This is a genomic window from Cryobacterium sp. M25 (genome assembly GCF_002929635.1).
Taxonomy (GTDB): domain Bacteria; phylum Actinomycetota; class Actinomycetes; order Actinomycetales; family Microbacteriaceae; genus Cryobacterium; species Cryobacterium sandaracinum.
On the sequence record NZ_PJJU01000051.1, the window covers coordinates 54874 to 109089 of the forward strand.

General features: G+C 66.5%; 60 protein-coding genes, 3 tRNA genes and 2 pseudogenes (1 of these 65 only partly in view). 24 read left to right on the forward strand and 41 right to left on the reverse strand.

The genetic code is table 11. The features are described from left to right. Positions 1-184: 184 nt before the first annotated feature. From CXY81_RS08400 to CXY81_RS16660, 6 genes and pseudogenes are all read left to right on the forward strand, one after another. Positions 185-619 (forward strand): annotated as a pseudogene (locus CXY81_RS08400) (RNA polymerase sigma factor); the annotation flags it as partial. Positions 620-657: 38 nt separating this feature from the next. Beyond that, entirely contained in the window at positions 658-1257 is a 600-nt protein-coding gene (locus tag CXY81_RS08405; RefSeq protein ID WP_199183026.1) for a hypothetical protein, read from the forward strand. Continuing rightward, positions 1254-1583, forward strand: a complete 330-nt coding sequence (locus CXY81_RS08410; RefSeq protein ID WP_104194584.1) for a hypothetical protein — start codon at positions 1254-1256, stop codon at positions 1581-1583. The genes CXY81_RS08405 and CXY81_RS08410 overlap by 4 nt, the downstream gene beginning before the upstream one ends. Positions 1584-1708: 125 nt before the next feature. Beyond that, complete coding sequence (locus tag CXY81_RS16650) at positions 1709-1999, forward strand: hypothetical protein (protein ID WP_199183027.1); 291 nt, start codon at positions 1709-1711, stop codon at positions 1997-1999. 9 nt (positions 2000-2008) lie between these two features. Beyond that, positions 2009-2191, forward strand: a complete 183-nt coding sequence (locus CXY81_RS16655) for a hypothetical protein (protein ID WP_199180911.1) — start codon at positions 2009-2011, stop codon at positions 2189-2191. A 39-nt stretch (positions 2192-2230) separates the two neighbouring features. Continuing rightward, positions 2231-2410: a hypothetical protein gene (locus CXY81_RS16660; protein ID WP_199183028.1), complete on the forward strand. Its 180-nt coding sequence runs from the start codon at positions 2231-2233 to the stop codon at positions 2408-2410. Between the two features lie 172 nt (positions 2411-2582). Here the strand turns inward: CXY81_RS16660 and CXY81_RS17495 are convergent, their stop codons facing one another. From CXY81_RS17495 to CXY81_RS08430, 4 genes are all read right to left on the reverse strand, one after another. Continuing rightward, entirely contained in the window at positions 2583-2780 is a 198-nt protein-coding gene (locus tag CXY81_RS17495) for a PTS glucose transporter subunit IIA (RefSeq protein ID WP_158252034.1), read from the reverse strand. Then, positions 2777-2908, reverse strand: a complete 132-nt coding sequence (locus tag CXY81_RS16665) for a PTS glucose transporter subunit IIA (RefSeq protein ID WP_134401013.1) — start codon at positions 2906-2908, stop codon at positions 2777-2779. Before CXY81_RS16665 ends, CXY81_RS17495 begins: the two co-directional genes overlap by 4 nt. A gap of 120 nt (positions 2909-3028) precedes the next feature. Beyond that, positions 3029-3964 carry an N-acetylmuramic acid 6-phosphate etherase gene (murQ, locus tag CXY81_RS08425; RefSeq protein WP_199183029.1) on the reverse strand — a complete coding sequence of 312 codons (936 nt, stop codon included), beginning with the start codon at positions 3962-3964 and terminating at the stop codon, positions 3029-3031. Next, complete coding sequence (locus CXY81_RS08430; RefSeq protein ID WP_369828361.1) at positions 3961-4953, reverse strand: MurR/RpiR family transcriptional regulator; 993 nt, start codon at positions 4951-4953, stop codon at positions 3961-3963. The genes murQ and CXY81_RS08430 overlap by 4 nt, the downstream gene beginning before the upstream one ends. 509 nt (positions 4954-5462) lie before the next feature. Here CXY81_RS08430 and CXY81_RS08435 point away from each other — a divergent pair. Then, positions 5463-5699, forward strand: coding sequence for a hypothetical protein (locus CXY81_RS08435; protein WP_104170445.1), 237 nt, complete (start codon positions 5463-5465; stop codon positions 5697-5699). A 166-nt stretch (positions 5700-5865) separates the two neighbouring features. After that, the gene (locus CXY81_RS08440; RefSeq protein ID WP_146067658.1) at positions 5866-6105 is read left to right on the forward strand and encodes a hypothetical protein; all 240 of its coding nucleotides are present in this window, start codon (positions 5866-5868) and stop codon (positions 6103-6105) included. Positions 6106-6517: 412 nt separating this feature from the next. On the opposite strand, the gene CXY81_RS08445 is transcribed toward CXY81_RS08440, so the two are convergent. The 6 genes from CXY81_RS08445 to CXY81_RS08470 all read right to left on the reverse strand — a co-directional run bounded on the left by CXY81_RS08445 (position 6518) and on the right by CXY81_RS08470 (position 12506). Next, positions 6518-6591: transfer RNA gene (locus tag CXY81_RS08445), tRNA-Met, on the reverse strand. Between the two features lie 33 nt (positions 6592-6624). Beyond that, positions 6625-6696: transfer RNA gene (locus tag CXY81_RS08450), tRNA-Thr, on the reverse strand. A 54-nt stretch (positions 6697-6750) separates the two neighbouring features. Further along, a complete protein-coding gene (locus tag CXY81_RS08455) occupies positions 6751-8616 on the reverse strand; it encodes a glycoside hydrolase family 13 protein (RefSeq protein ID WP_104194587.1) in 1866 nt (621 codons plus the stop codon). A gap of 7 nt (positions 8617-8623) precedes the next feature. Further along, a complete protein-coding gene (locus CXY81_RS08460; RefSeq protein ID WP_104170448.1) occupies positions 8624-9532 on the reverse strand; it encodes a sugar ABC transporter permease in 909 nt (302 codons plus the stop codon). 1 nt (position 9533) lies between these two features. Beyond that, positions 9534-11171 (reverse strand): ABC transporter permease subunit, encoded by a 1638-nt coding sequence (locus CXY81_RS08465; RefSeq protein WP_104194588.1) that lies wholly within the window; start codon positions 11169-11171, stop codon positions 9534-9536. 96 nt (positions 11172-11267) lie between these two features. After that, a complete protein-coding gene (locus CXY81_RS08470) occupies positions 11268-12506 on the reverse strand; it encodes a maltose ABC transporter substrate-binding protein (protein ID WP_104194589.1) in 1239 nt (412 codons plus the stop codon). 173 nt (positions 12507-12679) lie between these two features. Here CXY81_RS08470 and CXY81_RS08475 point away from each other — a divergent pair, with 173 nt between their 5' ends. Both CXY81_RS08475 and CXY81_RS08480 read left to right on the forward strand, forming a co-directional pair. Next, positions 12680-14347, forward strand: a complete 1668-nt coding sequence (locus CXY81_RS08475) for a glycoside hydrolase family 13 protein (RefSeq protein WP_104170451.1) — start codon at positions 12680-12682, stop codon at positions 14345-14347. Between the two features lie 245 nt (positions 14348-14592). Further along, positions 14593-15498 carry a GTP pyrophosphokinase family protein gene (locus CXY81_RS08480; RefSeq protein ID WP_369828362.1) on the forward strand — a complete coding sequence of 302 codons (906 nt, stop codon included), beginning with the start codon at positions 14593-14595 and terminating at the stop codon, positions 15496-15498. Positions 15499-15525: 27 nt separating this feature from the next. Here CXY81_RS08480 and CXY81_RS08485 read toward each other — a convergent pair whose 3' ends face one another. From CXY81_RS08485 to CXY81_RS08495, 3 genes and pseudogenes are all read right to left on the reverse strand, one after another. Next, entirely contained in the window at positions 15526-16710 is a 1185-nt protein-coding gene (locus CXY81_RS08485) for a M23 family metallopeptidase (protein WP_146067659.1), read from the reverse strand. Between the two features lie 276 nt (positions 16711-16986). Next, positions 16987-17818: pseudogene (locus tag CXY81_RS08490) on the reverse strand (inositol monophosphatase family protein). A 31-nt stretch (positions 17819-17849) separates the two neighbouring features. Beyond that, a tRNA-Tyr gene (locus CXY81_RS08495) sits at positions 17850-17931 on the reverse strand. Between the two features lie 152 nt (positions 17932-18083). On the opposite strand from CXY81_RS08495, the gene CXY81_RS08500 reads away from it, so the two are divergent. Both CXY81_RS08500 and CXY81_RS08505 read left to right on the forward strand, forming a co-directional pair. Then, a complete protein-coding gene (locus CXY81_RS08500) occupies positions 18084-19100 on the forward strand; it encodes a LacI family DNA-binding transcriptional regulator (RefSeq protein WP_104170454.1) in 1017 nt (338 codons plus the stop codon). Between the two features lie 25 nt (positions 19101-19125). Further along, positions 19126-19614: a YajQ family cyclic di-GMP-binding protein gene (locus CXY81_RS08505; protein WP_104170455.1), complete on the forward strand. Its 489-nt coding sequence runs from the start codon at positions 19126-19128 to the stop codon at positions 19612-19614. A 126-nt stretch (positions 19615-19740) separates the two neighbouring features. On the opposite strand, the gene CXY81_RS08510 is transcribed toward CXY81_RS08505, so the two are convergent. The 12 genes from CXY81_RS08510 to ubiE all read right to left on the reverse strand — a co-directional run bounded on the left by CXY81_RS08510 (position 19741) and on the right by ubiE (position 30817). Next, positions 19741-20610 carry a type II secretion system F family protein gene (locus tag CXY81_RS08510; protein WP_104194591.1) on the reverse strand — a complete coding sequence of 290 codons (870 nt, stop codon included), beginning with the start codon at positions 20608-20610 and terminating at the stop codon, positions 19741-19743. 9 nt (positions 20611-20619) lie between these two features. Next, the gene (locus tag CXY81_RS08515; protein ID WP_104194592.1) at positions 20620-21576 is read right to left on the reverse strand and encodes a type II secretion system F family protein; all 957 of its coding nucleotides are present in this window, start codon (positions 21574-21576) and stop codon (positions 20620-20622) included. Next, a complete protein-coding gene (locus CXY81_RS08520) occupies positions 21573-23057 on the reverse strand; it encodes a CpaF family protein (RefSeq protein WP_104194593.1) in 1485 nt (494 codons plus the stop codon). Before CXY81_RS08520 ends, CXY81_RS08515 begins: the two co-directional genes overlap by 4 nt. After that, positions 23054-24061, reverse strand: coding sequence for an AAA family ATPase (locus CXY81_RS08525; RefSeq protein WP_104194594.1), 1008 nt, complete (start codon positions 24059-24061; stop codon positions 23054-23056). The genes CXY81_RS08520 and CXY81_RS08525 overlap by 4 nt, the downstream gene beginning before the upstream one ends. Beyond that, complete coding sequence (cpaB, locus tag CXY81_RS08530) at positions 24058-24795, reverse strand: Flp pilus assembly protein CpaB (protein ID WP_158252035.1); 738 nt, start codon at positions 24793-24795, stop codon at positions 24058-24060. Before cpaB ends, CXY81_RS08525 begins: the two co-directional genes overlap by 4 nt. Positions 24796-24803: 8 nt before the next feature. Beyond that, complete coding sequence (locus tag CXY81_RS08535) at positions 24804-25853, reverse strand: TadE/TadG family type IV pilus assembly protein (protein WP_104194595.1); 1050 nt, start codon at positions 25851-25853, stop codon at positions 24804-24806. Then, positions 25841-26230, reverse strand: coding sequence for a TadE/TadG family type IV pilus assembly protein (locus CXY81_RS08540; protein WP_233194071.1), 390 nt, complete (start codon positions 26228-26230; stop codon positions 25841-25843). Before CXY81_RS08540 ends, CXY81_RS08535 begins: the two co-directional genes overlap by 13 nt. Before the next feature lie 134 nt (positions 26231-26364). Continuing rightward, positions 26365-26559, reverse strand: coding sequence for a Flp family type IVb pilin (locus tag CXY81_RS08545; protein ID WP_104100708.1), 195 nt, complete (start codon positions 26557-26559; stop codon positions 26365-26367). 381 nt (positions 26560-26940) lie between these two features. Continuing rightward, positions 26941-27573, reverse strand: a complete 633-nt coding sequence (locus CXY81_RS08550; protein ID WP_104170462.1) for an A24 family peptidase — start codon at positions 27571-27573, stop codon at positions 26941-26943. 6 nt (positions 27574-27579) lie between these two features. Beyond that, the gene (locus tag CXY81_RS08555) at positions 27580-28965 is read right to left on the reverse strand and encodes an FAD-dependent oxidoreductase (RefSeq protein WP_104170463.1); all 1386 of its coding nucleotides are present in this window, start codon (positions 28963-28965) and stop codon (positions 27580-27582) included. A gap of 23 nt (positions 28966-28988) precedes the next feature. Continuing rightward, a complete protein-coding gene (locus CXY81_RS08560; RefSeq protein WP_369828363.1) occupies positions 28989-30059 on the reverse strand; it encodes a polyprenyl synthetase family protein in 1071 nt (356 codons plus the stop codon). A 32-nt stretch (positions 30060-30091) separates the two neighbouring features. Continuing rightward, positions 30092-30817 carry a bifunctional demethylmenaquinone methyltransferase/2-methoxy-6-polyprenyl-1,4-benzoquinol methylase UbiE gene (gene ubiE / locus CXY81_RS08565; protein WP_104194621.1) on the reverse strand — a complete coding sequence of 242 codons (726 nt, stop codon included), beginning with the start codon at positions 30815-30817 and terminating at the stop codon, positions 30092-30094. A 59-nt stretch (positions 30818-30876) separates the two neighbouring features. Between ubiE and CXY81_RS08570 the strand changes: the two genes are divergently transcribed. Then, on the forward strand, positions 30877-32115 hold the full coding sequence (locus tag CXY81_RS08570; protein WP_104170465.1) for an isochorismate synthase: 1239 nt from the start codon (positions 30877-30879) through the stop codon (positions 32113-32115). Between the two features lie 89 nt (positions 32116-32204). On the opposite strand, the gene CXY81_RS08575 is transcribed toward CXY81_RS08570, so the two are convergent. From CXY81_RS08575 to CXY81_RS08585, 3 genes are read right to left on the reverse strand one after another with little or no spacing between them, the layout of a single operon-like run. Next, a complete protein-coding gene (locus tag CXY81_RS08575) occupies positions 32205-33071 on the reverse strand; it encodes a PPK2 family polyphosphate kinase (protein ID WP_104194596.1) in 867 nt (288 codons plus the stop codon). A gap of 49 nt (positions 33072-33120) precedes the next feature. Beyond that, positions 33121-34857, reverse strand: a complete 1737-nt coding sequence (gene menD / locus CXY81_RS08580) for a 2-succinyl-5-enolpyruvyl-6-hydroxy-3-cyclohexene-1-carboxylic-acid synthase (protein ID WP_104170467.1) — start codon at positions 34855-34857, stop codon at positions 33121-33123. Further along, complete coding sequence (locus CXY81_RS08585; protein ID WP_104194597.1) at positions 34850-35326, reverse strand: PLD nuclease N-terminal domain-containing protein; 477 nt, start codon at positions 35324-35326, stop codon at positions 34850-34852. The genes menD and CXY81_RS08585 overlap by 8 nt, the downstream gene beginning before the upstream one ends. Before the next feature lie 71 nt (positions 35327-35397). Here CXY81_RS08585 and CXY81_RS08590 point away from each other — a divergent pair, with 71 nt between their 5' ends. After that, complete coding sequence (locus CXY81_RS08590; RefSeq protein ID WP_104194598.1) at positions 35398-35709, forward strand: DUF4229 domain-containing protein; 312 nt, start codon at positions 35398-35400, stop codon at positions 35707-35709. On the opposite strand, the gene CXY81_RS08595 is transcribed toward CXY81_RS08590, so the two are convergent. The 3 genes from CXY81_RS08595 to CXY81_RS08605 all read right to left on the reverse strand — a co-directional run bounded on the left by CXY81_RS08595 (position 35683) and on the right by CXY81_RS08605 (position 38858). Then, the gene (locus CXY81_RS08595; protein WP_104194599.1) at positions 35683-36663 is read right to left on the reverse strand and encodes a 1,4-dihydroxy-2-naphthoate polyprenyltransferase; all 981 of its coding nucleotides are present in this window, start codon (positions 36661-36663) and stop codon (positions 35683-35685) included. The genes CXY81_RS08590 and CXY81_RS08595 overlap by 27 nt on opposite strands. 98 nt (positions 36664-36761) lie before the next feature. Next, a complete protein-coding gene (locus tag CXY81_RS08600; protein ID WP_199183031.1) occupies positions 36762-37940 on the reverse strand; it encodes an AMP-binding protein in 1179 nt (392 codons plus the stop codon). 6 nt (positions 37941-37946) lie between these two features. After that, positions 37947-38858 (reverse strand): 1,4-dihydroxy-2-naphthoyl-CoA synthase, encoded by a 912-nt coding sequence (locus tag CXY81_RS08605; protein WP_104194600.1) that lies wholly within the window; start codon positions 38856-38858, stop codon positions 37947-37949. A 157-nt stretch (positions 38859-39015) separates the two neighbouring features. On the opposite strand from CXY81_RS08605, the gene CXY81_RS17290 reads away from it, so the two are divergent. From CXY81_RS17290 to CXY81_RS08625, 4 genes are all read left to right on the forward strand, one after another. Next, complete coding sequence (locus CXY81_RS17290) at positions 39016-40071, forward strand: sigma-70 family RNA polymerase sigma factor (protein ID WP_104194601.1); 1056 nt, start codon at positions 39016-39018, stop codon at positions 40069-40071. Between the two features lie 85 nt (positions 40072-40156). Beyond that, a complete protein-coding gene (locus tag CXY81_RS08615; protein WP_104100695.1) occupies positions 40157-40453 on the forward strand; it encodes an ATP-dependent DNA ligase in 297 nt (98 codons plus the stop codon). 29 nt (positions 40454-40482) lie between these two features. Continuing rightward, positions 40483-40746, forward strand: coding sequence for a hypothetical protein (locus CXY81_RS08620; RefSeq protein WP_146067660.1), 264 nt, complete (start codon positions 40483-40485; stop codon positions 40744-40746). Positions 40747-40811: 65 nt separating this feature from the next. After that, on the forward strand, positions 40812-41792 hold the full coding sequence (locus tag CXY81_RS08625; protein ID WP_104194603.1) for an o-succinylbenzoate synthase: 981 nt from the start codon (positions 40812-40814) through the stop codon (positions 41790-41792). Between the two features lie 103 nt (positions 41793-41895). Here CXY81_RS08625 and ccsB read toward each other — a convergent pair whose 3' ends face one another. From ccsB to CXY81_RS08650, 5 genes are read right to left on the reverse strand one after another with little or no spacing between them, the layout of a single operon-like run. Continuing rightward, a complete protein-coding gene (gene ccsB / locus CXY81_RS08630; RefSeq protein WP_104194623.1) occupies positions 41896-42858 on the reverse strand; it encodes a c-type cytochrome biogenesis protein CcsB in 963 nt (320 codons plus the stop codon). A gap of 51 nt (positions 42859-42909) precedes the next feature. After that, a complete protein-coding gene (locus tag CXY81_RS08635; RefSeq protein ID WP_104194604.1) occupies positions 42910-44574 on the reverse strand; it encodes a cytochrome c biogenesis protein ResB in 1665 nt (554 codons plus the stop codon). Continuing rightward, positions 44558-45319, reverse strand: a complete 762-nt coding sequence (locus CXY81_RS08640) for a cytochrome c biogenesis CcdA family protein (protein ID WP_104194605.1) — start codon at positions 45317-45319, stop codon at positions 44558-44560. The genes CXY81_RS08635 and CXY81_RS08640 overlap by 17 nt, the downstream gene beginning before the upstream one ends. 2 nt (positions 45320-45321) lie before the next feature. Beyond that, complete coding sequence (locus CXY81_RS08645; RefSeq protein ID WP_104170476.1) at positions 45322-45918, reverse strand: TlpA disulfide reductase family protein; 597 nt, start codon at positions 45916-45918, stop codon at positions 45322-45324. Further along, positions 45915-46559 carry a histidine phosphatase family protein gene (locus CXY81_RS08650; RefSeq protein WP_104194606.1) on the reverse strand — a complete coding sequence of 215 codons (645 nt, stop codon included), beginning with the start codon at positions 46557-46559 and terminating at the stop codon, positions 45915-45917. The genes CXY81_RS08645 and CXY81_RS08650 overlap by 4 nt, the downstream gene beginning before the upstream one ends. Positions 46560-46637: 78 nt before the next feature. Here CXY81_RS08650 and aspS point away from each other — a divergent pair, with 78 nt between their 5' ends. Continuing rightward, complete coding sequence (aspS, locus tag CXY81_RS08655) at positions 46638-47951, forward strand: aspartate--tRNA(Asn) ligase (protein ID WP_104194607.1); 1314 nt, start codon at positions 46638-46640, stop codon at positions 47949-47951. 23 nt (positions 47952-47974) lie between these two features. On the opposite strand, the gene CXY81_RS08660 is transcribed toward aspS, so the two are convergent. Together CXY81_RS08660 and CXY81_RS08665 are read right to left on the reverse strand one after the other, a co-directional pair. After that, on the reverse strand, positions 47975-48271 hold the full coding sequence (locus CXY81_RS08660; protein WP_104170478.1) for a Dabb family protein: 297 nt from the start codon (positions 48269-48271) through the stop codon (positions 47975-47977). After that, positions 48268-48537, reverse strand: coding sequence for a glutaredoxin family protein (locus tag CXY81_RS08665; protein ID WP_104170479.1), 270 nt, complete (start codon positions 48535-48537; stop codon positions 48268-48270). Before CXY81_RS08665 ends, CXY81_RS08660 begins: the two co-directional genes overlap by 4 nt. Before the next feature lie 56 nt (positions 48538-48593). Here CXY81_RS08665 and CXY81_RS08670 point away from each other — a divergent pair, with 56 nt between their 5' ends. Then, on the forward strand, positions 48594-49316 hold the full coding sequence (locus CXY81_RS08670; protein WP_104194608.1) for an HAD family phosphatase: 723 nt from the start codon (positions 48594-48596) through the stop codon (positions 49314-49316). A 54-nt stretch (positions 49317-49370) separates the two neighbouring features. On the opposite strand, the gene CXY81_RS08675 is transcribed toward CXY81_RS08670, so the two are convergent. Both CXY81_RS08675 and CXY81_RS08680 read right to left on the reverse strand, forming a co-directional pair. Beyond that, entirely contained in the window at positions 49371-49469 is a 99-nt protein-coding gene (locus CXY81_RS08675; RefSeq protein WP_003792170.1) for a 30S ribosomal protein bS22, read from the reverse strand. 123 nt (positions 49470-49592) lie between these two features. Next, entirely contained in the window at positions 49593-50039 is a 447-nt protein-coding gene (locus CXY81_RS08680) for a helix-turn-helix transcriptional regulator (protein ID WP_104170481.1), read from the reverse strand. 146 nt (positions 50040-50185) lie between these two features. Between CXY81_RS08680 and CXY81_RS08685 the strand changes: the two genes are divergently transcribed. Together CXY81_RS08685 and CXY81_RS08690 are read left to right on the forward strand one after the other, a co-directional pair. After that, a complete protein-coding gene (locus CXY81_RS08685) occupies positions 50186-51556 on the forward strand; it encodes a TrkH family potassium uptake protein (protein ID WP_233194073.1) in 1371 nt (456 codons plus the stop codon). Next, positions 51549-52220 (forward strand): TrkA family potassium uptake protein, encoded by a 672-nt coding sequence (locus CXY81_RS08690; protein WP_104194609.1) that lies wholly within the window; start codon positions 51549-51551, stop codon positions 52218-52220. The genes CXY81_RS08685 and CXY81_RS08690 overlap by 8 nt, the downstream gene beginning before the upstream one ends. A 28-nt stretch (positions 52221-52248) precedes the next feature. Here the strand turns inward: CXY81_RS08690 and proC are convergent, their stop codons facing one another. Next, positions 52249-53097, reverse strand: a complete 849-nt coding sequence (proC, locus tag CXY81_RS08695; protein ID WP_104100681.1) for a pyrroline-5-carboxylate reductase — start codon at positions 53095-53097, stop codon at positions 52249-52251. A 62-nt stretch (positions 53098-53159) separates the two neighbouring features. Here proC and CXY81_RS08700 point away from each other — a divergent pair, with 62 nt between their 5' ends. Beyond that, positions 53160-54122: a cation diffusion facilitator family transporter gene (locus CXY81_RS08700; RefSeq protein ID WP_104194610.1), complete on the forward strand. Its 963-nt coding sequence runs from the start codon at positions 53160-53162 to the stop codon at positions 54120-54122. Then, positions 54119-54216: the beginning of a glutamine amidotransferase gene (locus CXY81_RS08705; protein ID WP_104194611.1), read on the forward strand. 616 nt of this gene lie beyond the right edge of the window; the window shows 98 of its 714 coding nt (coding positions 1-98); its start codon is at positions 54119-54121; its stop codon lies off the right edge, out of view. The genes CXY81_RS08700 and CXY81_RS08705 overlap by 4 nt, the downstream gene beginning before the upstream one ends.

The window sequence follows — 54216 nt, forward strand, 5'->3', positions numbered from 1 at the left end:
GACGCGTTCGTCACACCCGGTGCTACAGTTCCCAGCGAATCGAGGGGCAACCATTCCAGATAGCAAGAGCAGGGCACTGCTGGCCCACGCCGACGACCGCACCTTGGTGGACCGCGCTGTTGACGGAGACGTTCGAGCATTCGAAGTGATTGTGCGACGGTACGGCCCGTAGGTACGCGCCTACGCGACCCGCATCCTGGGCTGCAGCCACGATGCAGACGATGTCGTACAGGACACGTTCATCACGGCATGGGCGAAGCTATCGACCTTGAAAGATTCTGCGCTGGTAAAAAGTTGGCTGATGCGCATCGCCAGCCACAAGAGCATTGATCGAATCCGCGCACGGCGGCAGAACTCCAACCTCGACGACGTCGGCGTGCCTGCATCGGAGGACCATTCACCGACGCAGATAAGGGAGGCGCGTTCGTGTAACGAGGCACTCTCCCAAGTCTTGTCCGCCCTTCCGGAGGATCAACGACGATGCTGGGAGCTGAGAGAGTTTGGGGACTACCGTTATTCCGAGATCGCTGAGGAACTCGACTTGCCCCTTTCTACCGTTCGCGGGCTGCTTGCTCGCGCCCGCAAAACTTTGATTCGCGAGATGGAGGCCTGGCGGTGACGACTCGGAAACGTCCGCCCCCCCCCCCGGCCTGGTACGTGTCAAATGATGAACCTGACCTCCTTGATGGCCACACCATTGACGAACTCAGCGACTACCTCGACCGAGGCAAGATGCCCACCGACCCGTCGATCGACACATCGGCTGCATGCCAGATGGCGATGGCCTCCGTTAAGCGCCTGCGCGGCGCAATGAGCACGCTGCTCCGGGATGAGGCAGAAGAGCAACCGGCTCGAGACGACAACTGGGTCACCGCCATCCTGGACAGGATCGTGCTCGACGTCCGGTCCGGGCGCGACATCCCCATCTCGCACCCGTCGCCGAACGCGCAACTTTTCGTCACCGAGGGAGCTGTCCGCGGACTCGTTCGCGCGGCAGGCGATACCGTCGACAACCTCATCGTGGGTCGATGCCGGCTTGACGGGGACCTCACTGCGCTGGGAGCTCCGATCACGGTCACGATCGATGCCAGCGTCTACAAGGGTGAGAACATTCCCGCCCTTGCCGACAAGTTGCGAGACACGCTCGTCGGCGCGCTACGCACCCACACCGAGCTCGCCATCGCGGGCATCGACGTGATCATTCGCGACATCTACCTCATTAAGCCAGAGCACGGCGAAGAAGAAGCAACACCATGACGAATGCCGCCGAGCTCGCAGAGAATCTCGAAGCTATCGTAAGGTCTGTCCCGGGGGTGACAGCCTTGTACCCGACCACGCCGATCGTCGTCACGATTGTCGGGTCTGTTGTCGATGCCCTTACGCAGCGGGAAAAGGCACCGAAACTAGTTACCGTGACGACGGGAATGGCCAGGCTGAGCGTGACCGCGAGAATCGGCGTCGCCGACGCAGCGTCATCCACCGAGGTGTGCCGACGCGTGCATGACACGATCGCCGCGAATCCCGCCATTTTGGCGCTTGCCCCCATCAACACCATCTCTGTGACGGTTGCCAGCATCGGCTAGAAGTACGGCCATTTTCCGCCGAGCGTGACGAAACGGCCGGTAGCTGCGTCTTTGAGGTGTGGCACTCTTGCGCTCGGTTCGTATCGTAACGCGCCCCTTAACTTAGGACAGGCGCAACACACGAAGTGACCCTGCCGACCAATCGGCGCGACCCAACCCTGGAGGTTGACATGCAAAACGAATTCACCAGCGCCCTCGCAGTCGGGCTGGCTACTCTCATGGACTTTGTCCCGAAGCTTCTGTTGTTCCTGGTCATTTTGATCGTCGGCTTGATCGTGGCGAAGCTGATCTCCAAGGCGCTGGCGAAGCTGCTCGAAAAGGTGGACTTTGACCGCGTTGTGGAGCGCGGCGGTGTGAAAAAGGCCTTGGCCAGCTCGTCCATGGACGCGTCGGACATCATCGCAAAGATTCTGTAGTACACGCTGGTGTTGTTCGTTTTACAGTTCGCATTCGGAGTATTCGGGCCCAACCCGGTCAGTGATCTGCTCGCCGGGATCATCGCTTTCCTGCCGAAGATCATCGTGGCAATCATCATCATCGTCATCGCCGCGGCCGTTGCCGCGGGCGTGAAGACCCTCATCCAGGGCACCCTCGGCGGGCTGTCCTAAGGCAAGGTCCTCGCCAACATCGCAGGCGTTATTATCATCTTGGGCGCTGACGGCGGCCTGATCAAGCCCATGCAGGCCCGCTGGGAGTCCTACCTCGTCAAAGCCGAGGAAGAAGCCCCGAAGATGAAAGAACAGGCCGAGCAGACGAAGAACAAGACGCAGAACAGCATGAATTCCGCCATCACCGGCAGCACCCGCCGCACGAACATCGGGCGCTAGCAGACCGGCCCCGCGTGAGTATTACTCGATGGGTGTCCGGTTTGGAATTGGCGGCGCTTAATTCTGAACTGGTCACCCGGGTGGCCGAGCACATCCTCAGCCATTGGAAAGATGGCCTATCCTCGCTCCATCCATCGCACTGGTGGATCCCTGCCCCACTGCGGCCACAGCGCTATAGGCAGGTCCAAACGCCACACCTCCCGCGAACGGTGGACCCTTCGGTGGCCAACACCTCGAAGCCCTCGCCATTCATGTGAACCGTGTCGATGCCAAGGTGGACCAGGATCCCGGTCCCCGACGTGGACTGGATGACGAAGGCGTGCGGCTCGACCCGGACGAGGTTGCCACTCACCGGCGCACGAGCCGTCACGGGGCCGATTTCCGGGGAGGGTTGAATGCCACTCCCCCGCCGACGATTTCCTGGGCGAACACGGGGTCGGGAACATCGCCGAGCGAAACCACGGTGCCGCGCAGGGGGCTGAGGATGTTTTCGGGCATGGCTGTATCTCCTGGAGTGTGACGTGCGGGGAACTGCAGACGAATCGAGAGTTGTTATGGTCGTCAGCGATGCACGCCCGTGCCACACGATGCGACCCGCGGCAGCGGGTGACGGTTCGCTCAGGGTGACGTGATGGCGGTGCGGACGTCGCCGTGAGCCTGTTCGAGGCGAGCGGTGGCCGTGGGGAAATCAGTGTCGGTGAGCAGCATGACCACGGCGGTCTTGGCATGTCCGCCGGCCTGATCGATTGCAGCGGCGGCGGTATCCGGATCCGCCCCGGTGGCGTCGCTGACGATGCGGCGGGCCCGGTCGACCAATTTGGCGTTCGTGGGTTGGACGTCGACCATCAGGTTGTGGAAGACCTTTCCGGTGCGGATCATGCTGGCGGTGGAGAGCATGTTGCACACCAGCTTTTGCGCCGACCCTGCCTTCAGCCGGGTAGAGCCGGTCAGGACCTCGGGTCCGGTGTCGACCTCGATGGCGACATCGGCGTGTCTGCTGATCTCCGCGCCGAGATTGCAGGCGACGGAGACGGTGGCCGCCCCAACGCTTCGGGCATGGTCCAGACCGCCGATGACATAGGGGGTTCGGCCGCTGGCGGCGATGCCGACGACCACGTCAGCGACGGTAAGTCCGACTGCCCGCAGGTCGTTCACCGCGAGGTCGGGATCATCTTCGGCACCTTCGACGGCCTGGAGGAACGCACGCTCCCCGCCGGCGATAAGCCCGAGGACTTCCCCGGGGTCGGTACCGAACGTCGGTGGGCATTCGACGGCGTCCAGCACCCCAAGTCGGCCGCTGGTGCCGGCACCTAGGTAGATCAGCCGTCCGCCGCGGCGGCGGGCGCCCACAATCGCATTTACTGCGTTCTCGATCGCCGGTAGTGCCGCCGCCACCGCAACCGGGACTGTGCGGTCCTCTTGGTTCATCACGGTGAGCAGGTCCGCGACGGACATCGTGTCCAAGTCAGTGGTGCGGTCATTCGCGGTCTCGGTGCCCAATGTGGCGAGTGCCATGGTGTTGTCCCTGTTCCTGGTGTTGTTGAAGCTATTCATGGTTGTTTGTTTCGTCCCGGATGAGAGGTGACGGCGGCGTAGGTGCGTTCCAGCGCGGCTCGGGCCCCGGGCAGCGTTTGTGCGACGCCGACAAAGATGGCGTCGACGAGCAGGAGCTGCCCAGTGCGGCTGGCCATCGCTGCGGAACGGAAGCCAAACTCTCGACCCGCGGTGACCAAGACGTGTTCGCCGTGGGCCGCCAATCGGGAGCGGGCGGCGCCAGTGATGGCCGCCGTGCCGGCGCCGGTCGACCGGGCCGATTGCAGTGGGGCGACGGTGCCGGGGTTCTCTCCCGAGTGGGAAACGCCGATGGCCAGGTCGGCGGGGCCGAGCAGCGAAGCGCTGACCATTGCCGCGTCGTGTTCGGTGTATGCCCGGGCGACCAGTCCGACCCGGTTCAATTTCGCAGTTAGATCCTCCGCGACCAGGCCAGACGCGCCGATGCCATACACGTCGATCCGGCGAGCGGCCCGGATCAAATCGATCACTTTCTCCAGGGCGACGGGATCGACGAGTTCGGCGGTAGCGCGGAGCTGTTCAGACTCGAACGCGGCCAGCTTGGTCAACACCACGCCGATCCGGTCGCCGTCGGCGATGTCGGCGCCCACCGGGACACCACCGTCGTGGTTCGCACCGCCCTGCGCAGCCAGCGCGAGCCGGAGCTGCGGGTATCCGTCAAAACCGAGACGCCGCGCGGTGCGGACCACGCTCGCGGTGCTCGTCGACGCGCATTCGGCGAGTTCGTTGACTGTCAGAGCCGACGCCGCCGTGGTGTCAGACAGCAGGACCCGCCCGATCCGGCCCTCCGCCGGGGTCAGGCCAGGCAACATCGCCCGGAGCCTCGCGACCACATCCGACGGAGCCGGAGTGGTTGGTCCGATGAGCTCACGCCTAGCATCGGTCGCGACGCCACGATCAGGAGCATGCCTGTAGTCCTTCTTGGGTGTCATGGGCGCCCTCCTCCCCTCGGGTTGCAGTCTCGGGGCCATCCCGAGCCTGTAACAAAGTTACACTTTTTTGAACCGATGATGTCAAGAGTTTCTATGGTTTCTCCCATGACGGATTGGCTGCAAAGCAGATCCGCGTACCTCCTCAGCAGCCTCTGGAAGCCCGGTCCCAGCGCGCGATGACAGAAGCACGCGCCAAGAATGCGCTCATCGCAGCGCTCGAGCCGCCGCGTCGCGATCATGCTCCGCGCAGCCCCTCCAGTTTTTCGTCGCAAGGCGGTGAAGGTGGAACGCACGCCCCAGTGCTCAGGGGCTACCCGCGAACCGAGCAGACAGCGGACCGCTGATGCGCGCGCCGACTCACGACAAGCCCGCGGATCACCCGGACAGCCAAGCGGAGTGACTTGATTTCTCTTTGCTCCGTCAAACGATTTATGCGGATACGGCGCAGGAACGCCTTGCAGGGTCCAATCGCGCAACGGGCGTGCGCGGCGCACCTCGTAGTGAGCGCAAATCACGAGGATCCGCCCGATCACAGGAGGTCAAGTCCCATGGCACTTCACACCCAACACTCCCTGTCACGTTTCATCGCCTCGGAGCCACAGCAATCCGTCACCGAGAGCGGCGACACCCGCTTCTACGTGCGAATCGGACAGCCGCACTTCCGCCGCGAAGAAAGCGGCGACTTCACCATGCTCGAGCCGAGCTTCCACGACCTCGTCGCCTACCGCGCCACCGCTTACCGCGCGGTCGCCCGGTTCGCGAAGGGCGACAGCTTCGTGCCCTGAGACCTGCGACTCTTGGACGCAGTACATCGGACGAGAGGCCATCGCTCTTCTGAGCGAGGACGGCCTTTGCTCGGACGGCACTGCCGGGTCGCTGGTCGACGCCTCCACCGTGGAGAACCAGCCCGGGGGCGGTTTCGCGGGGAACGAGGCTGGCAACTATGCCGGCATGACTCAGCATGTGTGCGGACCGCTAGCCGGTAGCGGCAACTCGAACGACGATGTCTTCCTGAATCTTGGGCGCGACTACCCGGATACCGGGCGATTCCGAATCGTGCTCTGGGACATCGGCGGCGTGGAGCCCATCCCGCACGGAACGACTTTGTGCACGATGGGTGAAATCACGCTGTACGAGGGCGTCGCCCAGGTCGAGCTGGAATTCGCCGGTCAGGTCGAAATCTACGAATAGGCACCCGTCGGCGCTCCCCTACACCCTGCTCTCGACCGCCCTCTCACTGGCCCCTGGCGATGTAGATTTCAGGGGTCAATGTGTTGAGGTGCCGCCACCCCGGCGGGAGCGTCCTAGGGGAAACTCCTACGGGACCTCCTCCTCGGAACCGGACTGCGCGGCCCACTCTGGCAGGAGTCGCATTTGGCCCATCCGTAAGGAAATCCCGCTCACACGTGTCCCAGTGGTCGCTCGGTAAGTTCCTGGCCGTCCTTCACCGATATGTTGCGAGACGCGGGACCGAATGGACGCGCAACGAAGCATTGCCCGAAACTCAGACCTAGACCGGAGTCTAGAGCAGAGCTGGGTGGCATCCGATCAAAAAGAAAGGCCCAGTGACCGACAGAATTCCTGGTCAAAGGGCCTTTATGTGTAGCGGGAGCGGGAATTGAACCCGCGACACCACGATTATGAGCCGTGTGCTCTAACCAACTGAGCTACCCCGCCACGACCTGTCGGCTGCAAGAGCTTCCAAGCCAGAGCCCCCTGTGGGAATCGGACCCACTACCTCTTCCTTACCAAGGAAGTGCTCTACCAATGAGCTAAGGGGGCGAAGCATCCGTGTGAACGAAAACCAAGCCAAATTTTGGCAACCGGTAAATATTATCACCAAGTCGGCCGGCTCGATGACCGTGGGGCGGAATCGGGCACCGAAACCCCCGGCAGCGCCCACGCGGTGAAGCTCGGCCCGTCCGTTTCCAGACGGATGCGCCCGCCCGCCACGCTGACGGCGGCGTCGCCCAGGAGCCGGGTCGGCTCTCCTGCCACGGCCCCGAGCGGCAGTGTCACCGCGCACGCGGCGCGGGCCGCGACCAACAGCACCGACTCCTCCGCACACTCGCGCACGTAGACGAGCACATCCGCGCCCACGAGCACCCAGCGCATCCCGCCGCCGTTCAGGGCCGGGTGGGCGGTACGCAAGCGGATCAGCGCCGCGTACAGGTCGATTGTGGCCGCCACCTCGGTGTCGCCCGCCGTATCCCACGGCATGGGCGTGCGCGAGCCCTCGCCGTCGTCGCCGGCCAGGCCGAATTCGTCGCCGGCGAAGACCACCGGGATGCCCGGCAGGGTCGCGCTCAGCCCGAAGGCGACGGCCACTCCCCCGTCGATCGCATGGGTGCGGAACCTTGGAGTGTCGTGCGTGTCGAGAGCGTTCATGGTGGCCAGGCGAGTGCGCCAGGGGTAGCCGGCCGTGAACCGGAGGTGAGCGTCCACGAACGCCCGCCCGTCGGTCAGCGGGATGGTGCCGTAGGGCAGCCCGAAGAACGTCGAGGGGCTGTGCGGTTTCGAGAGCCAGCTCCACACCGGTCGGGTGAAGGTCGTATAGGTCATCGCGCCGTGCCAGCCGTCACCCTGGAAGTCGTCCGAGGCATCATTGGTCGATTCGCCGAGCAGGATGGTGTTGGGATTCTCCGCGATCATGGTGCGACGGATGGTCTGCCGCACCAGGGCGTTCAGGTCCTCTCCCTGCAGGCGGCCGGTCATGTTCGCCACATCGATGCGCCAGCCGTCGAGGTGGTACGGGGCCCGCAGCCACTTCGCCACCACCGACTGCGGCCCCTCGATGAACCGGCGGCGCAGCTCGATCGAGGACCAGTTGAACTTCGGCAGGCTGGGCACGTCGAGCCAGGACGCGTAGTCCTCGTGCCGGTCGTCGAGCCAGTAGTAGAAGGCGCTCTCGACGGCACCCGGGGTGCGGTGCGCCGCCCGGAACCACTCGTGCCGGTTGCCGGAGTGGTTCGAGGTGAGGTCGCCGATCACCTTGAAGCCCCGCTCGTGGGCAGCCTCGACCAGCCGCACGAGGGCAGCGTCGCCGCCCAGTGCCGGGTCGACCACGTCGAAGCTCCGCGCGTCGTAGCGGTGGCTTGAGCCGGCCGGGAACACGGGCGTCAGGTAGAGCAGGGTGACGCCGAGCCGTTCGAGGTGGTCCAGGTGCACGACGATGCCGTCGAGGTCCCCACCGTAGAACTGGTGCGAACGGGTCGGTTGCTCCGCCGCCACCGGGTCGCCCCACGCCGCGGGCACAGCCCAGGCCGGCTTCTCGCGCAGCGCGGCGGCCGTGGAACGCCCGAAACGATCCGGGAAGATCTGGTACATCACGGTCGACGCGGCCCAGTCCGGCGGTGCCGGATGGCTGAGCAGCTTGAAGTCCTCCGCGTCGACGGTCTCGAAGGAATGCGCCCCGGCGGCGTTCAGCCACCAGTGCCCGCCGTCGGCCCGGTTGATCAGGAACCGGTAGCCGTTGACCGGGTTCAGGATCTCGACCTCGGCCTCCCACCACCGCCAGCCCTCCGCCGCGCCGAGCAGGCGGGCCTCGTGGAAGCGCGGTTCCCGGTCGGGCGTCGAACGCACGTGCACGGATGCGACGGCGCCCCACGCCTCCGGCACCCGCACCCGCACGCCGACCGCGTCGCCCGGCCGCGGCGCCTGGTCGGAAACGTACAGGGCCGACCCGTCGTGGTGCGGGAGCATGCGTGCCCTACTTCACCGATCCGGCGGTCAGGCCACCGACGATGTACTTCTGCAGCCAGAGGAACAGGGCCATCACGGGCAGGGCCGCGAGCACGGCGCCGGCCGCGAAGACCGAGTAGTTGGTGGAGAATTTCTGAGACACGAACTGGTAGAGGCCCACCGCGAGGGTCTGATTCTCCGGGCTGATCAGCACGATGCTCGCGATGACGAACTCGTTCGTCGTGCCGATGAAGGAGAGGAGGCCGACGACCGCCAAAATGGGTGCGACCAGTCGCAGGATGATCGTGAAGAAGATGCGAGCGTGACCAGCACCGTCCAACTTGGCGGCCTCGTCGATCGAAGCGGGAATCGTGTTGAAAAATCCGTACATCAGGTAGGTGTTCACCCCAAGAGCCCCGCCGAGGTAGACCATGATCAGGCCGACCTGCGAGTCCAGTCCGATCGCCGGGAAGATATCAGAGATGCCGTTGAGCAGGAGGAATATCGCGACGACAGCCAACAGTTGGGGAAACATCTGCAACAGTACGAGCGTGAGCAGTCCCCCCCGGCGACCGAAAAAACGCATACGGGAGAAGGAATACGCCGCAAGGGCCCCCAAAAACACCGTGCCGATCGAGGTGATCACTCCGATGATCAGGGTATTGCCGTACCAGGCGGCGTATGGCTGTTGGGGCAGGTTGAAGAGCGTCACAAAGCTGCCGAGGCTCACCTCGCTGAATAGCCCATTTGCCGTGATCAGGGTGCCACCGGGTTGCAGCGCTGCCGAGAGCACGTAGACAAGGGGAAACGCCGAGAACACGGCCATGAACACGCCGATCAGGTGGCGCCATCCCGTTGCTCTGAACCAGCGCTTGAACTGGAATGACGACTTTCGCGCGACGATGCGGTCGCTTGCCTCCCGATTGTTGACCTGCATGTCAGTTCAGCTCCTCTAGTGCCTTGGTCTGCCTAAAGCTGATGATCGACACGATCGCGACCAGCAGGAAAATGATGATGGAGAACGCACTCGCCAATCCGTAGTCGCGGTTCGCACCGACGAAGGCGACCTTGTAGACCATCGAGATGAGGATGTCGGTCGCACCGACATTCACTCCCGCGGTAACGTCTCTCGGCCCGCCATTGGTGAGCATGTAGATGAGGTTGAAGTTGTTGAAGTTGAACGCGAACGACGAGATGAGCAGCGGGGCCACCGACACGAGCAGCAGCGGAAGCTTGATCAGCCGGAACACCTGCCAGGGCCGCGCCCCGTCGACCGTTGCTGCCTCCTGCAACTCGACGGGAATCGACTGAAGAGCACCCGTGCAGACCAGGAACATGTAGGGAAAGCCGAGCCACAGGTTCACGAAGATGATGCTGAATTTGGCCAGCCACTCGTTTGTGAGCCAGGGTATTTCCGCCCCGCCGAACAGCACCTGGTTGACGAAGCCGAACTGCGGGTTGAGCAGTCCCGCCCAGACCAGCGCGGACAGGAATGCCGGGAACGCGTAGGGAAGAATCAAGACGACGCGGTAGACGTTGCGTCCGCGCATCCGCAGGTCATTGAAGACCAGCGCCAGGAAGAGCCCGAGCGCGAACGTGGTGACGACAGAAAGGAAAGCGAAGGCGAAGGTCCACAGGGTCACGTTGATCAGCGGCCCCCGAATGGATTCCGTGCCGAACGCACGGGCAAAGTTATCGAATCCGACCTCAACCTTCCAACCGGGGCGCAGTTCGGTACCGTCCTCCGCGGCGAACGCCCCGACCGTGCCGTCCTCGGCGTAGACGACGTTCGTCGTGGTGTTCGTCATCGTTCTCGCGGCCTCGTCGTAGACCAGATCGGACAGGTAGAGATAGGCCTTTGAGCCGTCCGGGGTGCGGAGCACCCCCTCGTTCGGGTCGTCGGTGAGCGGCACCGAGAGGGCCGCGATGACCTCTTGATTGGCAGCGATGTCGCTGAACTTGAGCGAGGTGTAGCCGGGAAGTGCGGTGGCGACGCCGTCGGCATCCGTCTCGGCATCGGTGACTTCACGCAGGGGCGCGTCGGCGCTGCCGACGCTGATCCGGCCGTCAGGGTCGGTGACGAGGAGGCTGTAGGCACCCAATTGCTCGATCACGGTGATGTCATACGCGACCGAGTCCGGCACTCGTTGCTGCGCGGAGGCGATGAGTGATGCGACCGCGTCCGCCCTGGTGCTGTTGTGCCCGGTGCCGTAGTTCGTGAACGCGATGTAGCCGGAATAGCCCACAACAAAGATCTGGAAGATCACGAGGAAGATCAGGCCGGGGGTGAGGTACTTGGCCGGCAGAGCGTTTTTGCTGAAGTAGATCCAGTTGACGATCAGGGTGACTGCCAGAACGAGTCCGAAGACGACCCAGTCCTGTTTCAGGAAGAGCACAAAGAGGGCGTAGACGCTGATTGCGTCGACGATACCGAGGAGCAGAATTTTCACCAGGAGAATCTTGATCCCGACGGACGCCGCGTCGGCAATTCGTCCCGCCCGCTTGGATTGCCTCCACTGGGTGACCAGCGAGTTGTCGCGCACGGTGCGATCGCGACCTGTTCGTGGGGTGGGCATCTTCGTCCGTTCTCTGGCGCCTGCCGGCAACCTTGCCTGATGTGCGGTGAGGGAGCACGCTGTGCCCGGCCCCCTGATGGAGCCGGGCACACGGTGTTACTTCGCGATGGCGCCCTGGATTTCGCCGGTCATCTTCTGCCACAGCGCTGCCGGGTCACCCTCGCCCGCGATGATCGCGGCCTCGGTCACGCCCCAGAACTGCCAGACCTTGCCCATTTGCGGGATGTTCGGCATCGGAACGGCGGTTGCTCCGACCGTACCGAAACCGGCGGTGATCGGGTCGGCGGCAGCTGCCTTGAAGGCGCTGGTCAGCGCGGGCGGGCGCCCGCCGACCTCGTAGAGCGCGGTCTGCACCTCTTCGGAGCCGATGTAGTTCACCAGGAACTCATTGGCAGCGAGAGCGTTCTTGGTCTTCGCACTCACGAAGAAGCCCTGCACGCCGACAAACGGCTGGGCAGGGTTGCTGCTGGCGGTCGGGATCGGGTCGATCGCGACGTCGATGCCGGCCTTCTGGGCATCCGGGACATTCCACGGACCGGAGAGGAAGAACGGCGATGCGCCGGCGTTGAACTTCTCTTTGGCGATGTCGTTGGTGATGTTCACGCTGAGGTGCCCTGCGGCGCCTTCGGATGCGAGCCAGGCCGCGTAGGCCTCTCCACCGGCGTTGCCGATCGAGAGGTCTTCGGCGTTATAGCTGCCGTCGGAGTTGGTGCCGAACACGGGGGCGCCGAACGAGGTCTGGAACGGGTACAGGTGATACGGGTCCGATTCCGGTCCAACGGGCACGAGGAACGGGAACTCAGTGCCGGCGGCGGTGCCGGCGGCGACCATGTCCGCGTACGTCGCCGGCGCGGTCGGCGCCAGGGCCGTGTTGCGGAGGAGGGCGATGTTCTCGATCGAGTATGGGACACCGTAGGTCTTGCCCTCGAAGGTCATCGCGGTGACGGCGACCGGCTGGAAGTCAGCGGTCGTATCGCCGAGTTCAACGGGCTTGAGCACGCCGTTCGAGACGAGGTTCCCGATCCAGTCGTGGGCGCCGATCGTGATGTCGGGGCCCTTGCCGGTCGGAACCTGGGCGATGAACTCTTCCTGGATCTTGGGGAAGTCCTTCTGGATGAGTTTTACCTTGACGCCGGATTCCTTCGTGAATGCCGCCGCCGCGTCTTTGAGGACCGTGCCGCGGTCGGCATCGACCCAAACCGTCAAGGTGTTGGCGGCGGCTTTATCGCCCTCGCCACCCTGCGGGGAGGCCCCGCCGGAGCATCCGGACAATGCGAGGGACGCTGCGACCACTACTGCGCCGGCAGCGACGAGACCTTTCATGTTCACCATCATTGGTGTGCCTTTCTCAGGACATTGAAAATTTATGCAAGCGTTTACATTTATAGCAAGTATCGGAACCATTGACAACTGAAATAGTCGGATCTGAATCTTGAGCAGGTGATGCGCACAGCCCGCAGACCTGCAAGCGCTTCCATAGTCACGAAAATGCCGTAGGGTTTCTTTTCATGACAGGCTCAGAGTGGTGGCGAACCGCAGTTATCTATCAGATCTATCCTCGGTCCTTTGCGGACGCCAACGGTGACGGGATGGGCGATCTAACCGGCATCACCAATCGTCTCCCTGCTCTCCGGGCTCTCGGGATAGACGCCATCTGGCTCTCGCCGTTCTACACGTCACCGCAGAACGACGCTGGTTACGACGTGGCCGATTATTGCGATGTCGACCCTCTCTTCGGCACGCTCGATGACTTCGACACCCTGCAGCACACGGCACACGAGCTGGGCATCCGCGTGATCGTTGACCTCGTGCCAAACCACTCCTCAAGTGAGCATCCATGGTTCAAAGCTGCCCTCGCCGCAGCCGAGGGCAGTGAGGAGCGCGCGCATTACATCTTCCGTGATGGCCAGGGCGAACACGGCGACCTTCCCCCGAACAACTGGGATTCCGTCTTCGGCGGCAATGCCTGGACCCGCGTCACGAACCCGGACGGCACTCCCGGCCAGTGGTACCTGCACCTCTTCGACACCACACAACCCGACTTCGACTGGGACAACGAATGGGTGAAGGCGCAATTCCGCGATGTGCTCCGGTTCTGGCTCGACCGCGGGGCGGACGGTTTTCGGGTGGACGTCGCGCACGGCATGATCAAAGCGACCGGTCTTCCCGACTACACGCCTCCGGTCGCGGGCGGCAGCATGGGCGGTGCCTCGACGGAGGGGCCAGGCATCATCACCGAGTGGCCCGAAACCGCGCCCTACTGGGCCCAGAACGGTGTGCACGAGATCTACCGCGACTGGCGCCTCATCCTCGACGAGTACCCGGGCGACCGCATCCTCGCGGCCGAGGCCTGGGTCGATCCGCTCAGCCACGTCGCCGAATGGGTGCGCCCCGACGAGATGCACCAGGCCTTCAACTTCGCCTACCTCGAGACGGCTTGGGCCGGCCCGGCCCTCCGCCGCGTCATCGACGATTCCCTCGCTGCGTTCGGCGCAGTTGGTGCCCCGAGCACCTGGGTGCTCTCCAACCACGACGTCGTGCGCCACGCCTCTCGGCTCGCGCTCAACCACGAGAACCTGCAGGGCCACGGTATCGGGCCGACGACGCCCGACCTGCCCGACAGCGTGATCGGCCTGCACCGGGCCCGGGCCGCCTCGGCGCTCATGCTCGCGCTGCCCGGCTCCAGCTACCTCTACCAGGGCGAGGAACTGGGTCTACCCGAGGTCATCCACCTGCCCGACTCCGCACGCGAAGACCCCACCTGGTTTCGCACCAACGGAGAGCGCTACGGCCGTGACGGATGCCGCGTGCCGCTCCCCTGGGAAGCCGCCGCTCCCTCCTACGGCTTCGGCCCCTCGGCCGAGAGCTGGCTGCCGCAGCCGGACGAGTGGGCGGGCCTCGCCCGCGACGCGCAGGTCGGCGTCGCCGGCTCCACCCTTGAGTTGTACACGCTGGCCCTGGGCCTGCGCCGGGAGCACGCCCTCGGGCTGGGCTCGGTGGAGTGGCTGGACGGCCACGCTGACGAGATCGTGGCGCTGCGCAACGGCGCGGTGACGGTCGTCGCGAACACGGGCGCGGAATCCGTGCCTCTGCCTGCCGGCGAACTCCTCCTCGCCAGCGGCCCGCTGCCCGGCAACACGCTCCCCGGCGACACCACCGTCTGGCTGCGCGCCTAGCCCCCACCCTCGGGGCGTTTGCCCAAACGAATTCGACGGAGATTCTGCCCGAAACGGCCGGTTTAGAACTCAAAACCCAGTTCTAGAGCAAAATCTCCGTCGAATTCGTTCGGGGCACGGGGCAGAACGGCGCTCGAAGGCGACGGATGCCGCGTGCTCCGGCGACGCGATCAGTGACCCCGCAGCGCCGCCATGGGACAATCGAAGGGCGTCGCCTGAACGGGGAGCGCATAGAAGGAGTAGCAGTGACCGGCACGGGGATCGACAGCGGAACCGAACACGGAACCGAACCGGGACTCGGCACCGACCCCAACACCGACCCCGAAGCCGACCAGGCGGCCCCGACGCGCGGGGATCTCGCCGAACCTCGCGAGCTCACGACAGAACTGACCCGGTTCATGCTGGCATACAAGTTCGCGACCGACGAGATGATGACGAAGATCAACATCTTGAAGGAGGAGTTCGCCTCCATCCACGACTACAGCCCGATCGAGCACGTCAACTCTCGGCTAAAGACGCCCGACGGGATCCTGAAGAAGGCCGTCCGCAAGGGCTGCCCGCTCGTCCTCGACGACATTCGCGCCCAGATCCAAGACATCGCCGGCATCCGCATCACCTGCAGCTTCATCTCGGACACGTACCGCATTCTCGACATGCTCACCAGCCAACTCGACGTCACGGTGCTCGAGGTCAAGGACTACATCGCCGCCCCGAAGCCGAACGGTTACAAGAGCCTGCACCTGATCGTCGACATCCCCGTCTTCCTGTCCGACCGGGTCGACGAGGTCACGGTCGAGATCCAGATCCGAACGGTCGCGATGGACTTCTGGGCGAGTCTCGAGCACAAGATCTATTACAAGTACCATGGGGCGGTTCCGGTGGATCTGGTGGGCGACCTCAAGCAGGCGGCGGATGCCGCCAATCGCCTCGACCTGAAAATGGAGGGCCTGCACGATCAGGTCCTGGCCATGGAGCCCGACGGCAGCGGAGAGACCCACCTGCTCGAGATCGCCGGGCTGTCGCAGCTGGCACTGCCAGAGGGCCTCCTCGCGGCCATCGGCCGCGCCCGGGCCGCCGAGTCCCCGCCCAAGTCCGCGCCAGTGACCGAGCCTGAGGACGAGGACGAGACCAAGGCCGAGGCGGCCGGCTAGTTCCAGCTGGCCTGTGTCGGGGTCGAACTAGTTCGTGTTGGCGTACAGCCAGACGAGCGGGTTGACCTTGGTGCCGTCCTTGCCGCCGACGCGGATCTCGAAGTGCAGGTGCGGGCCGGTGGACATTCCGGTGTCGCCGACCTGGCCGATGACCTGGCCGACCGTGATGACGTCGCCGGTCTTGAAGAGCATCGAGCCGTGGATCATGTGCGCGTAAACGCTGGAGACGAGCTCGCCGTCGATCATGTGGTCGATGATCATGTGCACGCCGAGGCTGCCTTCGCCGTCTTGGGCGTAGCGCACGACGCCGTCGGCGATCGACTGGATCGGCGCGCCGAGGCCCGGGTTGAAGTCCTGGCCGCCGTGGTTGGAGGAGCAGCCCGCACAGTCGCGGAAGCCGAACTCGTCACCGATGTGCACGCCCACCGAGAAGGGCCATTGCACGGTGCCGTTCGGGTTGTTCGTGAAGGTCGCTTCCATCCGGATGCCGCTGGCCGCTGCGACCTCGGCGATGGTCTTCGACTCGTAGCCGTCACGCTCGACCGAGATGGTGTCCGCTCCGCCGGTCATGGAGAGCGACTGGGCAGGTTCGCCCTGGGCGCTCAGCTTCGCGTTGTAGGCGGCGGCCTGCACATCGGCAGAGGACAGCAGCGCCTCGGCCGGCAGGGAGGTGGCCACGGCCATCAGGGCGACGAAGGCCATGGCGACCATCGTGACCCCCGTCGTGGCGAACTTACGCACCCGATTGGCGGGGGCCGTCGCGGTGGTGCGGGGCCGGGGTGCCGGCGTGGTGGCGGCGGCCGGGTGAACGGCGGGCGCCAGTCGCTCCCGGGCCGATGCGCGGCGGGGGCGGGAGGCGGGCTGTTCCGCGCGGCGCTGCGCCCGGGTGGGGAAGGGGATCTCCGTGGACGTCGTGACGGCGGAGCTGGCCGTCTGCAGCCGGTCCACGTCGGAGACCGGAGCGTCGGCGGCGGCCGGCGCGGCGATCAGGCGGTCCGAGTCAGCGATCGTCACGGACTCGAATTCGGGTTCAGCGAGGCGCGCGGCGACCAGAAGGTCGAGGTCCGGCGTCAACGGCCCGGCACCAGCGGGATCGGCGGCGGTCGGTGCGTCGGTGACCGCGGAGCCTGGAATGTCCAGCACTGGGACGGACATCCGCTCGCGCTCGCGCAGTTCGCGACGCGTGAGGGGCTTCGTTGCAGGGTCACTCACACCCGGCACCGAGGCAGCCGAGCTAGAGGAGTGAGGGAGCAAAGGATCGGTTCTTTCGGCGCATTGGACGGTTGAAGATAGTCGTCTTGGCCTCAACCAAAGTAACGAATCAGTACAGGCTACCGCCCGGAGGCCGGTTATCCCTACTCTTCGAAGCAGAATGACACCCGAAAAAGGGGCACTGCCTCCGTTTCCGGCGATCTCTCCGGGCCGCCACGAGCACGTCGGTCACCGGTGTTTCCGCGGCATCCGTCTCGTTCGAAGCGGTTCAGTCGCCTACGCTTCCGCGTCGGCCATGAAGTCATCGAAAAGTTTGGCCAGAAGGGGTTGGCAGACCCGATAAAGGTCGGGAGCCCCGGCAATGAGCAGGCCCATACCCTCGCGGTCGGCTCCGAAGCCACCGACTCGAGCGCCGGCCTCGCGCGCCACCAGCGCGCCGGCCGCGTGGTCCCAGGGGCTCAGCCCGCGCTCGTAATAGAGGTTCAACCGCCCGGCGGCAACCGAACACAGGTCGAGTGCGGCCGACCCGATGCGACGGATGTCCCGTACCTCGCCGATCAGGCCCCGCACGACGTCCGCCTGCCGCTCTCTTTCGGCCGCGCGATAGGAGAAACCGGTGCCCAGCAACGCCAGCGACAGCGGCACGTCCGTCGGCACCTGCAGCCGGTGGGCGCCGCCACGCCCCGTCACCTGCTGCCGCGGTGAACAGCTCGTCACCGGTCGGGTTGTAGACGGCGCCGGCCAGCGTGGTCCAGGTGGCCGGATCGGGGTCACCCTCGACGACGGCGATACTGACCGCCCAGACCGGAAAACCGTAGAGGTAGTTGACGGGGCCGTCGATCGGGTCCACGACCCAGGTCAGGCCGGATGTGCCGCGGGTGGCCGCCGACTCCTCGCCGAAGAAACCGTCATCGGGCCGGGCGTCGGCCAGGAGAGCCCGAATCAGCGACTCGGTTTCCCGGTCGGCCAGGGTCACGACGTCTTCCGGGGAGGACTTCGACGCGGCGACCTGCACCCCAACAGTTCTCCGCCGGGCAGCCAGTTGCCCCGCGGCGAGCGCGGTGTCCTGGGCGAGGCGAAGCAATCCGGCTGAGGCACGTGTGGTCATGGTGCAACGCTAAATGATGCGGAAGAGAGAGTGGCAAGTGAGGGATTCGAACCCCCGAAGTCTAAGACGGCTGATTTACAGTCAGATCCCTTTGGCCACTTGGGTAACTTGCCAGTACGCACCCGACCATATGCAAAACACGTGACCGGAGACGCTCAGTCAGAATACAAGGTTTTGGTCCCCAGTGAGAAATCGGCACGTCCGGTACCTATCGGACGGTGGATATGATCGGAGATGACGCAACTTCATTCCCGATAGGAACCTCATGGTAGGCATCGATGACGTCGCCCGCCACGCGGGCGTCTCTACCGCCACTGTTTCGCGCGCACTCAGCGGCAACGGCCATGTGTCCCCTGCCACCCGTTTAAAGGTCGAAGCATCCGCCGGGGAACTCGGCTACGTCGTCTCCTCCACGGCATCGAGTCTCGCCTCCGGCCGGATGAAGAACATCGGTGTCGTCGTTCCGTTCCTTGACCGCTGGTTCTTCTCCAGCGTTGTCGAGGGTGCTCAGAAATCCCTTCTGAAGAACGGCTATGACCTCACCCTGTTCAGCCTGACCGGCGGCGGAGGCGAGCGCCGCATCGTGTTCAACCATTTCCTGCTGCGTCAGAGAGTGGATGCTGTCATCGCGATTTCGCTCGAACTGACCACGACCGAAGTCGCCACCCTGCACGCACTCGACAAGCCTCTGGTCGGCGTCGGCGGCCCGATCGAGGGTGTTCGCACGCTCACGATCGACGATGTTGCCGTGGCCAGGCTCGCCACGGAACATCTGCTCTCCCTGGGCCACACACGGATCGCACACATCGGGGGAAATGAGGACGTCGACCGGGATTTCCATCTTCCAACCAACCGCCGGGTCGGCTATGAGTTAGCCCTGACGGCAGCCGGAATCACTCCAACTGCCGAATTGTTCAAGCCTGCGGACTTCACGATGAAAAGCGGCTACCAAGCGGCCACACAACTTCTTGGCAACCCGCACGGTCGGCCGAGCGCCGTTTTCGCCGGCTCAGACGAGATGGCGATCGGAGTCATCCTTGCCGCACGGGACCTCGGCCTCGTCGTGCCGCGGGACGTGTCCGTGATCGGAATCGATGACCACGAACTCGCGGACTTCTTCGGCCTCACCACGATCGCCCAGTTTCCGCAGGGGCAGGGCGAGAAGGCCGTCGAGATCCTGCTGGACCGGCTGCGTCCGGGCCAGAACCAGCTCTCGTCCCTGAACACCCCCATGCCATTCGAGCTCCTCGTGCGCTCCAGCACCGCCCGGCCGGGCGAATAGGCACCCACTGGGTACTATTGCAGGCATGGCAGACTCAACGTTCGACATCGTCAGCAAGGTAGACCCGATGGAGGTCGACAACGCCCTCAACCAGGCGCACAAAGAGGTCGCACAGCGCTACGATTTCAAGAATGTCGGCGCCTCGATCGAGATGAGCGGCGAGAAGGTGCTCATGAAGGCCAACTCCGAGGAGCGCGTCAAGGCCATCCTCGAGGTTTTCGAATCCAAGCTGATCAAGCGCGGCATCTCCCTGCGCAGCCTGGACGCTGGCGATCCCTTCGCCTCGGGCAAGGAATTCCGGATCGAGGCCTCGATGAAGGCAGGGATCGACCAGGAAAATGCGAAGAAGATCAACAAGATCATCCGCGACGAGGGCCCCAAGGGCGTCAAGAGCCAGATCCAGGGCGACGAGCTGCGGGTCAGCTCGAAGAGCCGCGACGACCTGCAGGCCACCATGGCCCTGCTCAAGGGCAAAGACCTCGACGTGGCCCTGCAGTTCGTCAACTTCCGCTAGTCCCACGCCTGCATTCACCAATTCGACGGAGATTTTGCCGATTTCGCCGCGGAAATGCCTGAAAGCGTGTTTTTACAGCAGAATCTCCGTCGAATTCGTTAGGAGCGCGTTCGGCTCCGGCGATGTTCAGGAGAACGCTTCGATCATGCTCAGCACGGCTGGGGTGAGCAGCACGATGAACAGCACCGGCAGAATGCAGAAGATGAGCGGGAAGAGCACCTTGACCGGGATCTTCATCGCCTTCTCTTCGGCGCGCTGACGGCGGCGCAGGCGCATTTCCCCGGCCTGCACCCGGAGCACGTCCGCGATCGCGATGCCGTAGGTGTCGGCCTGAATGACCGACCGGGTGAACCGGCGCAGGTCCGATGACGAGGTGCGGTCGCCGAGCGCCTGATAGGCGTGCGTTCGGGTGCGGCCGATGCTCATGTCCTGCAGGGTGCGGATGAATTCCTCCGCGAGCGGCCCCTTGCCGTTCGTTGCCGCCTTGGCCATCGCCGCTTCGAAGCCCAGACCGGCCTCCACGGCGATCGTCATCTGGTCAAGGGTGTCGGCCAGGGAGTTCTGGATCTTCTCTTGTCGCTCCTGCCCGCGGCTGATCAGGAGAAGGTCGGGCACGAAGAAGCACAGAACCACAAGGATCGCACCGAGCACGAATCGCGTCGGGACCGGGTCCCCGCTGATCCACAGGAGCGCCAGGAGCGCACCGGCGGTGCCCGCGAGCGGCTTGGCGATGAGGATCTTGTCGATGGTCCAGGCCGGGGGCCGACCGGCGAGCGCCAGCCTGCGTTCGAGCATCCCGAGGTACCCTCGGGGGGCCAGTTCGCGCATCGTTCGACCCCGTCTGACGCGCGCTGCGGTCGTCCCGACGAGGTTTAGACCTGCATCCCCGATGTCGGTGATCGGCTTGGCGGCGCGACCGCCGACGAGGATGCCGACCAGGACCGCGAACCCGCCGGCAACGGCCAACGAGGCAAGGATTGCGATGAGTGAAGGCACTGGATTCTCCTAGAACTTGACCTTGACGACGGCCATCATCCACAATGAGCCGGCGACGAGCAGGATGGCGGCGACGACCAGGGCGGCGATGCCCCAGATGCTGCCGAAGAAGCCGGCGAAGTAGTTCGGCTGCGTCAGCAGCAGAAACGTGAACACCCCGATCGGCAAGAGGATCAGCACCCAGGCTGACATCTTTCCCTCGGCGGCGAGCGACTTCACTTGGCGACGGATCTCGTTGCGTTCCCGGATGGTGTGGCCCACCCGGTCGAGCACCTCGGACAGGTTGCCGCCGACCTCACGGTTGATGGCGATCGCCTGCGCCACCCACTGGAAGTCCTCGCTCCGCATCCGGGTGGCGGTGTTGTCGAGAGCATCACCGAGGTCCCGGCCGATGCGAGTCTCGTTCACGACCCGAGCCAACTCGTCCGCCGACGGCGACGGCGTCTCCTGGGAGGCCGCGTCCACCGCCCGCAGCAGGCTGTGACCGGCCCGCAGGCCGCCGGCCAGAAGCGCAAGGGTTTCGTCGAGCTGTTCCGCGAACTTTGCGCGACGCTGCCCCGCCCGCACGTGAAGAAACACCTTCGCTCCGATCGGGCCGAGCGCCGCGAAGGTCGCCAGGAGCGGTATCGCCCAGAAGGTGCCGTTCCCCAAGAGCAGGCCGGTCAGGGCCAGCACGGTCGACGTCGAGAGCACCATGAGCACGAAGCCGGACGGCTGCATCCGGATGCTGGCCTGTTCCAGTTCCTCCGCGGTGAACGGCGCGCGGCCGCGACGAAGGATCGCCCCCTCGATGGCCTCGACCGTGCGGTCGGTCACCCGGGTGAGGGTCGACGTGTCCACCGCACCCGGCGCTCGACGGCGTTCCAGCGGCACCCGGGGCCGTGGTGGTGCGATCACCAGGAAGACGACCACGAACAGGGCGATCAGCGCGGCGGCGATTCCTCCGTAGAGGGCCAGCTCATTCATCTCTGGCTCCGGGTGACGAGGTTGGCCTGGAACACGCTCGGGGACAACGGAATTCCGAGGTCCCGGAATTTGTCGGCGAACCGGGGCCGCACCCCGGTCGCCACCGCGTGGCCGAGCAGGCGTCCGGCCTCGTCGACGCCGGCACTGTAGTCGAAGACGAAGGCGTCCTGCAGGGTGACGATGTCACCCTCCATGCCTTGGACCTCCGTCACGTGCGTGACCCGACGGGTGCCGTCCTTGAGTCTGGTGATCTGGATGATCACATCGATCGCCGACGAGATCTGCTCTCGGATGGCGCGCAGCGGCAGGTCCATTCCGGCCATCAGCACGAGGGTTTCGAGCCGGGCGATCGCGTCGCGCGGCGAGTTCGAGTGAACGGTCGAGATCGATCCCTCGTGCCCGGTGTTCATCGCCTGCAGCATGTCCAGGCTCTCGCCACCGCGGCACTCGCCGATCACGATTCGGTCCGGCCGCATCCGGAGGGAGTTGCGCACGAGGTCACGGATGGTGACCTCGCCTTTACCCTCGATGTTGGCCGGCCGGGACTCCAGCCGGATCACATGGTCCTGCTGTAGCTGCAGCTCCACCGCGTCCTCGATGGTGATGATGCGCTCACTGGAGGGGATGTAGGCGGAGAGCACGTTGAGCAGCGTCGTCTTCCCGGTTCCGGTGCCACCGGAGACGATGATGTTGAGTTTGGCCTTCACGCAGGCATCCAGCACCTGGGCCATCTCGGCGCTCAGCGTGCCGAAGCCGACCAGGTCGTTCACGGTGAAAGGTTCGCGCGCGAACTTGCGGATCGTGAGCGAGGAGCCGTCGACCGCGAGCGGCGGGATGATCGCGTTCACCCGCGAGCCGTCGGCGAGGCGCGCGTCCACCAGCGGCGACGACTCGTCGATGCGGCGCCCGACCTTCGACACTATGCGCTCGATCACCCGGCGCAGCTGGGCCTCGCTGGTGAAGCGGGCAGCGCTGCGACTGAGCTGGCCGTCACGCTCGACGAAGATCTGCTCGTGGCCGTTGACCATGATCTCGGTCACGCCGACGTCGGCGAGCAGTGCCTCCAGCGGGCCGAACCCGAGCACGTCGGCACCGATCTCGGCGATCAGCCGGGTGCGCTCCTCCGGACTGAGCGGAACCTGTTCGGCGGCGACGATGCTGCCGAGTTCAGCCCTGGCATACGAGTGCAGCTGTTCCTCACTCAGGCTCGGGTCGTTCAGGCGCGTGCCGATACGGCCGAAGAGTTCCTGTGCCGCCCGTTCCTTGAGTTCTGCCAGTGGGTCAAGCGGCGGCGCCGGGATGGGCGCGGGTTCCGGAGCGGGAGCCTGAGCCTCCGGTGCAGCTGTGGCCTCGGTGGAGGGTTGAAGGGCAACGTCCGTCACCGCCCTCGATGCAGAGAGGTTGCCGTTGCCGGTCTTCTTGTCGAGCTTGTGCAGTGGACCATCGCGGCGTGCCGCCTCCACTCGGTCGGTCAGTTTCATGCGACAACCACCCTTCGATGCAAGCGACCGCGTTTGAACGACCCGCTGGGGTCGAATCGGCGCACCAGCTCCGTGAGGGCAGCCGACGCTGGATTTTTCTTTCCGTTCTGGAGCAGCGGAATGCCACGATTCGTGGACAGCGTCACCAGGCTCGATCGGGGAACGGCGACGTCCACCGGCACACCGATCGTTGCCTCGACGTCCTTCACGCTCAGCCCGCTCACCCGGTCGGCGAAGTTCAACACGACATGACGGGCCGGCGGCAGGATGCCGATGGTGGCGAGAACGGCGAGCTCCTTGCGCAGGCCGCGTGCACCCGGCACGGACATGTCGCAGAGGAATACGGCGTCTGTGGCAGCCTCGAGGGCGGCCAACGCGTGTTCACCCAGGCCGGGCGCCGTGTCGATGATCACGAACCGAAAGATCCCGGCGAGTTGGCGAATCAGGTGACCGAGCTGCTCGCCGGTGACCCGGTCCCCGTCGGCCGGCGACTCCGCGCCGCACACGACGTAGTAGCCGTCCGGATGCGGGGTGAGGTAGGCCTTGAGCACCATGGCGTCGTTGGCCGCGACGGCGGTGACGGCATCCGGCAGGAAGCGTCCGGGTGTCAGCGACAGGGCCATGGCCACGTCTCCGAACTGCACATCGGCGTCGACGAGCACCACCGACAGCGGGGCCAGCTTGGCGAGGCCGACGGCCAGGTTGGTCGCGATCGTCGTCTTGCCGACACCGCCCTTGGCGGCCACCACCGCGATGGTCTGGCGCGGGATGACCTCCGGCTCCGGAGTCTCCTCGGTCGTGGGCGGGTCGAGGGTAGGGGGTTCGAGGGTGGACGGTTCCTGCTCATCGGCTGCCGACCGGTCGTCGAGTGCGGTGACATCCGCTAGCCCGATCTCGCCCGGGCTGCCATCCCGGGCTTCGTCGCCGGGTCCGACGGCCGAGGCCGTCTGCGCTACCGACCCCAGCACCCCGTCACGCCAGGGGCTCAGTCGTGGGCGGCTCATTGGAACACGACGCTTCCGTCGACGACCGCTGAACCGGTCTCATCAGCCGTCTTCGGCTCGATGGTGAGCCACACGCTGCCGAATTCCTTGCCCCAAACCAACTTCTGGATATCTGCGGTCGGCCGAGCAAGAGTGACCATGACGGTCTCGGCTGCCTCGGCTGCCGCGTCCGCTCCGTCGGCAGGGGGCGTACTGGTTCCCTCGCGTACCGCGGTGACGAGCACCTTGTGGAAGACCTGCCGGCTGATTGGCGTGTCTTCGGCGCCGTCAGCGCCTTTGATGGTGGCGGAAATCACGACGCCGACGGTGTCGCCCGGCTTGATCGTGCCGCCGACCACCCGCTCGACGGGAAGGGCGATGCTGACCGCCTGCATTCCCTCCGGCAGTGCGACGTCTCCGCTGGCCGCCCGCGTGGCGGGCGTCACCCAGCGAGACTCGAGCAGCTGCTCGCCGGGCATCAGTGCGGTGTCCGCCACCAGGCCCTTCAGGTCGCTCAGCTTCGTCACCCGGCCCGGCACCGCGGCGAGGGCCGGGATCTGCTTCGCGGTGATGAGGTCGGTGATCGCGCTCGCCTCGGTGCCGGCTGGGATCTCATCGGCGACCAGGTAGACCGATACGAACTCGGCGCCGTCGGCTGCTCGCGCGTCGGCGCTGTTCACGTAACCGGTGAGCACGACGGTGCCAACGATGGCCAGAACGATCGCGAGGATCGCGCCAATGAGTCGGGTTTTCATTGCAGCTCCTACTTGATTAGGTTGACGCTGGTTGCGTTGAGTTGAGGCCCGCCCAGTCCGAACGCCCCGTCGATGGAGACCCATTTATTGAAGTAGCCCTGGATGCCGTTCCAGTTATTGCTCTTGTCGCTTTCATCGCAGGGTTTAGGGGCCTTGGGGTCCTTGGGAGCCTTGGGAGCTGTTGGGGCTGCGGCGGGGCAGAGCGGGGCCAGTGGATCGAGGACCTTGGTGGACGGGAAGTTCCAGCCGGTGATGGTGAACCCGGCAAAGGCGAAGATGCGATACTCGGCGTTGGTTCCCGTGCCACGAACGCGGTCATAGATCGGCACCAGCACCGTCGTGCCCTTGAGGCTTTCCAGCTTCGACTTGCAGTCGGTGTTCACACTCCCGCCGGCGTCGCTGCCCACCCAGAGCTGCCCGGCCGCGTCAAGGTTGAGACTCAAGTTGACGATCGCCACGCAGGCGTTGGCGTTGTCAAGCCAACCAAATCCCCCGGGGATGACTTCCTCTGAGGGAGCGTGCTTGCAGATCTTGTTGGTGTCGGTGCGGATGGTCACATGTTTGCCCGACGCCGCCAACGACTCCTGAAACTCGCACCAGGACAGCGCGAGCGCGAGCACGGGGCCGGACCCCGGGCCGCCCCACTGCGCCGTGGCGGTCGCGCCCACGGTCGTAGGGTCGACGCCGATGAACCGCGCGAAGGGGTGGCTGATGGCCCCTGCATTGGTGCCGGCGACGCGGGTGCTGTCGGAGACCGTTACGGTCTTGTTAGCCATGCTGATGCTCGGTGCCAGCACGTTGGCGGCGCCGTCATTCGCGTTGTCGTTGGTGAAGCGCGCGGCGCCGCCGGCCGGATCGGTGCAGACACCGTCCTGGCAGTCGCGGGCGATGGCGAGGGCAGCGGCATCCGCGCCGTTCTGAAGCTGTGCGCGCTCCGCGTAGAGGGCCCCGACATCGACTGCAATCGCCACGAACCCCAGCAGAGGCACGAGCAGGATACCGACCATCACAGCGCTCGCACCGCGCTCGGAACGAAGCCCACGATTCAACCACCGCATAGCATGACTCCTTTGCCGGTCAGGGGAAGCGTGGTGCCGAAATAACCGGTCAGAAGTGACACGCTGTAGGTGATGGTGACCGTGACGGCCTGGTTGGCGGCACACGCCGCGGGCGTGATCGAGATCTGGCCGCCCGACACGCTCGGGCTGATTGACGGGGCGGCGGCGATGGCCGCGGCCTTGGCCGTCGACTGACTGTTGTGAATCGCCATGTTCCTGGCGCCTTCGCGGGCCGCATTGGACAGCGAAATCTGAATGTTGTAGAGCCGGCTGAACTCGATGAGGCCGAGCACCAGCAGCAGGAGAATGGGCAGCACGAGCGCGAACTCCACGGCGGCAGCGCCGCGTTCGCCTCGTCGATGGAGGAAACGCATCATTTGGTGGCCCCTTCGGGTAGGCCTGGCGTTGCGGGTGAAAGTCGGGGGTGAGTGCGGGCGGCGGCGGCTCGCCTTGGCAAGCCGCCGCCGGCGCACGGGGTTCTGGCGGTCAGTCTCCGCCGGGCACGCGTCGGTTAGCCGGGGGTGCCGCCGAGGTCGACCGCAACGCCATTGAACATCCCCGTCAGGGCGAGGCCGATTGCGCCGACAGCGCCGATGATGACGACGGCGATGAGCGAGACCATGAGGCCGTACTCCACTGCGGTGGCGCCCTCTTCGTCGGTGCGCAGGCTGTTCATGAGGGCCTGAATTTTGGTGTAGAACTTCATCTCGGGTTTTCCGTTCTGTGTGGGCCGGCCAGGGCGGCCGAGCGAATGACCACAAGTTACGTTCGCCGAGAAAACCTCACTACTCCCCAGAAGAGGGGGTCCCCGTCTGGGGGCAGCTGAATGAAAGCTGAAGAAATACTGAAAGCAGCATGACAATGACTCGCGAGGTGGGATTGTCGCGAGCGAGGCCGTCATTCGGGTTCGAGCCGATCAGTTCGAGTGGCTCAGGGAATCGCGCGGGAGGTGTCTCCAGGCGCGCTGCGGGCAGGAAAAATCGGGTACACAGGTGCTCCTCGGGTGAAGCGATCTCGCCGTAGGGTCGACGACAGAGTCACCGTAACCCCGTCTCCACGATCGCCCTACCCCCGTGCCGGGGGTTCTTCAGCCCAGGATCACGCCGAGAAAGGCCCCGGCGAGCATGGACGGCCCGAACGGGATGGAACTCCGCAGGGTCACCCGGCGCAGCGCCAGGGCGACCAGCGAGACCAGACTGCCGATCAGGAAGGCACCGAAAGCACCGACGAGAAACGGGGTCCAGCCCAGGTAGCCGAGCGCAAGGCCGATCACGGTGGCCAGCTTCACGTCGCCCATGCCAATGCCGCCGGGCGAGATCAGGGCGAGTACGAGATAGAACGCGAACAGCGCGGCACCGCCAAGGAAGGCCCCGAGCAGGGCCTGCCAGGCCCCGGATGCCGCCGCCGCGAGCGTCAACAGTATCGGCAGCACGATCAGCGAGGGGTAGACCAACGCGTTCGGCAGACGCTTCTCGGTGATGTCGACGACGCTGAGCACCACCGTGATCAGCGCCAGGTACAGATACGCCGGCAGCTCCCACCCGACCCCGAACTCCCACACGACCAGGGCGACCAGCAGGCCGGTCGACACGGTCACCGCGGCACGCACCGGCCAGACGAAGCGGCGGCGGATGCGCAGCATCCGTTCGGCAATCCCGGTCATGAAAACCCCGAGTGCGGCGCCGATCAGACCGGCGACAATCGACAGCCAGGGCGCCACGCGCGTCTACCTCACGCCGCGGGAAATCGTGACCATCTCGTCGCGGGGAACGACCTTGACTCGCGTGCGACCCTCGTCGGAGCCGAGCGCGAGCTCGTGCTGGTCGAGCCGGTGCCAGCCGTCGAGGTTCGTGTACTGCACCCCTCGCTCGTCGAGCAGGTCCACGATGCTCTGCTCCGAGGGCGAATCCGGTCGCCACCAGTTGCCGAGGTCGTTGATCAGGTGCCGCACGGTCTCCATGGCGTCGGACTTCGTGTGCCCGATCAGCCCGACCGGTCCGCGTTTGATCCACCCGGTCGCGTAGACGCCGTACAGCTGCGTGTTGGCGCTCTTCGATCCGAACGATGGGTCGCCCTTCCAGAGAACCTGCCCCTCCCGGTTGGGGATCACGCCGTGCTTCCTGTCGAAGGGAACGCCCGGCAGCGGCGACCCGAAGTAACCCACGGCGCGGTAGACGGCCTGGATCGGGAGCTGGCGGATCTCGCCGGTGCCGACGACGCCGCCCTGCCCGTCGGGGGTGGTGCGTTCGTAACGGATGGCGCCGACCCGGCCCTCGCCGTCGTTGACGATCTCTACGGGCTTGGCGAAGAAGTGCAGGTGCAGGCGGCGGCTGGCCGTGCCGGCCGGGCGCTCCCGCCACTTGTTCAAAACCTTGTCGATCACGAAGACCTGCTTGTTGCTGGCCACGGCGTCCCGCGCGGCATCGTCGTAGTCGAAGTCCTCGTCGTAGAGGACGATGTCCACATCGGGCAGGTCGCCGAGTTCCCGCAGCTCCAGCGGGGTGAACTTCACGGAGGTCGGTCCACGGCGGCCGAACACGTGCACATCCGTCACCGGCGATGCCTTGAGTCCCTCGTAGACGTTCGTCGGAATCTCGGTGCTCAGCAGGTCGTCGGCGTGCTTGGCGAGCATACGTGCGACGTCGAGCGCCACATTGCCGTTGCCGATGACGGCAACCTCCTGGCCCTCCAGCGGCCAGGAGCGCGGCACGTCGGGGTGACCGTCGAACCAGCTCACGAACCGGGCGGCCCCGTAGGACCCGTCCAGGTCGATGCCCGGGATGTCCAGGTCGGCGTCGCGCACGGCCCCGGTCGCGAAGATGACGGCGTTGTAGTGCTTCTTCAGATCGTCGAGGGTGATGTCGATACCGAACCGCACGTTGCCGAAGACGCGGATGTCGCCGCGGTCGAGCACATCGCGCAGGGCCGTGATGATGCCCTTGATCCGGGGGTGGTCCGGGGCGACGCCGTAGCGCACAAGTCCATAGGGTGCCGGCAGGTGGTCGAACAGGTCGATCGAAACCTCGAAGTTCCGTTCCGCCTTGAGCAAGATGTCGGCGGCGTAGATACCCGCAGGTCCCGCGCCGACAATGGCCAATCGCAACTTGGTCATGGAAGCCTTTCTAGCTTGATCGTCTAACTGGATCGTTCAACGATCGTGTCGGCGAAACGGGTGAGGGCCTTCTTGACCGAGCCGTCCGGCAACGGGGCGAGGGCTTCGACCGCGTCATGCGCCCAGCCGTGGGCCTCGGCGAGGGTTTGCCCGGTCACGTCGTGCTCGCGCAGCGCGGTGATCGCGGAGTCCGCCGCAGCGGTCGCGACGCCGTTGCTGGCCATCACGTCGCGTTCGAGGCGTTCGAGCAGGGCGGCGGCGTCGGCGTCGTGCGGGGCACGCTCGCGCAGGCGCAGCAGCGGGAGGGTGGCCACCCCGGCGCGCAGGTCGGTGCCGGGCACCTTGCCGGTCTCCTCCGGCTGCGGGGAGAGGTCGAGCACATCGTCGATGAGTTGGAAGGCGACGCCGATCTTCTCGCCGAACGCGATCACCGGCTTTTCGAACTCGGAGGGGGCGTCGGAGAAGATGATGCCCGCCTGGGCGGCCGCCGCGATCAGCGACCCGGTCTTGTCGGCGAGCACCTGGATGTAGTGCTCCACGGGGTCCTGGCCGGGCTGCGCACCGACGGTCTCGTGCAGTTGGCCGAGCACGAGGCGCTCGAAGGTGTCGGCCTGCAAACGGATGGCCCGTTCGCCCAGCCGTGCCATCAGCTGGTTGGCGCGGGCGAAGAGCAGATCCCCGGTCAGGATCGCCACCGAGTTGCCCCACACGGTCTGCGCGCTCGGCACCCCGCGGCGTTTGTCCGAGTCGTCCATCACATCGTCGTGGTAGAGCGAGGCCAGGTGGGTGATCTCGATCGCGGTGGCCGCGGTGATGACGTCCGCGTGGTTGCCGCTGCCGAGGTGGGCGGTGAGTAGCGCCAGCATGGGGCGCACGCGCTTGCCGCCCGCGTTGAGCAGGTAGCGGCTGGTGACGTTCGCGATCTCGTCGGCAAAGGTCACCTCGGCGAGCAGACTGGCCTCGACCTGGTCGATTCCCCCTTCGATGCCCGCGGCGAGGCCACGGTCCTGGGCGGTCGAGAAAATGCGATCGCTGAGGCCGAGCTGGCTCGTCACGGATGAGCCGCGACGGAACAGGGGCATGCTCGGTTTCACTCTGTCAGCCTAACGATCGGATCTGGGAGGATTCAAGACGGTGCGTTTGACGCATCCGTCGGCTTGACGCCGCGATGCAGTGCCACGATACCCAAGGTCAGGTTGCGGTAGGCGACGGCGTCGAAGCCCACCTCCCGCAGCCAGACACTGAGGGTCTGCTGATTCGGCCAGGCCGCGATCGACTCGCCCAGATAGTCGTACGCCTCCGCGTTGGAGGACGCGAGCTTTACGATCATCGGCATCACGCGAGTGAGGTAGGCGAAGTAGCCCAGCCGGATCGGTGCGAACGGCGGCGTGGAGAACTCGCAGATCACGACGCGCCCCCCAGGCTTGGTCACCCGGTAGAACTCGGCCAGGGCCTTCTTGGGCTCGACCACGTTGCGCAGGCCGAACGAGATGGTCACGGCGTCGAACTCGTTGTCGGCGAACGGCAGCGCGGTGGCGTCGGCCTGAACGAACTCGACCTGCGGGTTGTCCGCGTGGCGTGAACGGCCGACCGCGATCATGCCCTCAGAGAAGTCGGCGGCCACAACGTGCGCGCCCGTCTTCGTCAGCGCGACGCTGGAGGTGCCCGTTCCGGCGGCGATGTCGAGGATGCGTTCGCCGCGCCGGGGGTTCACGGCGCGGGTCGCGGCCATCCGCCACAGGGCCGCGTTTCCTACCGAGAGAACGGCATTCGTGCGGTCATAGTGGGTGGAGACCTGATCGAACATGGCAGCGACCTGCTCGGGCTGCTTATTGAGGTCTGCTCTACTCACTCCCACAGTCTAGATTGCCCGCGGACACGCCGGGCTCTCCACAGCCTCTGGCATAGGCTATGCAGGTGAATGCTCAGGCTCTAACGGTTGAAACCACCCCCATCGCCGACATCCGCCAACTGATTCTTCTGCTCGACACCCGAGCACCGCTGCTCTGGATGCGGCGCAACCAGGGTCTGGCCGGCATCGGCACGGCCCTGCGGCTCGAGTTCTCCGGAGCGACCCGGCTGACGGATGCCGCCACCGCCTGGCGCGACGTCGCGGCCGCCGCCACCGTGTCCGACCCGATCGGAAGCACCGGCACGGGCCTGCTCGCTTTCGGAGCCTTCGCCTTCGACGCCTCCTCGGCCCAGACCAGCGTGCTGATCGTGCCGCAGGTCGTCATCGGGCGCGACAACGGCCGATGCTGGGTGACGCGCATCTGGCCGACCGGCACCACGCCGCCGGAGATTCCCCTGGCTCGCCGTCCTCTCGGCACCGAATACCGCATCTCCCTGCTGCCGGGCGCGCTGCCGCCCGCCGGGTACCGCGACGCGGTCGGCGAAGCCGTGTCCCGCATCGCCTCCGGAGACCTCAACAAGGTCGTGCTGGCCCGCGACCTGGTCGGGCGGCTGCCGGGGGAATCCGACCTGCGCCGCGCCGTCAGCGAGCTGGCGCTGGGCTACCCCGACTGCTGGACCTACGCGGTCGACGGCCTCGTCGGCTCCAGCCCGGAGACCCTCATCCGCGCCGACCACGGGGAGGTCAACGCCCGCGTGCTCGCCGGCACGATGTCGCGGGGCGCGGATGCCGCCTCCGACCTGGAGGCAGCCCTCCAGCTGGCCACCTCCGCCAAGGACGGCGACGAACACGCCTTCGCGGTGCAGAGCGTGCTGGCCTCGCTCCGCCCGCACACCTCTCACCTCACCACCAGCGAGATCCCGTTCACCGTGAAGCTGCCGAACCTCTGGCACCTGGCAACGGATGTCGAGGGCACCCTGAGCGACGGATCGAACTCCCTCGACCTGATCGCCGCCATGCACCCGACGGCCGCGGTCGCCGGCACGCCCACCGAGACGGCGCTCGCCCTGATCCGCGAACTCGAGCCGTTTGACCGGGGCCGTTATGCGGGCCCGGTCGGCTGGGTCGGCGCCGACGGCGACGGCGAGTGGGCAATCGCCCTGCGCTGCGCCCAGGTCAGCCCCGCCGGCAGCGTCACGGCCTACGCCGGCTGCGGCATCGTGCTGGACTCCGAGCCCGAGCGCGAGCTCGCCGAAACCCGCATGAAGTTCCGCCCCGTCGTGGAGGCCTTCGGCTGAGAAGCCTCCGCAGACTCCGCTCAGCGAGGATCCCCGCTCCGGGCGAGAGTGCCCGCTCCGCGGGTCACTCTCGACCGGAACGGACACACTCAGGTCGCGGCAAGGCGGGCCTTCTCAACCTCGACGTCGAAGGTCGCGGACGGCCAGGTCAGGTCGAGGCGCTGCAGGGCGTCGATCAACAGGTGCTGCACGGCCAGGCGGGCGTACCACTTCTTCTCGGCCGGCACCACGAACCAGGGCGCGGCAACGGTCGACGTGCGTTCGAGGGCGAGCTGGTACGCCTCCTGGTAGGCGGCCCACTGCATGCGCTCGTCGATGTCGCCCGGGTTGAACTTCCAGTGCTTGTCCGGGCGTTCCAGCCGCTCGGCCAGGCGCTCCTTCTGGTCGTCGGAGCCGATGTGCAGCATGACCTTGACGATCGTCGTGCCGGCGTCGACGAGTTCCTGCTCGAACCGGGTGATCAGGCCGTAGCGCTCCTCGATCTCCGCCGCCGGGGCCAGCGCGCGTACGCGGCCGACCAGCACATCCTCATAGTGTGAACGGTCGAAGACCCCGATCAAGCCGGCGTCGGGCAGCCGTTTGCGCACCCGCCAGAGGAAGTCGTGGGACCGTTCCACCTCCGTGGGCGCCTTGAACGCGTACAGACGGATGCCCTGGGGGTCGACAGCGCCGACGACGTGGCGCACGATGCCGCCTTTGCCGGCCGTGTCCATGGCCTGCAGCACGAGGAGCACGCGGCGCGGGACGCCGGACCGGCTGTTCGCGAAGAGCATCTCCTGCAGGTCCGACAGCACGCCGGCCCCGGAGGCCAGCGCTTCATCCGCGCTGTCCTTCTCCACCCCGTCGAAGCCGGGCGTCGAGGCGGGGTCCACGCCCGCGAGCCGGAACCCCGGCGTCACCCGCAGCAACGCCCTCGGTTCCCCGGTCCAGAATTCCTGCTCACTGCGTTTAGCCACGGTGCACCCTTCGTTGCAGAATCAGTGTCCCGCAGACGCCCCGGCAAACCTAGCGAACCAGCGGAACCTCGAGGATGCTCGGCCCCGCGTGCGGCGCGGTCAGCGCGCGCTCGAGGTCACTCCGGGTGGCCGCCAGACCGTATGACCAGCCGTAGGCGGCGGCGAGGTTGGCGACGTCGGCCTGCTGCGGGGTGAAGAGAACTCGGTTGATGGCGTCGGCGCGGGCGGATGCCGCCACCTCCAGACCGTCGAAAATGGTGCCGCCGCCGTCGTTGCCGACGATGATCTGGAGCCGCGGGAGCGCCTCCCCCGGGGTGAGCAGGAGCGACCCGACATCGTGCAGCAGGGTGAGGTCGCCGACCACCAGGCGGGTGACCCCGGTGGACTGCGGCGTCGGACCGGTCTGGCTGGCCAGGGCGATGCCGACGGCCGTGGCGACCGTGCCGTCGATGCCGGCCAGTCCGCGGTTGGAGTGCACGGAGATCTTCTTGCCGGGAACGCGGCGGTCGGCCACCCGCACCAACCGGGAGGCACCGAAAACGAGACGGTCGTGCGGCCAGGAGGCGCGCCAAACGGCGTCCACGAGCATGGGCCGGGTGACCGGCGCGCGCATGGCGGCAAGCTCTTCGCGGGTGATTCCGCGATCACCGATCGGGATCGATTCGCGGGCGGCTCCCGCGGCCAGCAGGTGCCGGCTGGACATCACCCAGCGGCCCAGCCATTCCCGCCCCTCGGGGCTGCCGGCCGCTGCGATGGCCACGGCGTCCGGGGCGGCGGCGCGGGCGAATACGCGCACCCGGTGTCCGGGGTTGAACCATTCGGTGCCGGTGGGAGCCACCACAATGGTCTCCACACCCTCGCGGACGATCATGGCCGGCACCTCGCGGCTGAGCGTCGGGTGACCGAACACGACAGCGCGCTCGACCCGCCCGCCGAGGTCGGAGGCCAGCAGCAGCTCGCGGTAGGCGGAGACGAGGTTCGGGCCGAACCGGGCGCCGCTGCACACCTCGGCCAGCAGCGGCCAGCCGCCGGTACGCGCGAATTCCTCGGCCTCGGGGCCGGCGCCCGTGCCGGCGATGACCACGGTGCGCGGCCCGCCCGTGACCGGGAAGACCGGTTCGGTCGGGGAAGCGTCCACGACCGGCGCGGCGAGCACCGCGGCCGACTCGGCGAGTCCGACCGGGCCGGAGATCGCTTCGGGAGTCAGCGCCACCGGCGCCGACAGCGGCTCCCGGAACGCCAGGTTGAGCTGCACCGGGCCCGGATCGAGCGAGGTGGCGCCGGTGGCGGCATCCGTCGCCCGTCGGGCCAGGGCAATGGCGTCGGCGTGCTCGCCGGCCGCACCCTCCGGTGCGGGCGCATCCACGCACAGGCGCGTCGCCACACCGAACAGGCCGGGCTGCAAAGTGGTCTGGTTCGAACGGATGCCGCGCAGCTCGCTCGGCCGGTCGGCCGTCAGCAGGATCATGGGCACCCCCGAGTGGTGCGCCTCGAGCACCGCGGGGTGGAGGTTCGCCACGGCCGTGCCCGAGGTGCAGACGACCAGCGCCGGCCGGCCGGCCTCGACGGCTAGGCCGAGAGCGAGGAAGCCCGCGCCGCGCTCGTCGAGGCGCACGTGCAGCCGGATCAGCCCGATCCGCTCCAGTTCGGCGGCGGCCAGGGCGAGGGCCTGCGACCGGGCGCCCGGGCTGAGGACCAGGTCGCGCACGCCCAGACGCACGAATTCACCGAGGAGAGAGACGCTGAAGTCTGTGGCCGGGCTACCGCTCGACGCGATGTCAGGCATCCCGCCGGCCAGGCAGGTCGCCTTCGCCCGGCTCGGATTTTTTCGGCTCGAACCCGGCTTGGCCGTTCTGGCCGGCCTGACTGCCCTGACCGGTTGTGCCGGAGGTTCCTGTCGTGTCGGTGGTTCCTGCCGCACCGAGGTCCCGGGGATCCGGAGCGTCGAGGTCGGCAAGCTCCTGCTCGAGGGCACGGAGTCGTTCCTGGTCGGACGTAGCCCGGTCCAGACCCTTGAGGAAGTCGATGTCGTCGTCGGGGGCGAACGATCGAACGATCTTGCCCGTGCTGGCACGGCCGCGACCGATCAGCAGCCACAGCACCGGCCCGATCACGGGAATGAGCACGATCACGAACATCCACACCCAGCGTGGTAGCCCGCGCACCCGGGATCGTTGCAGGAGCGCGCAATCCACCAGCGCATAGACGGTGAGGACGACGACGACGACTCCAAGAGCGAACCACAGGCGAACCATTCCCACAGTGTATGGCTCCCACCCGTGAGATCGGTGAGTGAGCGCACAGCCCGGCGATCTAAACTGTGTCCATGAATGTTGTTCCCGCCTGGGTGTCCTATTCGGTCTTCCGCGTGCTCCTGTTCGCCGTTCCGCTCGCCGTGATGCTCTTCCTCCGGATCGAGTGGTGGATTGCCGCGATCGCCGCCGCTGTGATCGGAGCCTCGCTCTCCTTCATCTTCCTGCGGAAGCCTCGCGAGAAGGTCGCGCTGGGCCTCTACCAGGCGCGGCACCCCGATACGGAGCCGGCGCACCCCGACGCCGTGTCCGAGGATGCTGCTCTCGACCGGGCCGATGCGCGGGCGGCCGATGCCGACCTACAGCGCGAACGCGAGAGCCAGTAGCAGCCCGTAGGCCAACGCCGAGACGCTGGTCAGTTTGAGGGCCAGCACCAGTTCGGTCGAGGTCGTCGCCGTCACCGTGATCAACCCGGCCGGCACCGCCAGCAGCAGCACGAAAAACGTCAGCCAGGCCAGCGGGTAGAAGACCGCGAAGAAGGCGACGATCGCGAACGCCAGCAGCAGGAACAGGCAGAACACGACGCGCGACGCCATGCTCCCGATCAGCACCGCGAGGGTGCGTTTGCCGGATGCCCGGTCCGGCTCCAGGTCGCGCAGGTTGTTGACCATCAGCACGGCCATGGCGATCAGGCCGATCCCGACGCCGCTTAGCCAGCTTTCGGTGTTCACGGTGCCGACCTGCACATACGTGGTACCGACGGTGGCCACAAGGCCGAAGAACACGAAGACGAAGACCTCGCCGAGACCGAAGTAGCCATACGGTTTGCGTCCGCCGGTGTAGAACCAGGCCGCAATGATGGCGAGGACACCCACCAGCAGCAGCCACGACTGACCGGTCAGCACCACCAGGGTGAGGCCGGCGAGCGCGGCGAGCGCGAAGAATGCGAGGGCTACCGTGAGTACGGCACGGGGCTGGGCGGCTCCGCCGCCGGTCAGCCGGGCCGGGCCGATCCGGTTGGCGTCAGTGCCGCGGATACCGTCGGAATAGTCGTTGGCGTAGTTCACGCCGATCTGCAGGCACAGGGCCACGATCAGGGCGAGCACCGCTCGTACCGGATGGAAGACGCCGGGGCCGCTCACGACGATCGCCGCACCGGTGCCGAGGGCCACCGGTGCGATAGCCAGCGGGAGGGTGCGCAGGCGTGCTCCGGAGACCCAGTCTCCTGCCGTGGCCGGTCCGGTTCGCGCCCGGCCGCGGCCGGCGGGGGCGTTCCGCCGGGCGGGGTTGCCCGACCTCCCGTTCCGGGCCGCCGAAGAGGTCGCTGCCGAGGGATTCAATCGCTGTTGTGAGGGCCTGATCGGCCGCGCTCCGTGTGCCACGCATTCATAGTACGTGCCGGTGGCCCGGTGGCTCGGTAGCTCGGTAGCTCGGCAGCTCAGAGATCGGCGAGCATCCGGCCCAGCGCAAGACGGTCGGGTTTGCCGGTGGAAAGCTGCGGGATCGACGCGACCCGCACGAGGCGCGCGGGCCTGGCCGCCTTGCCCAGATTGGATGCCACGGCTTCCCCGATTCTCTCGAGGGAGTCCTCGGGGAGGCCGGCCGCACCGGGTTCCGCACCGGGTTCCGCCGGCACGACCAGCACCGGGACCTGGCCCCACGTGACGTCGGGCCGCCCCACCGCCACGGCCTCGCCGAAGCCCGGCAGCGACCGGACGACCCGCTCGACCGCGTCGAGCGACACCTTCTCGCCGCCGGAGATGATCACGTTGTCGGCTCGCCCGAGCACGCGTACGAGGCCCGTCGCGGCATCCACCTCGCCCAGGTCACCCGTGCGGTACCAGCGTCCCCCATGCACCTCGAGGAAGCGGTCGCTGGTGCGCACGGGGTCACCGAGGTACCCCTCGGCGAGCACGGAGCCCGCGATCTCCAGCTGCCCGTCGACCACGCGCACCTCGGAGTTGCCGATCGGGGTGCCGTTGTAGACACAACCGCCGGAAGTTTCCGACGAGCCATAGGTGGCGAACACGTGCAGGTCGAGGTCGACGGCCCGCTCGGCGAGCAGTGACGGCAGCGCCTGGCCGCCGACCAGGATGCCGTCGAAGCGGCGTAGCACGGCCAGCAGGTGAGGGTCGTCTGCGGCCGCGGCGACCAGCCGGGCCAGCTGCACCGGGACCAGGGCGGTGAACCGCAGCGGCTCGGTGAGGCGCCCGGCTGAGGCGGCGAACACGGCCGGGTCGAAGTGGCCGCTCGGCAGCACGACGGGGACGGTGTCGGCCACGATCGAGCGCACGAGCACCTGCACCCCGGCGATGTAGTGCACGGGCAGGGCCAGCAGCCACTGACCGGGGCCGCCGAGGCGCACGCTGGAGGCGGCGGCGCTGCTCAGCAGGGCGTCGGTGCTGAGCATCACGCCCTTGGGCACATCCGTCGATCCGGACGTCTCGATCACCACGGCCACCTGACGGGGCACGCGCACCAGGCTCGGCCGCCCGGCGGCCTCCTGCCGGCCGGGTACCGGCAGCACGGCGTCGCCGGTGTCGGCCAGCGCGAGGCGCAACGGGGTCATCAGGTCGAGCGGGTCACCGACCGGCACCACCTTCAGCCGCCGGGTCATGGTCGCCTAGAACTGCCAGTCGTAGGGACCCCAGTCGGGGTCGCGCTTCTCCAGGAACGCGTCACGCCCCTCGACCGCCTCGTCGGTGCCGTAGGCCAGGCGGGTGGCCTCCCCGGCGAACACCTGCTGGCCGACCAGGCCGTCGTCCACGGCGTTGAAAGCGAATTTCAGCATCCGGATGGCGGTGGGCGACTTGGTCAGGATCGTGCGGGCCCAATCCAGCGCCTCCACCTCGAGTTCGCCGTGCGGCACCACGGCGTTCACGGCCCCCATCTCGAAGGCGCGCTGCGCGGAGTACTCGCGGGCCAGGAAGAACACTTCCCTCGCGGTCTTCTGCCCCACCTGGCGGGCGAAGTAGGCGCTGCCGTAGCCGGCGTCGAAGGAGCCGACGTCGGCATCCGTCTGCTTGAACTTGCCGTGCTCGGCGCTGGCGATGCTGAGGTCGCAGACCACGTGCAGGGAGTGCCCGCCGCCGGCCGCCCAGCCGGGGATGACCGCGATGACAACCTTGGGCATGAACCGGATCAGCCGCTGCACCTCGAGGATGTGCAGCCGGCCGCCGCGCGCCGTGTCGATCCCGGACGCGGTCTCTCCCTCGGCGTACTTGTAGCCATCCCGGCCTCGGATGCGTTGGTCCCCGCCCGAGCAGAACGCCCAACCGCCGTCCTTCGGGCTGGGTCCGTTGCCGGTCAGGAGCACCACCCCGATGCGCGAGTTGACGCGCGCGTCCTCGAGGGCGGCGTGCAGTTCGTCGACGGTGTGCGGGCGGAACGCGTTCCGCACCTCGGGCCGGTTGAACGCCACCCGGGCGATCCTCCCAGTCACGTCGTGGTGGTACGTGACGTCGGTGAGGCGGTCGAAGCCCGCGACTTCCTGCCACTGGGTCGGGTCGAAGATTTCGGAAACCTGTTCGATCATGCACCCAGCCTACGCGGGCCTGCGGCGCCGCAATGCGGCAGGCCATGGGCCTCTCGGCAGCTGGTTGGCACCCCCGTTTGAGCGGCAAAGTCAAGCCCCTTGAGGCCGTCGTTTCCACCCCGTGTACTGAGCTATCGAGAAATACTCGGAGGCAGTGATGGCCGACAATGACAAACAAAAAACGATCCCCACCCCACCCGCGAGAAATATCGGGATCAACGAACTCTCCCCCACGGAATGGCGCATCAGCGATCGGATGATCGCGGACGGCGATCCGGCCGCCTTGGTCGGCTTCATCCAGCGCGTGGACGACGCCTTCGAAGTGACGGACTTCGGCCGCCCCGGGGGCGAGCGTACTTCTCATCCTTTGACCGCGCCACGGCCAGTCTCGCCCTCCGTCCGGCACCCAGCGGAACGGCGCTGCGATGAGCACGGCCATGCAAGAGACCCAGCCCCCGGAGCACTCAAGCTCCCGACCGACACCGGCCGCGAATCAGCCCCCGACCTCGGCGTCAGCGTCAGCGTGAGCGAATTTCACCTCCGCTCCGTCGACCGCTCCCGCCCGCTACAGCACATCGACGGATGCCTTCGGCGACTACCTGCGCCGCATCGGCAGGGGGCCCTGCTCACCGCCGTCGACGAGGTGACCCTCGCGCAGCGCATCGAGGTCGGGCTGTTCGCCGGCGAAGAATTGTCCCACGGAGTCGACGACCCGTCCCTGGCCCGCGAGTTGGCCTGGCTTGCCCATGACGGCCGCCGTGCGAAGAACCACTTCATCGAAGCGAATCTGCGCCTGGTGGTCAGCATCGCCAAGCACTACTCCGGACGCGGAATGCCCATCATGGACCTCGTGCAGGACGGCAACATCGGCCTTGTCCGCGCCGTCGAAAAATACGACTTCATGACCGGCTACAAATTCTCCACCTACGCCACCTGGTGGATCCGCCAAGCCATCCACCGCGGCATGGCCCAGCCCGAGGTGCACGCCGTGCTCACCATGCGGGCTTCGGACATCGTTTTCTCCATGAGTGCCCTGCCGCCGCGGGAGCGGTCGATCCTGATGTCCCGGTTCGGTCTCGACGGGGGCGCGCCCCAAACGCTGGACCAGATCGCCGTCGTTCAGGGCGTGACCCGGGAACGGGTGCGCCAGATCGAGAAGCGCGCACTGGCCCTGCTGAAGGTCCCCCGACTCGAGCGGTACCCGCGGGACTGAACCTCGGCCGTGCCCCCTGAACGGAGCGTAGCGGTGCTGGCGACTTCACGCTATTCTCGGCTCAAACTTTGTTATCGGGGGATATATGGGCAAGCTCACGTACAACTCGTCTCTGACAGCAGATTTCGACGACCGGGTCCTCGCCCATATCCAGGTCGTCATCGGGGCGAAGTTGCGACGCGGCGAGTGTTTCTATTTCACGTGGCGAGACGACCCCCAGGGCGGCGACGGCCGCAGCACGATCTGGCTGCATCCCGCGATACCCCTGGCCTACAAGTATTTCGGCGGGCGCTCCCCCAGCCTCAACCGCGAATGGATCGAAGCCCTCATGCTTTCGGCCAATTCCTCCGGCGGCCTCCAGCTCGTGCCGGAACCACATTGACCCGCGACAGTACTGGTGAAGGACGAATCGTGATCCGAGTCGATATTGTCTACGGCGGCGCGGAGTACTCGTTAGGCGGCCGGTCATTGGAGTCCATCCAGACCGAGGTTGAGACCGCGTTCCTGGCCGGGAAGCCCTACTGGCTGCGGGTGAACAGTGGCGGCGGGCGCTTCGAAGACGCCTACCTGCTGATCGCGCCGGGCATCCCCTTCGCAATTCTCAACGTCAAGCCGCACACCGGCCCGGACATTGATCTCGAGGTGGACGGGGCGTTCAACCAGGACGTGCTCTGACCTGACTGGCGTTCCCCGCCTGACCGGCGTTCCCCGGGAGAGCCCCCGGCTGGCACACTGGGAACATGCTGCCACCACTTGCTGAGTTGCTCAGAACTGCCCGCGTCGTCGCCCTGCCCCTGGCGACGCGGTTTCGCGGACTCGACACCCGCGAGGCCCTGCTCGTGGAGGGACCGGAAGGCTGGGCGGAGTTCTCCCCGTTCGCCGAATACGACGACGCGGAGGCTGCCACCTGGCTGCGGGCCGCCCTCGATTTCGGTTGGCAGGCCACGCCGCCCACGCTTCGGGAGCGCATCCCCGTGAACGCGACGGTGCCGGCGGTCACCGCCGACGAGGTCGCCGGCGTGCTCGCCCGGTTCCCCGGCTGCCGCACCGCCAAGGTGAAGGTCGCCGACCCCGGTCAGACCCTCGCCGACGACGTGGCACGCGTGCGCATGGTTCGCCGTGTGCTCGGGCCGGAGGGGCGCATCCGTGTCGACGCGAACGGCCTGTGGAACGTCGATGAGGCGGAGCACGCCATCCACGCCCTCAACGAGTTCGACCTCGAATACGTGGAGCAGCCCTGCGCCACCATCAAGGAACTCGCCGAGATCCGCCGCCGCACCGGCTACCTCGACGTCGGCGTCGCCGCCGACGAAAGCGTACGCCGCGCGAAGGACCCGCTGCTGGTGGCCCGCACGGGCTCGGCCGACATCCTCGTGATCAAGGCCGCGCCGCTCGGCGGAATCCGCGCCGCCCTGGCGCTGATCAACCAGACCGGGCTGCCCGCCGTGGTCTCAAGCGCCCTCGACACCTCGGTCGGCATCTCGATGGGCGCCCACCTGGCCGCCGCGATTCCGGAACTCAACTTCGACTGCGGACTCGGCACGGCCTCGCTCCTTGCCGCCGATGTCACCACCGACCCGCTGCTGCCGGTCGACGGCGGCATCCCGGTACGTCGGGTGACCCCCGACCCGCAGCTGCTGGAGCGTTACGCGGCCGCGGACGACCGGCGTGACTGGTGGCTGGCCCGCCTGACCCGCTGCTACGCGCTACTCACCGACTGAACCAATTCGACGGAGATTCTGCGCAAAAAGAGGGTTTTCGGCCTGTTTGGCGGCGATCCGGCCGAAATCTCCGTCGAATTCGTTAGGGGCGAGGACCCATGGTCTAGAGGCCGGAGTAGGAGTGCAGGCCCTTGAAGAAGACGTTGACGATGCCGAAGTTGAATATGACGGCGGCGAAACCGATGATCGACAGCCAGGCGGACCGTGATCCGCGCCAGCCACGGGTCGCGCGGGCGTGGATGTAGCCCGCGTAGAGGGTCCAGATGATGAACGTCCAGACCTCCTTGGTATCCCAGCCCCAGTAGCGACCCCAGGCCTGTTCGGCCCAGATCGAGCCGGCCATGAGGGTGAAGGTCCACAGGATGAAGCCGATGATGGTGACCCGATAGGCCAGGTTCTCCAGCGTGGCCGCCGACGGCAGGGTGGCCAGGAACCGCAGCCGACCGCTCTTCGCGGACGCGAGGAGCGACTCACGCCGGAACTGGAGGATTTGCACGGTCGAGAGGGCGAACCCGAGTGCGAAGAAGCCCGTGCCCAGCGAGGCGACGAAGACATGAATGACCAACCAAGCCGACTGCAGGGCCGGCGGCAGGGGCGCGACCTCTACGTAGAAGCGCAGCGCCGCGATGCCGAGAAGCACCAGCACCATGCCGGTGACGAAGGTGCCGAGGAAGCGCAGGTCGGCGCGGGTCAGCACGATCAGGAACACCGAGACGATCAGCAGGGTGCCCGTCATCGCGAACTCGTACATGTTCGCCCACGGGACGCGCTCGGCGGCCACGCCGCGGAGCACCGCCGACACCAGGTGGATCAGCCACGCCAGCACGGTGAGCGAGACGCCCACCCGCAGGCTGGCCGAGCGGCCGTAGGGGGTGACCGCGTCGTTCGCGATGCGAGCGCTGATGCGGGTGAGGGTGGTGGTTCCGCCCGCCGCGCCGGCCGCTTCCGCGCGCGCAGCTTCGGCCCGGCGCACCTGTGCGTCTGCCGCCGTGGCGGAGGTGACCGCCGCGGAGCGCTTGGCCAGGTCGAAGGAAAAGGCGATGAACGCGAGAGCGTAGACCGCCATGGCCGAGTAGAGGCTCAGAATGGAGAGCTCGTTGAGATTCACGATGACAGCCTATTTCTGTTCGGATGCCGGGGTGGCCGATTGGGAGGATAACAGCAGGTCCGTGTGCCGATCGGCGAGGTCGCTGACGGCGGATTCCAGGGTCGGGTCCTCGCCCCGGGCTAGACCCGCGTATTCGAGGCGCAGCGAGCCGTCCTGCTCCGGCACGGCCTTCACCCAGACCCGCCGACGTGGCACGAACAGTGACGTCAGCAGGCCGAGCAGGGCCAGAACGGCGAAGGACAGCACCCAGAGCTGGGTGGGGTCGTGGTGGATGTCGAACGAGGCAAACCGCAGCACAGAACCAGAGAAGTCCCCGTTCTGCGCCCCCGGGTTGGCGTCGTCGAAGGTGACGGACCCGAGGCCGTTCGGCAGTTCCCGGGTTTCCCCCGGCTTCAACTCGATCGACTCCACGCCGGTCTTGCCCCCGGTGAGCTGGGTCATCTTGTCGATGTCGAGCGAGTAGACCGACGTCGGCACGCCCGCGTCGAGCCCCAGGTCTCCCGAGTAGACGTTGAGGGTCAGCAGCGGGTATTCGAGGTCAGGGAAGGAGGAGAAGAAGGCCCCCGAATCCGCGGTGGCCTGGGTCGGGTAGAAGAAGCCGATCATGCCGAGTTGCTCGGCGAGCCCGTCGGGAACCTTGATCACGCCGAGGGAGGTGAGGTTGGCATCCTGCGGCAGGAACGGCACAGAGTCGGTGAAGACGACCACCCCGTTCGGGTCCTTTACGGTGAGGGTAGGGGCGTAGCCGTTGCCGAGCAGGTAGACGTCGGTGCCGCCGGTGCGGGCCGGCCCGTTCACCTTCACCTGGCTGGCCTCTGCGGCCTCGCCCCGCGGGGTGATGGTGACCTCTGCTGTGAAGTCGATCGGCTGGCCGTAGGCCTTGAGGTTCTCCTCCTCGTAGGTGACGTCGAAGTTGTCGAGGGTGAGTTTGTAGGGCGTGAGGCTGGTGTCGTTGAAGAACCGGCCGGGGTTGAACGAGTCGTAGGCCAGCAGGGTATTCACGAAGGTCTGCCCTTCGACCAGCACACGTTGGCCGCTGAACCCAAAGCCGCCACCGAAACCGACGGTGATCAGGATGCCGACCAGGGCGAAGTGGAAGACCAGATTGCCGGTTTCACGCAGGTAGCCGCGTTCGGCCGAGACCGAGGTCTCCCCGCGATTCTCAAAGACGGCCGCCCGGTAGCCGCTGGACTTCAGAAGCCTGCGGGCGGACTCGACGGCGGCCTGGGCATCCGTGCCGGCCGGAGCGATGCGCGCCGTGAAGCCGGCCAGCCGGGACAGGCGGGCGGGGGTGCGCGGCGGCTTGGCCCGCAGCGCGAGGTAGTGGTGCTTGGTGCGCGGGATGACGCACCCGATCAGCGAGATGAACAGCAGCAGGTAGATGGCCGAGAACCACGCCGACGAGTAGACGTCGAACGCCTGAACCGTGTCGAGCAGCGGTGCGAGGTCGGGGTTGTCGGCGAAGTACTGGGTAACCCCGTTCGGGTCGGAGCTGCGCTGGGGTACCAGGGATCCCGGCACGGCGGCGATCGCGAGAAGCAGCAGAAGGAACAGCGCGGTGCGCATGTTCGTCAGCTGGCGCCAGAACCAGCGCAGCCAGCCTGCGAAGCCGAGGTGCGGTTGCACGATTCCCGCGGAGGCCGGGGCGTCGTAATGGTCAGATGGCCGGGACATAACTTCCGATCGTTCCTTGCAGGTCGAGGAGCCAGGCGTTCCACACACCACTGACCATGAGCACGCCGATGAGAACGAGGAGGAGACCGCCAAACAGGTTGATAGCCCTGACGTGCCGTTTCAGGAAGGAAACGGCTCCGGTCGCCCAGCTGAGGCCGAGCGCGATGAGAAGGAACGGGATGCCCAGCCCGAGCGCGTAGAACAGGGCCAGCAGGCCCCCCTGCCAGGGAGAGCCCGTGGTCAGGCTGAGAGAGTTGATCGCGGTGAGCGTGGGGCCGGTGCAGGGGGTCCAGCCCACGGCGAAGACCGCGCCGAGCAGAGGGGCGCCGGCCAGGCCCATCCCCGGTTTCCAGGTTGCCTTCACGCTGCGCTGCGCGAAACCGAACTGGCCGACGAACACCAGGCCGAGCAGGATTATCACGACGCCGGCGATGCGGGTGATCGCATCGCGATACTGGTTCAGCCAGAATCCGGCAACCCCGAAAATGACACCGGTGAGCACGAAGACGAGGGTGAAGCCGAGGATGAACAACAGGACCCCGAGCAGCAGACGGTTGCGGCCCCGGCGGTCGCCGCGCGCGGCGGTCGAGCTGCCGTCGGTGAAGCCGCCGATGTAGGCCAGGTAGCCGGGCACGAGCGGGAGGATGCAGGGAGAGGCGAACGAGACGAGCCCGGCCAGCACGGCGATGGGAATGGCCAGGTAGAGCTGGCCGCTGAAGACGATCTCGCCGAAGGGGTTGTCCACGCCTACGAATCCTCGGCGATCGCGTCGCGCACGAGAGTCTCGAGGATGGAGGGCTCCGAGATCGCACCGAGGATGCGGGCCGCGACCCGGCCTGACCGGTCGAGCACCAGCGTGGTGGGAACGGCGTTGGGCGGGATGCTGCCGCTGAACGCGAGCTGCATGCTCCCGTTGTCGACGTCCATCACCGACGGGTAGGTGATGCCGAAGCTCTCGTTGAACGCGGTCGCGTTCGCGGCCTGGTCCCGCACGTTGACGCCGACCCAGTGGGCGTCCGTGCCGGCGAATTCCTCGTTGAGTTTTTGCAGGGCCGGGGCTTCCGCCCGGCAGGGCGCGCAGCTGGCGTACCAGAAGTTGACCACGACGACCTTGCCGGCGTAGTCCTCGCTGGAGAGCGGGTCGCCGTTTTCGTCGGCGCCGCTCCAGGAGATGGGATCGCCGCGCTCGGCGGCCGGGATCTCGGTCCAGCTGCCGTCACCGGCGATGAAGCCCTTACTGCTGCCCTCGCGGTACTGTTCGGCGAGCGGGTCGGCGGAGCAGCCGGTCAGCAGTAGCGCCACGGCAACCAGGGCGGTGACGGCGGCGCGGGGACGGAGGTTCATACGGCTCCTACGTCCGAGGCGCCGACCTGCAGCGACAGGGCAGGGTTGGAGTAGCCGGTCTCGTCGGGGAAGCCGCCGGGCCAGGACAGGGTTGTGATGCTCGACAGGTCGCAGCGGCGTTTGCGCGGGTCGTGCGGCAAACGCTGCCGGGCCAGGGCGCGGTGCACCATCCAGATCGGAAGCTGGTGGCTGACGAGCACGACGTCGCCCTCGTCGACCGAGTTGCGGGCATCCTCGATCGCGGCGAGCATGCGCTTCGCGATCGAGTCGAACGGTTCGCCCCAGCTGGGACGCAGCGGGTTGATCAGCGGGTGCCAGCTGCGGGGATCGCGCAAGGCCCCGCCCGTGCCCCGCATCCGTTTGCCCTCGAAGAAATTGGTCGGCTCGATGATGCGCGGGTCGATGTCGACCGGAAGGGTGAAGGCAGCCGCGATCGGAGCGGCCGACTCCTGCGCACGCTGCAGCGGTGAGGAGATGATGCGGGCGACGGGGCGCCCGCGCTCCACCAGATCGGCGGCGGCCGCCTCGGCCATCTGAGCCCCCAGATCGGAGAGGCGGAATCCGGGCAGGCGTCCGTACAGAACGCGCTCGGGATTGAAAACCTCACCGTGCCGCACGAGATGTACCTGTCTGGCTACCACTCTCCCAGTCTACGGAGGGGGCACCCGCGAATACGCCGAGAGCCGTACGGCTAAACTTGACCGGTGACTGAGCGCATAGTGATCAAGAACCTGGACGCCCTCGACAACGGACCCGTGACGGTGTCCGGGTGGGTCGACACCGTCCGAGACCAGAAGAAGGTGCAGTTCGTCGTGCTGCGCGACGAATCCGGCGCGGTGCAGCTCGTGAACCCGCGCACCACGGATGCCGACGGCATTGTCGTCGCCGACGAACCGGCCACCACCATCTCCACCCTGTCGCAGGGCAGCTTCGTCACCGTCACCGGTGAGCTCAAGCACGACGAGCGCGTCAAGCTCGGCGGCATCGAAATCAAGCTCGCGACCCTCGAGGTCGTCACGGTCGCCATCCCCGAGACCCCGATCGCGGCCGACTCCAATCTGGACAAGCGCCTCGACTGGCGCTTCCTCGATCTGCGCCAGCCCAAGCAGAACCTGATCTTCCGCCTCCAGACCACGTTCGAGCACGCACTGCGCACGTACTGGATCGACAATGACTTCATTGAGCTGCACACCCCGAAGCTGATGGCCAGCGCGAGCGAGTCCCGCGCCGAGCTGTTCGAGGTGGAGTACTTCGACACCAAGGCCTACCTCGCGCAGAGCCCGCAGTTCTTCAAGCAGATGGCCCAGGCCGCCGGCTTCGGCAAAATCTTCGAGGTCGGACCGGCGTTCCGCGCCGACCCGTCGTTCACCAGCCGTCACTCCACCGAGTTCACCAGCGTCGACTCCGAGATCAGCTGGATCGACAGCCACGAAGACGTCATGCAGCTGCACGAAGAGCTGCTTGTCGCCGGATTCACGGCCGTCAAGGAGAAGCACGGCGACGAGGTCCTGGCCCTCTTCGGGGTCGAGGTCACCGTGCCCAGTACACCGTTCCCGCGCATCCCGCTGGCCGAGGCCAAGGAGATCGTCAAGACCCGCGGCTACGAGGTCCCGCGCGATGACGACGACATGGACCCCGAAGGCGAACGCCGGATCGCCGCCTACGTGCTCGAGACCTTCGGCCACGAGTTCGTCTTCCTCACCGACTACGCCTCAAGCATCCGGCCGTTCTACCACATGCGCCACGAGGGCGACGCGAGCATCACCAAGAGCTATGACCTGATCTTCAACGGCACCGAGATCTCCACTGGAGCGCAGCGCGAGCACCGCATCGACATTTTGGTCGAGCAGGCCAAGGAGAAGGGCGTCGACCTCGAGGAGATCGAGGGCTACCTCGACTTCTTCCGCTACGGCGTTCCGTCGCACGGCGGGTTCGGCATGGGCCTCGCCCGGGTGCTCATGCTGATGCTGCACCAGGCCAGCATCCGCGAGGTCACCTACCTGTTCCGCGGCCCGACGCGCCTCGAGCCGTAGCCGAACGGGCCGTAGCCGAACGGTCAGACGACGACATCGACGGCCATCCTCGACGATACGACGGAACGGATGAAGGTTCCCGCCGCCTGGTGGGCGGGGTGCACCTGGTAGCGGTTGACGGCGTCCAGGTCGTCAAAGTCGGCGATCAGCACGACGTCCCAGTTGGAGCCGCCGGCGACGTCGAAACCCACCTGCAGTGAGCGGATCTCGTCGACGACGCCCACGAGCCCTTCCAGGCGGACCGCGATCCCGGCCGCGGCGGCGGCCTTCTGGACCGGGTCGGCCGGGGCTAGTTGCCAGGAGACGATGTGCCGGATCATCGCACGGCCAGAAGCGCCGTGCGCAGCCGCAGTGGATCGATGCGCCAGTAGTTGTGCACCTTGCCGTTGAGCAGGAGCACCGGGATGTCCTCGACGTACAGGGCGTGCAGCTCGGCGTCGTCGAGAATCGAGCGCTCTTCGAGCACGATGTCGGGGGCGGACGGGTCGTCGGCGAGTTTGGTCACGACGCTGCCGACCAGATCCCGGGCGTCATCGCAGAGGTGACAGCCGGGCTTGCCGATCAGGGTGAGGAGTGCAGTAGCCATTGCTCCAGCCTATGCTGGCTCGCCGACGCAACACGCAACTAGACTTGACCGCACACATGTCCGAAGACACCATCGCCCCCGCAATCGCGTTCTTCGACGTGGACAACACCCTCCTGCGCGGCGCCAGCCTGTACCACCTCGGTGTGGGTGCCTGGCGGCGACGACTGGTCACCGGCCGGGACCTGCTCTCCTTCGCCTGGAAGCAGGCCCGATTCCTCTACGTCGGCGAAAACAGGATGCACCTCGCGAGCATCCGGGAGCGCGCGCTGGAAGTGGTCGTGGGCTACAGCCGGGACGAACTCGTCGCGCTCAGCACGGAGATCTTCGACGCCCGCCTCTTGCAGCGGCTCTGGCCGGAAACGGTCGCCGTCGCCCGTGCGCACCTCAAGGCCGGGCGCGAGGTCTGGCTCGTCTCCGCGACCGCCCAGGAGGTGGCCGACGTCATCGCCGAACGGCTGGGCCTCACGGGCGCGCTCGGTACCCGGCTCGAGGCCGTCGACGGAATTTTCACCGGCCGCCTCACCGAGGGTGTCTGCCACGGTGTCAGCAAGGCCGTCGCCGCCAACGCCCAGGCAGAGCGCAGCGGCGTCGACCTGGCCGTCTGCTGGGCCTACTCCGACTCCCACAACGACATTCCGTTGCTGGACTTGGTCGGCAATCCGGTGGTCGTGAATCCGGATGCCACGCTCCGCCGCTATGCCGCGGCCCGCCACTGGCCGGTGATGATCCTCAAACGCGGCAGCATCAGGGCCGCCACCCGGACAAGCAAAAAGCGCTAGACCCCAGGGGCCTAGCGCTTACGCCGGTAGCTATTACAAACGGTTCAGAACCGTCTACTTCTTATTGCGACGCTGGTGGCGAGTCTTACGAAGCAGCTTGCGGTGCTTCTTCTTCGCCATACGCTTGCGTCGCTTCTTGATTACAGAACCCACACGGACCTCACAAAAGAATTGGTTTCGCCGCGGGATTCGCGACAGACACGGTAGATATCAGTCTACCGGAAAAACAACACTCTCCTACGCGGTGTGCGCATTCGGGCGTTCAAGCGCCGCCGACTAGTCGATTCTCCGCCATTTTCGGGGCTTCGCATCTTTGACCGCATGCGCCATTTGGTATGATGTTTCCGCAAAGGCCTTTCCGATGGCCGCGGCGAATGCCCGCTGTTCCACCTTCAAGCCCTCGGTCTCCTCGGTCAGCTCCTCGACGGTGGCGTCGAAGTCGACAGTGAGGAAGGGGATCAGCCAGTCTTCGATTTCCTCCAGCGGCGCGTAGTCAAGATGGTAATACCGGTGCTGACCGGCTTCTCTCACGCCCACCAAGCCCGCTTCGCGCAGCACCTTCAGGTGCTTCGAGATGGTTGGCTGGCTCAGGCCGAGCTTGTCGACAATGTCAGACACGCTCAGCTCTCCGCCGGCCGTGTTCGATTGGTTGTATCGCTCGAGGAGAATGCGTAGAATTTCGCGTCGGGTCGAATCCGCCACCACGCCAAAGATGTCTGCCATGCCTCAAGGCTACTCATTCCCGGTGGGGGATACCATGGCGACAGCCGTTCGTCGCGGGCAAGTCGGAGGTTTCAGTGCAGACTCGGATAGCGGAGTCCGCCTTCGCACCGCGTCCCACCAGTTGGTACGCCTGGTTGCGAGACTCAGTGGACGGTCTGGTCCGCAGCTCGCCGTCCCGATTCGCCATCCTCGTTTACACCGCACTGGTCCTAGTGTTCACCCTCCTGTTCTCCCTGCTCATCGCCACGGCAGACCGCATCGTCACCCCGCTGCACGACGCCCTCTTCACCGCGGTGTCGGTGATCTGCGTGACCGGCCTCGCGACGGTGGACATGGCCACGCACTGGTCGGCCTTCGGCAATGTCCTGGTGGTGGTCGGCGTCAATATCGGCGGGGTCGGCGTGCTGACCCTCGCCTCTCTGATGGGAATGGTCATTTCCCGGCGCCTGGGCCTGCGCGCCCGGCTGATGGCCGCCAGTGACACGAACCCGTCCCGCATCCATGCCGGACCGGTCAATGAAAGACAGGCCGTTCGCCTGGGCGAGGTCGGCAACCTGCTCGTGACGGTCGCGATCAGCGCCTTCGTAATCGAGCTGGTCGTGGTTATTCTGCTCTTTCCGCGTATCCTCGCGGTCGGGACACCTGTCGGCGAGGCGCTCTGGCAGAGCGTGTACTACGCGGCCATGGCGTTCACCAACAGCGGCTTCTCCCCCAACGTCGGAGGTTTGGCCCCGTTCGCCAGCGACTACTGGTTCCTCAGCGCCTTGATGGTGGGCGCCTTCCTCGGCAGCCTGGGTTTCCCGGTGATCTACGCCCTCGTCCGGGGCTGGCATAGCCCCAGACGCTGGTCGCTGCACGTGAAACTGACCCTCTTCACGACCGTGGTGCTGCTCGTGGCCGGCGTCGCCGTGTACATCGCGCTCGAGTTCGACAACCCGAAGACGTTCGGGTCGCTGAACGTGGGCGACACGATCTTCCAGTCGCTCTTCCTGTCGATGATGACCCGGTCCGGCGGCTTCTCGACCATCGACATCAGCGACCTGCAGGGGGCGAGCCTGCTCGCCACGGACATGCTGATGTTCATCGGCGGCGGCTCCGCGTCGACCGCCGGCGGCATCAAGGTGACGACCCTGGCCATCCTCTTCCTCGCCGCCTTCGCCGAGGCCAGCGGACGAAGCCAGATGGAAGCGTTCGGCCGCCGGATCCCCAGCGACATCCTGAGGCTCGCGGTCAGCGTGTTGCTGTGGGGCGCCACGACGGTGGCCGTGTCCAGCATCCTGATCCTGCAGATCTCCAAGGCGCCGTTCGACCAGGTGCTCTTCGATGTGATCTCCGCGTTCGCCACCTGCGGCCTGTCGACGGGCCTGACCGGCGAACTGCCTCCGGCCGGAGTGTATGTGCTGGCGGCAACCATGTTCATGGGCAGGATTGGTACAGTGACTCTCGCCGCTGCCCTCGCCGCGAGCCAGAGCAGGCAGCTGTTCTCCCGTCCGGAAGAGAGACCCGTCGTTGGCTGACCGCTTCAAACACGACGCACCGGTGCTCGTGATCGGCCTCGGCCGGTTCGGCGCGGCCACCGCGGGGCAACTCGACCGGCTCGGACGGGATGTGCTCGCCGTCGACGACAGCGCGGTCCTCGTGCAGAAGTGGTCCGAACGCGTCACGCACGCGGTGCAGGCCGACGCCACCTCCATGGAAGCGCTCCGCCAGATCGGCGCGCAGAAATTCTCGATCGCCGTCTGCGCCGTCGGCTCGTCCGTCGAGGCCAGTGTGCTGATCGCGGCGAATCTGGTCGACCTCGGAATCCCGCAGATCTGGGCGAAAGCGATCTCCAAGTCGCACGGCACGATCCTCGAGCGCATCGGGGTGAACCACGTCGTCTTCCCGGAGGCACAGGCTGGCGAACGCCTGGCGCACCTCGTCTCCGGACGCCTGCTCGACTTCATCGAATTCGACGACGACTTCGCCCTGGTCAAGATGATCCCGCCCAAGCCGATCCGGGGCCTGAACCTGACCGAATCCGGGCTGCGCCGCAAGTACAACGTCACCGTGGTCGGTGTGAAGAGCCCCGACCGCCCCTTCACCTACGCCACCGAGAAGACGGTCATCACCGACCAGGACCTGATCATCGTCTCCGGCACCGAGTCCGACATCGAGCGGTTCGCGTCGCTGGAGTTCTAGGGGCCTGGAGTTCTCGTGGCCTGGAGTTCTAGTGGCCGGCGAGTTCGCGGGCCCGGGCGAGTGCGGCATCCGTCGCCCGGTCGAACAGGTCCTTGATCCCGCCCTTTTCCAGCTCCCACACGGCACGCTCGGTGGTGCCGCTCGGGCTTGTGACCTGGCGGCGCAGTTCCGTCGGGGACAGGTCGGATGCCACCAGCAGGCTCGTCGCACCGAGGAAGGTGCCGTTCACCATGACCGCGGCCTCCTCCGGGGTGAAACCCTTGGCGATCGCCGTGGCGGTGAGCTGCTCGATCAGGTAGAAAACGTAGGCCGGGCCTGACCCGGAGATGGTGCTGAGGGCATCGAGCTTCTCCTCCGGCACGACCAGGACGTCGCCGACGGTGCCGAAGAGGGACCTCGCGAGCTCGAGATCGGTGTCGCTGGACCGCGTGCCGGCGCTCAGCCCGGTGACGGCCTTGCCGACAAGGGCCGGCGTGTTCGGCATCGAGCGGATGACCGACACGGATTCGGGCAGCGACGCCTCGAACGTGGCAATGGTGACGCCGGCGGCGACGCTGATGACGAGCGTGCCCGGTTCGAGACTGTCGGCAATCTCGGCCAGCAGGTCGAGGACCATGACGGGCTTCACGGCGACGATCACGATGCGCGCGCCGGCGACGGCCTTGCGGTTGGCCGTGGGCTCGTCGGCGGTGGCCCAGGCGGTGACGCCGGGGATTCCTGCGAGTTCGTCGGCCTTCGCCGTGGAGCGGTTGGTTGCCCGGATGCCGCCCAGAACGGTCACATTCGGGTTCAGCAGCCCGGTCAGAACGGCCCTCGCCATCGATCCGGCGCCGAGGAACGCGATGGCGGGCAGTGTGGTGGTTGCAGTCGAAGTCATCCAACGAGTCTACTTTCGCCCCCTGTGCCGGGTCCGTCTGGTGTGCATTCTAGGATTGCCCCATGAGCACTTCGGGCGGGAACAAAGCAATCGTGGCGGCACTCCTCGCCAATCTGGGGATCGCGATCACGAAATTCGTGGCCTGGGCATTCTCCGGTTCCTCCTCGATGCTCGCCGAGGGCGTGCACTCCCTGGCCGACTCCGGAAATCAGGTGCTTCTGCTCGTCGGCGGTCGCAAGGCCAAGCAGGAAGCCGACAAGGAGCATCCGTTCGGCTACGGCCGGGAACGCTACGTCTACGCGTTCGTGGTGTCGATCATCCTGTTCTCCGTCGGCGGCGTCTTCTCCCTTTACGAGGGTGTGCGGAAGCTGCAGGACCCGCACCCGCTCGACGTGCCGTGGCTGCCCATCGTGGTGCTGCTGGTCGCCATGGGCCTCAAGTCCTTCTCACTTCGCACCGCCATTCAGGAATTGAACCTCGTGCGCGGCAACCAAAGCTGGGTGCAGTTCGTGCGGCACGCGAAGGCGCCCGAGTTGCCCGTCGTGCTGATCGAAGACATCGCCGCTCTCGCCGGCCTGGTCTTCGCCTTCCTCGCCGTCGGCCTCACCATCATCACCGGCGAGCCCGTCTGGGATGCCATCGGCACCCTGTTCATCGGCGTACTGCTCGTCCTGGTCGCCATGGTCCTCGGCGTAGAGACCAAGAGCCTCCTCGTCGGCGAAGGCGCCGGTAAGACGGATGCCGCGGCCATCGAGCGTGCCATCCTGGCCGGCCCGGAGACGCGCAAGATCATCCACCTCAAGACCCTTTACCTCGGCCCGGACGAACTGCTCGTCGCCGCCAAGATCGCCTTCGAGGCCGACAGCCAGTTCTCCGATGTGGCGGCGGGCATCAACACCGTCGAAACCCGCATCCGCGAGGCCGTGCCGGCGGCCCGCGTCATCTACCTCGAGCCGGACCTGTTCTTCGACCCCAACCGCCGCACGCCGCCCACCGACACCATCGTCATCAAAGGCAGCGAGTGACCCCCACCGCGGTCGTCCTGCGCCACGATGACACGATCCACCTCGGCAACCTCGAACCGGTGCTGCGGGAGCACGGTTACTCCATTCGCTACGT

Coding starts and splice junctions, on each gene's coding strand:
- CXY81_RS08410 (WP_104194584.1), top strand. CDS start 1,254: ATGACGAATGCCGCCGAGCTCGCAGAGAATCTCGAAGCTATCGTAAGG.
- CXY81_RS16665 (WP_134401013.1), bottom strand. CDS start 2,908: ATGCCCGAAAACATCCTCAGCCCCCTGCGCGGCACCGTGGTTTCGCTC.
- murQ (WP_199183029.1), bottom strand. CDS start 3,964: ATGAATAGCTTCAACAACACCAGGAACAGGGACAACACCATGGCACTC.
- CXY81_RS08430 (WP_369828361.1), bottom strand. CDS start 4,953: ATGGCCCCGAGACTGCAACCCGAGGGGAGGAGGGCGCCCATGACACCC.
- CXY81_RS08435 (WP_104170445.1), top strand. CDS start 5,463: ATGGCACTTCACACCCAACACTCCCTGTCACGTTTCATCGCCTCGGAG.
- CXY81_RS08440 (WP_146067658.1), top strand. CDS start 5,866: ATGACTCAGCATGTGTGCGGACCGCTAGCCGGTAGCGGCAACTCGAAC.
- CXY81_RS08455 (WP_104194587.1), bottom strand. CDS start 8,616: ATGCTCCCGCACCACGACGGGTCGGCCCTGTACGTTTCCGACCAGGCG.
- CXY81_RS08460 (WP_104170448.1), bottom strand. CDS start 9,532: ATGCAGGTCAACAATCGGGAGGCAAGCGACCGCATCGTCGCGCGAAAG.
- CXY81_RS08465 (WP_104194588.1), bottom strand. CDS start 11,171: ATGCCCACCCCACGAACAGGTCGCGATCGCACCGTGCGCGACAACTCG.
- CXY81_RS08470 (WP_104194589.1), bottom strand. CDS start 12,506: ATGATGGTGAACATGAAAGGTCTCGTCGCTGCCGGCGCAGTAGTGGTC.
- CXY81_RS08475 (WP_104170451.1), top strand. CDS start 12,680: ATGACAGGCTCAGAGTGGTGGCGAACCGCAGTTATCTATCAGATCTAT.
- CXY81_RS08500 (WP_104170454.1), top strand. CDS start 18,084: ATGGTAGGCATCGATGACGTCGCCCGCCACGCGGGCGTCTCTACCGCC.
- CXY81_RS08505 (WP_104170455.1), top strand. CDS start 19,126: ATGGCAGACTCAACGTTCGACATCGTCAGCAAGGTAGACCCGATGGAG.
- CXY81_RS08515 (WP_104194592.1), bottom strand. CDS start 21,576: ATGAATGAGCTGGCCCTCTACGGAGGAATCGCCGCCGCGCTGATCGCC.
- CXY81_RS08520 (WP_104194593.1), bottom strand. CDS start 23,057: ATGAAACTGACCGACCGAGTGGAGGCGGCACGCCGCGATGGTCCACTG.
- CXY81_RS08525 (WP_104194594.1), bottom strand. CDS start 24,061: ATGAGCCGCCCACGACTGAGCCCCTGGCGTGACGGGGTGCTGGGGTCG.
- cpaB (WP_158252035.1), bottom strand. CDS start 24,795: ATGAAAACCCGACTCATTGGCGCGATCCTCGCGATCGTTCTGGCCATC.
- CXY81_RS08535 (WP_104194595.1), bottom strand. CDS start 25,853: ATGCGGTGGTTGAATCGTGGGCTTCGTTCCGAGCGCGGTGCGAGCGCT.
- CXY81_RS08540 (WP_233194071.1), bottom strand. CDS start 26,230: ATGATGCGTTTCCTCCATCGACGAGGCGAACGCGGCGCTGCCGCCGTG.
- CXY81_RS08545 (WP_104100708.1), bottom strand. CDS start 26,559: ATGAAGTTCTACACCAAAATTCAGGCCCTCATGAACAGCCTGCGCACC.
- CXY81_RS08555 (WP_104170463.1), bottom strand. CDS start 28,965: ATGACCAAGTTGCGATTGGCCATTGTCGGCGCGGGACCTGCGGGTATC.
- CXY81_RS08570 (WP_104170465.1), top strand. CDS start 30,877: ATGCAGGTGAATGCTCAGGCTCTAACGGTTGAAACCACCCCCATCGCC.
- menD (WP_104170467.1), bottom strand. CDS start 34,857: ATGCCTGACATCGCGTCGAGCGGTAGCCCGGCCACAGACTTCAGCGTC.
- CXY81_RS08585 (WP_104194597.1), bottom strand. CDS start 35,326: ATGGTTCGCCTGTGGTTCGCTCTTGGAGTCGTCGTCGTCGTCCTCACC.
- CXY81_RS08590 (WP_104194598.1), top strand. CDS start 35,398: ATGAATGTTGTTCCCGCCTGGGTGTCCTATTCGGTCTTCCGCGTGCTC.
- CXY81_RS08600 (WP_199183031.1), bottom strand. CDS start 37,940: ATGACCCGGCGGCTGAAGGTGGTGCCGGTCGGTGACCCGCTCGACCTG.
- CXY81_RS08605 (WP_104194600.1), bottom strand. CDS start 38,858: ATGATCGAACAGGTTTCCGAAATCTTCGACCCGACCCAGTGGCAGGAA.
- CXY81_RS17290 (WP_104194601.1), top strand. CDS start 39,016: ATGGCCGACAATGACAAACAAAAAACGATCCCCACCCCACCCGCGAGA.
- CXY81_RS08615 (WP_104100695.1), top strand. CDS start 40,157: ATGGGCAAGCTCACGTACAACTCGTCTCTGACAGCAGATTTCGACGAC.
- CXY81_RS08625 (WP_104194603.1), top strand. CDS start 40,812: ATGCTGCCACCACTTGCTGAGTTGCTCAGAACTGCCCGCGTCGTCGCC.
- ccsB (WP_104194623.1), bottom strand. CDS start 42,858: ATGGCGGTCTACGCTCTCGCGTTCATCGCCTTTTCCTTCGACCTGGCC.
- CXY81_RS08635 (WP_104194604.1), bottom strand. CDS start 44,574: ATGTCCCGGCCATCTGACCATTACGACGCCCCGGCCTCCGCGGGAATC.
- CXY81_RS08645 (WP_104170476.1), bottom strand. CDS start 45,918: ATGAACCTCCGTCCCCGCGCCGCCGTCACCGCCCTGGTTGCCGTGGCG.
- CXY81_RS08660 (WP_104170478.1), bottom strand. CDS start 48,271: ATGATCCGGCACATCGTCTCCTGGCAACTAGCCCCGGCCGACCCGGTC.
- CXY81_RS08665 (WP_104170479.1), bottom strand. CDS start 48,537: ATGGCTACTGCACTCCTCACCCTGATCGGCAAGCCCGGCTGTCACCTC.
- CXY81_RS08670 (WP_104194608.1), top strand. CDS start 48,594: ATGTCCGAAGACACCATCGCCCCCGCAATCGCGTTCTTCGACGTGGAC.
- CXY81_RS08680 (WP_104170481.1), bottom strand. CDS start 50,039: ATGGCAGACATCTTTGGCGTGGTGGCGGATTCGACCCGACGCGAAATT.
- proC (WP_104100681.1), bottom strand. CDS start 53,097: ATGACTTCGACTGCAACCACCACACTGCCCGCCATCGCGTTCCTCGGC.
- CXY81_RS08700 (WP_104194610.1), top strand. CDS start 53,160: ATGAGCACTTCGGGCGGGAACAAAGCAATCGTGGCGGCACTCCTCGCC.